We start from the raw sequence: 56,392 nt of genomic DNA on the forward strand, positions 1-56,392 counted from the left end.
AGCCGGCGTCTCGAGACCACACCCTCGCAGCAACGAGCCGTACTGGTCTCGAGACGCGAGCGACTCCGTCGCGCGCTCCTCGACCACCGGGACGGGGAACGCCGCGCGCTCCTCGACCACCGGGAGGGGGCGCGCCGCGCGCTCCTCGACCAGCGGAGTGGTTCAGGCAGACGCGGGGCGGTCACATCGTGTTCGCGCGCACCGTGTAGTTCGCGATGACGTCGCCGCCCACCCCGCGCACGACGACCGCGACGAGCCACTGCGTCGTCGCGGCGGCGATCTCCGTGCCGTCGGCCGAGATCAGGTCGGTGCCCGGCACCCGCACGAATCCCGCGTCGGTGAGCTGCTGGGCGATCGCGGCCCCGGCATCCGCCCGGGCGTGCTTCGAGAGGTCGGTCGTGCCGACCCTCACCGACACGTTCCACACCCGCTCGTCGTCGAGGCCCACGGCGCCGGCCGTCGTGATCTCGCCGTCCGCGAGCGGCACGGCGTTCGGGAAGTCCGCGGGCACACCGGTCGAGCTGACGACGACGGCTCCCCCGCTGAGGTCGCGCACGCCGTCGCCGACCGCCGAGCAGCCGGATGCCGCACCCGCCACGAGCGCGGCCGCGGCCAGCGCTGCGGCGAAGCGCGGCATCCGTGCCATCAGCCCTGCTTCTTGAGGCGCGCGGCGGCGCGGCCGCGCGTGGTCGCGTCGAGCTCGACCTTGCGGATGCGCACCATCTCGGGGGTGACCTCGACGCACTCGTCCTCGCGGGCGAACTCGAGGCTCTCTTCGAGGGTGAGCTTGCGCGGCGGGGTGAGCTTCTCGAAGTTGTCGGCAGTCGACTGGCGCATGTTCGTCAGCTGCTTCTCCTTGGTGATGTTGACGTCCATGTCGTCGGCGCGCGAGTTCTCGCCGACGACCATGCCCTCGTAGACCTCCTGCGTCGGCTCGACGAAGAAGCTCATGCGCTCCTGGAGGTTGGTCATCGCGAACGGTGTCACGACACCGGCGCGGTCGGAGACGATCGAGCCGTTCACGCGCGTCTCGATGTTCCCGGCCCACGGCTCGTAGCCGTGCGAGATCGCGTTCGCGATGCCCGTGCCGCGCGTCGTAGTGAGGAACTCGGAGCGGAAGCCGATGAGACCGCGCGACGGCACGATGAACTCCATGCGCACCCAGCCGGTGCCGTGGTTCGCCATGTTCTCCATGCGGCCCTTGCGCGCCGCGAGCAGCTGCGTGACGGCGCCGAGGTGCTCCTCGGGCACGTCGAGCGTGAGGTGCTCGAACGGCTCGTAGGTCTTGCCGTCGACCTTCTTGGTGACCACCTGGGGCTTGCCGACCGTGAGCTCGAAGCCCTCGCGGCGCATGTTCTCGACGAGGATGGCGAGCGCGAGCTCGCCGCGGCCCTGCACCTCCCACGCGTCGGGGCGGCCGATGTCGACGACCTTGAGCGAGACGTTTCCGATGAGCTCGCGGTCGAGTCGGTCCTTCACCATGCGTGCGGTGAGCTTGTGCCCCTTGACCTTGCCGATGAGCGGGCTCGTGTTCGTGCCGATCGTCATCGAGATGGCGGGGTCGTCGACCGTGATGGCCGGGAGCGGGCGCACATCCTCGGGGTCGGCGATCGTCTCGCCGATGGTGATGTCCTCGATGCCGGCGACCGCGACGATGTCGCCGGCCTTCGCGCTCTCCGCGGGGAAGCGGTCGAGCGCCTTCGTGATGAGCAGCTCGGTGATGCGCACGTTCGAGTGCGATCCGTCGTGACGCACCCAGGCGACCGTCTGGCCCTTCTTGATCTCGCCCTGGAACACGCGCAGCAGGGCGATGCGGCCGAGGAACGGGCTCGCGTCGAGGTTCGTGACCCAGGCCTGCAGCGGGTGCTCGTCGTCGTACGACGGGGCCGGGATGTGCTCGAGGATCGCGCCGAACAGCGGCTCGAGGTCGTCGTTGTCGGGCAGGGTGCCGTTCTCGGGCTTGTTCAGCGACGCGGCGCCGGCACGGCCGGAGGCGTAGACGACGGGCACGTCGAGGATCGCGTCGAGGTCGAGATCGGGAACGTCGTCGGCGAGGTCGGATGCGAGGCCGAGCAGCAGGTCCTGGCTCTCGCTGACGACCTCGTCGATGCGCGCATCCGGTCGGTCCGTCTTGTTGACGAGCAGGATGACGGGCAGCTTCGCCTCGAGCGCCTTGCGGAGCACGAAGCGCGTCTGCGGCAGCGGGCCCTCGCTCGCGTCGACGAGCAGCACGACGCCGTCGACCATCGACAGGCCGCGCTCGACCTCGCCGCCGAAGTCGGCGTGGCCGGGGGTGTCGATGACGTTGATCGTGATGGGGCCGTCGGTCGCGTGAGCACCGTTGTACGAGATCGCCGTGTTCTTGGCGAGGATCGTGATGCCCTTCTCGCGCTCGAGGTCGTTCGAGTCCATCGCGCGGTCCTCGACGTGCGCGTGGTCACCGAACGAGTTGGTCTGCTTGAGCATGGCGTCGACGAGGGTCGTCTTGCCGTGGTCGACGTGGGCGACGATCGCGACGTTGCGCAGGTCGGCGCGGGTGGCGTGGGCCATGGATGAATTCCTTGCTGGCGGAGCGCGCGTGCATGTCGGGCGGTCGGCGCGCGGGAGAAATGAGAACGACGGAGGCGCGAAGCAACTCCGTTCCACCATTCTACCCGTGAGACGACGCGGCTTGTCGCCCGAGGGGCACCGCTAGAGCAATCTGCGCCGCCTCACGGGTGGAGGGGGTCGGTGCCGGCCGCGAGGATGCGCGCGCGCTCCTCGCGGCGCACCTCCTGCAGGTCGGGGTCGGGCAGCGGAACGGCCGCGATGAGGCGCTGCGTGTACGGGTCCTTCGGGCTGCGCAGGATCTCGTCGCGGGTGCCCACCTCGGCGAGCCGGCCGTTGTGCATCACCGCGATGCGATCGGCGAGCACGTCGATCACGGCGAGGTCGTGGGTGATGAACAGGCACGCGAACCCGAACTCGGCCTGCAGCTCGCGCAGCAGGGCGAGCACCGTCGCCTGCACCGACACGTCGAGGGCCGACGTCGGCTCGTCGGCGATGAGCAGCTCGGGTCGCAGCGCGAGCGCCCGGGCGATGCCGACGCGCTGCTTCTGACCGCCGGAGAGCTCGTGCGGGTAGCGCGTCGAATACGCCGACGGCAGCTGCACGCTCGAGAGCAGGCGGTCCACCTCGCGCTCGAGGCCCGCGCCCGAGAACTTCTTCGCGAGCAGCAGCGGCTCGCCGATCGACTGCCCGATCGTCATGCGCGGGTTGAGCGACGACGCCGGGTCCTGGAAGACGATGCCCGCCTTCTGGTGCACGTCGTGCGCACGCTTGCGGCTCCAGATCGACAGGTCGACGCCGACGACGTCGAGGCGCCCCTCGGTCATCGGCAGCAGCCCGATCGCCGCACGGCCGAGGGTGGTCTTGCCCGAGCCGGACTCGCCGACCAGCCCCATCACCTCGCCCTGGTGCAGGCGCAGGCTGACACCGTCGATCGCTCGGAACGCCTTGACCCGGCCGTGGCCCGGGTACTCGATGATCGCGTCCTCGAAGTCGAGCACGACGGGGCGCACGTCGAGCTCGGCCGCCACGGCATCCGCGACGGTCGCCACGGGCGCGTCCGAGAGGTCCTGCCCGAGGCGCGGCACCGAGTCGAGCAGCAGCTTCGTGTACGGATGCTGCGCGTTGCCGAAGATCTCGCGCGTCGAGCCCGCCTCGACGACCTCACCGGCGCGCATGACGACGACGTGGTCGGCGAGGTCGGCGACGACGCCCATGTCGTGCGTGATGAGCAGCACGCCCGTGTCGAGCTTGTCGCGCAGGCTGCGCACGAGGTCGAGGATCTCGGCCTGCACCGTGACGTCGAGCGCCGTGGTCGGCTCGTCGGCGATGAGCAGGGCGGGGTCGCACGAGATCGACTGCGCGATCATCGCGCGCTGGCGCTGGCCGCCCGAGAGCTGGTGCGGATACGAGTTGAACGCCTTCAGCGGATCGGGCAGCTCGACCATGGCGAGCAGCTCGAGGGCGCGCGTTCTCGCCTCCGAGGGCGAGATGCCGAAGTGCAGGCGCAGGGTCTCGATGATCTGCGACCCGACGGTGAGCACCGGGTTGAGGGCCGTCATCGGCTCCTGGAAGATCACCGCGACCTCGTTGCCGCGCACGTGGCGCAGCTGCGACCCGCGGAGGCCGCGCAGCTCGCGTCCGGCGACCTTGATGCTGCCCGAGGTGCGGCTGTTCTTCGGCAGCAGGTCGATGATCGACATCGAGCTCACGCTCTTGCCGGAACCCGACTCGCCGACGAGCGCCATCACCTCGCCGCGCTTGATCGTGTACGAGAGGTGCTTGACCGCGGGAACCCAGTAGCCGTCGACGGCGAAATCGACGTTCAGGTCGGTGACCTCGAGGATCGCGGCATCCGTGGGGCTCATGAGCGGGACCGTCCTTCTGGGAGCATGGGGGCATGGAGCGCTACACGTCGCGGTTCAACCGCGGCCTCGCGGTGAGCGTGTGGCTGCTCGTGGGTTTCGGCCTCGTGGGCTACACCGTGCTGCACGCGGGCCTCGCGCAGCCGCTCTGGCTGCTGCCGGCCGCGTTCGTCGCGTTCGCCGCGTGGGCGTGGCTGTGGCATCCGTCGGTCGAGGTCGATGACGCTGGTGTCACCCTGGTCAACCTGGTGCGCACCGTGCACGTGCCGTGGGCGGGCCTCGTGCACGTCGACACGCGCTTCGCTCTGACCCTCATCACGCCGCGCGGTCGATTCGCCGCGTGGGCCGCGCCCGCGCCGGGCCGCACCGGGGTGATGCTCGCGAAGCGCCGCGAGGCCCGCGCGTCGAGCGCCCGCGTGCCCGACCTCGGCACGACGGTGCGTCCCGGCGACCTGCTCGGCAGCGAGTCCGGCCAGGCCGCGGCGCTCGTGCGCACCCGCTGGAGCGAGCTGCGGGATGCCGACCGCATCCCGATCGGCGTCGCCGACGAGAACCCGCCGCGCATCCGCGTGCTGTGGGCGCAGGACGCCGCGCTGCTCGTGCTGCTCGCGGGAACGGTGCTCGCCACGACGCTCGTCTAGAGCGACGTTCACGACGACGCCTCCGGGCGCTCCTTCGTGCGCCGCAGGCTGAAGCGCTTCGACCGCGGGTCGAACGCCTCGCGCAGCCCGTCGCCGATGAAGTTCACGCACAGCGCGAGGATCACGATGAACGACGCCGGCCACCAGAACAGCCACGGCCGGGTCGAGAACGCGCTCTGGTTCGCGCCGATGAGCAGGCCGAGCGACGAGTCGGGCGTCCGGATGCCGTAGCCGAGGAAGCTCAGCGCCGACTCGAGGATGATCGCGGAGGCGATGAGCAGCGTCGCCGAGACGATGATGACGCCGACGGCGTTCGGCAGGATGTGGCGGAAGATGATGCGCGTGTCCGAGGCGCCCGCGACCCGGGCCGCCTCGACGAACTCGCGCTCGCGCAGGGACAGGAACTCGCTGCGCACGAGGCGCGCGATGACCATCCAGGACACGAGTCCGAGCAGGATGGCCAGGCCCCAGGCGCCGAGACCGTTGCCCCCGGCCGTCGCACCGACGACCGCACCGATGACGATCGCGGGGATGACGAGGAACACGTCGGTGATGCGCATGAGCACCGAGTCGACCCAGCCGCGGAAATAACCGGCCACCGCGCCGATGACGACGCCGAGCACCGTGCCGACGATGCCGATGACGAGCATGACGAGCACCGAGTTCTGGATGCCGCGCATCGTGAGCGCGAAGTAGTCCTTGCCGATGCGGTCCTGGCCGAACGGATGCTCGCCGGGCGAGAACGGCCAGAGCTGCAGCGTCGGCTCGCCCTGGTTGACCTGGTCGCCGGGCAGGCGATAGCCGTACTTCCACCAGCCGGGGATCGGACCGAGGCCGATCGCCGAGATGGCGTAGAGGGTGATCAGCACGAAGATCACGAGCGAGACGACGGCCGTGCGGTTCTTGAGGAACCGCCGCAGGATGATGCGGCCCTCGCTCTCGCCGCGGCGCTTCTGCGAGAGCGCGTCCTCCACCTCTCCGGTGGGATCGGGAAGCTCGGGCTCGACCGGGTTGCCCAGCACGGTGCTCATCGCAGCCTCACTCTCGGGTCGAGGACGCTGTACGCGAGGTCCGCGACGAAGTTGAAGAAGATGACCGTGATCGCGATCACCAGGAAATAGCCCATCACGGGCGCGATCTGCTGGCCCGCGAGTCCCGAGTTGAACAGGGCGCCCATGCCGCTGATCGCGAACACCGCCTCCGTGATGACGGCGCCGCCGAGGAGCGCGCCGACGTCCGTCGCCACGAGCGTCGTGAGCGGGATGAGCATGTTGCGGAACGCGTGGCGCACGATGACCGTGCGCTCGGGCAGGCCCTTCGCGCGCGCCGTTCGCACGTAGTCCTGCTCGAGCACCTCGAGCATGCCCGCCCGGGCATAGCGGGTGTACCCCGCGAAGCTGATGAGCAGCAGGCTGATCGTCGGCAGCAGCAGGTGGGTGAAGGTGTCGAGGCCGTGCGTCCAGAAGTCGCCCGGGAGACCGGGGGTCTGGGAGCCGACCGTCGCGATCGGGCGGTCGCCGGTGAGCGACATGTAGTACGGCCAGCTGCGCATCAGGCGGTCGATGAAGATCAGACTGCCGATGAAGAACGCGGTCAGGGCGCCGATGCGCACCATGAGTCCGCGATCGTAGCCGCCGACGAAGAACCCGACGGCGCCGCCGACGATCACGGCGACGAGGGCGAGGATGACGATCGTGCCGAGCGTCGAGATGTTCAGCAGCCATTGCAGCGCGAAGTAGCTGACGATGCCGAGCAGGACCGTGATCGCCGCCGTCAGGTAGGCGCGCCGGTTCTTCAGGCCGGCGAGCAGCACCACGATGCCGAAGCCGATCGCGGCGGCGATGATCGGCAGCACGACCGGCCCGAGCATCGGCGTCGTGAACCAGTGCAGCGCCGACATGGTGCCGAGCACGACGGCGCTGATCACCGCGGTCGCGGCGAACGTCACGATCCGTTTGCTCAGGCGGCCGCCGACGAGCAGCTGCAGAACGAGGCCTAGCACGATCGCGATGACGATGAGCGTGGGCAGCGGGATGACCGGGTCCGCGAGGAAGTCGTTGTAGCCGAGGGCGATGAACGCCTTGAGCAGCACCGCCATGAGGAACGACGGCAGCGAGTAGAGGAAGAAGCTCGCGAGTGTGACGGTGAAGTCGAATCCGCTGTTGGCGCGGAGCGCGGTCACCATGCCGACGACGATGCCGAGGATGATCGCGAGGATGAACGACGCGGTGATGAGCTGCAGCGTCGACGCCATGGCGACGGGGAGCAGCTCGGTGACCGGCTGGTTCGTGAAGGTGGTGCCGAGATCGCACGTGCCGCCGATGGGCACGATGCACCGGCCGACGCCGCCGAGCCAGAGCAGCCAGCGCAGCACGACCGGCACGTCGAGGTGCTGCGCCACGGTGCGCTGCTCGATGAGCTCTGCCCGGTTGCGGGCGTTGCTCTGCAGGAGGTCCTCGAGCGGGTGCACCGCGAGCGACGTCAGCATGTACATGATGAACGACGCCGCGATGAGAACGAGGATCGAGACGCCGACTCGGCGCGCGATGAAGGTGAACATGGCGGACTTCTCTGGTCGGGCGAGTGGGTTCACGTGGCTCAGCGCGAGGGCGCCGGACCTCTCTCGAGTTCCGGCGCCCCGCGCTGGGTGAGGATCCTAGATCAGCGATCCTCCACGCCTGCCTACTTCGTCCAGTCCCAGATGTTCCAGAACAGGCTGTTCTGACCACCGAACTGCTCGACGCCCTTGAGCTTGCCCAGCGTGGCGAACACGCCGGGGCTCTGGAACAGCGGCAGGCCGTAGCCGTCGGCGAAGGTCGCCGCGTCGATCTGCTCCTTGAGCGTCAGGAGCTTCGACGCGTCGAGCTCCGTCTGGGTCTGGTCGACGAGAGCGTCGACGGCCTTGTCCGAGTAGTTGTTGTAGTTGCCGCCGCCGCCGGTCTTGAAGACCTGCGGGAAGGCCGCGTTACCGGCACCCGGGTTGATCCAGCCGAAGAGCACGGCGTCGTAGCTGCCGTCGCCGAGCTTCTTCGACCAGTCGGGCGTGCCCGCGTCCTCGATCGTGAAGCCGGCCTGCTCGGCCGACGCCTGGATCGCCTGGAACTCGTCCACGCGGTTCGGGTTCGCGGTGTTGTACATGAGCTTCACCGTCGGCGTCTTGCCCGCGAGGAGCTGCTTCGCCTGGTCGATGTCGACCTCGTCGAACGCCGAGGAGCCGTTCGCCGCGACGGACTCGTCGTAGCCCTCCTGGCCGGGGACGAACACCTGCGAGTCGAGCACCTTGGCGTCGGACTGCACCGGCGTCACGATGTCGTCGAGGATCTTCTGACGCGGGATCGTGAGCAGGAACGCCTTGCGCACGTCGGGGTCGGAGAAGACCTTCGAGTCCATCGTGAGGTCGAGGTGGTCGTAGCTGACCTGCGAGAACTGGATGATGTTGGCCTTGGCCGACTGCAGCGCCTTGATCGTGTCGGCGGATGCCTGCGGGGCGATCGCGTCGACCTCACCGTTCTGGAGGGCGGTGACCTGCGCGTTGGCGTCGCCGATGAAGCGCATGACCAGCTTGCTGAACTTCACCGCGTGGTCACCGGTGTAGTCCGGGTTGCGCTCGAACGTCATGGACTGCTTGGGCGTCCAGTCGGTCACGATCATCGGGCCGCCCGAGACGAGCAGCTTCGGGTCCGACGGCAGAGCCGTGGCGTCGTAGCCGGTCGTCACGAAGTCGCTGACCTTCTTGAGCAGGTCGTTCGAGCCGCCGCGCTTGGTGTCGGTGATCGCGGAGTCGATGTCCTCGACGGTCGATCCGACCTCATCCGCGACGACGTGCGCCGGGAACTGGATCGGGTTGACGAGGTTCCAGTCGACGTAGGGCTTCGAGTACGAGAACGTGATCGACGTGTTGTCGTCGCCCACCTCCGGCATCGAGAGGTCGATGCCCGTGCAGCCGCCGGCCGTCGGGAAGTAGTCCTCGTTGTAGTAGCACGAGCCGATCGCCCAGCCGAGGAGCAGGTCGTCGGCGGTCATGGCCTCGCCGTCGGACCACTTGGCGTCCTTGTTGAGCGTGTACTTGACGGTCAGCGGGTCGTCGCTGAGCTTCTCAACCGTGCCGAGGTCGGTGTTGGGCACGACCTCGAAGTTCTGGTCCAGCGTGAAGAACTGCGGCTGGGTCAGGTAGTTGATGAACCCGTTGGTGTCGAGGTTGCCGTCCGGGGTGTTGAAGTTGAACGAGGTCGCCTCGTTGACGACGGCGACCGTCACGGTCGCGTTGCTGTCGCTGGTCGCGGCCGGCGAGTCCGACGCACCCGGGGTGCTCGTCGTGTCGGTGCAGCCCGCGAGCGCGAGCGCAGTGATGCCGATAGCCGCGAGGCCGACGCCGAGGCGCGACCTCCGATTCAGGCCGATTCTCAATGTTCCTCCTGTGTGCACGGGCAGCCAGGGCGCGCGATCGCTCGCTCTCCTGGCCGTGGATAAGAGGTACCCTAGATAGGGGTCAGGTCGGCCGCCAAACCCGTGGCGGAAAAGTTACACATCGGAAACGAATGCGATCGCATTTGGCATCCGCTGCAATAATCCCGCGCGAAATCGGCCCCAAACGCTGCAATCGTGCCGAGCAACGCAATGCGGCACCCGGACGGGGGGGGACGCGGGATGGTGACCGACCCGGTGCCGCCGAGCGGCGGGGCACCACCGCCGAGCGACCCGGGGGCGCCGGGCCCAGCGATGTCGCGCGGACGCATCTCGGCCGAGGTGATCCTCGTGCTCGCGCTCTCGCTCGGGCAGTCGGCGATCTACTCGATCGTCTCCCTCATCGACCTGTCGACGCGCGGGCCGATCTCGTCGCAGTCGACGACGCTCAACCCGTCGCAGAGCTCGCGCGAGCTGTTCGATCTCGTCTACCAGCTGCTCGGCATCGCGTTCGCGCTCGTGCCCGTCGCCCTCGTCGTCTTCCTGCTCTGGTCGCGCGAACGACCGCGGATGGGCCGGCTCGGGCTCGACTCGCGGCGCCCGTGGTTCGACGCGCTGAGCGGCGTCGGCATCGCGCTCGTCATCGGTGCGTGCGGGCTCGCGGTGTACGTCGGCGGCCGCCTGCTCGGCCTCTCGGTCGCGGTGCAGGCGACGGGGCTGCCGCCGTACTGGTGGAGCGTGCCGGTGCTGCTGCTCTCCGCGTTCCGATCGGGCGCGCAGGAGGAGATCATCGTCATCGGATACCTCTACGAGCGCCTGCGCCGGCTCGGCTGGCCGACCTGGGCGATCGTCGTCGGCCCGGCCGTCCTGCGCGGCTCCTACCACCTCTACCAGGGCTACTCGGCGTTCATCGGCAACGCCCTGATGGGCGTCGTTTTCGGCCTCCTCTACCTGCGCACCGGGCGGCTGTGGCCGCTCGTCATCGCGCACTCGCTCATCGATGCGGCGGTCTTCGTCGGCTACCCGTTCGCCGCAGCGCTCCTCCCGGCCCTCTTCACCTGACCCGCCGGAATGCCGTTGGCGGTAGAAACCGTCAGCAACGGACGGCGTTCCGGACAACGGATGCCGCAGCAACGGTGTCCAACGCGCCGTTTCTACCGCCAACGTGCGGGCGCCGGGCCGCGGGCTATTCGAAGGCCTCCGGGGGCGGGCAGGCGCAGAACAGGTTGCGGTCGCCCCAGGCCTGGTCGATGCGGCGCACCGGGGCCCAGTACTTGTTCCGCAGCAGCGTCGAGACCGGGTACGCGGCCGCCTCGCGGGAGTAGGCGTGCCCCCACTCCCCCACGATGACGCTGCGCGCGGTGTGCGGAGCGTTCACGAGCGGGTTGTCGTCGGCCGGCCACTCGCCCGCGCCGACGGCCGAGGCCTCGAGGCGGATGGCGATCATCGCGTCGACGAAGCGGTCGATCTCGGCGAGGTCCTCGCTCTCGGTCGGCTCGACCATGAGCGTGCCCGCGACCGGGAACGACATCGTCGGCGCGTGGAAGCCGTAGTCGATGAGACGCTTCGCGACGTCGTCGACCGTGATGCCGGTCTGCCTCGTGAGCGGGCGCACGTCGAGGATGCACTCGTGCGCCACCAGACCGTTGTCGCCCGCGTAGAGCACCGGGTAGTGCTCGCGCAGCCGGGCGGCGATGTAGTTGGCGCTGAGCACCGCGGCGCCCGTGGCCCGCGTGAGGCCGTCGGCACCCATCATCCGCACGTAGGCCCACGAGATCGGCAGGATGCTCGGGCTGCCGTACGGCGCGGCGCTCACCGGACCGCCGCCGTGCTCGAGCCCGGAGTGCTCGTTCGACTGCGCGAGCGGATGCCCGGGCAGGAACGGCGCGAGGTGCGCCTTCGCCGCCACCGGCCCCACGCCCGGACCGCCGCCGCCGTGCGGGATGCAGAACGTCTTGTGCAGGTTGAGGTGGCTGACGTCGCCGCCGAAGTCGCCGAACCGCGCGTACCCGACGAGCGCGTTGAGGTTCGCGCCGTCGATGTAGACCTGCCCGCCGGCGGCGTGCACGGCATCCGTGATCCGCCGCACCTCATGCTCGTACACGCCGTGCGTCGACGGGTAGGTGATCATGAGCGCCGCGAGCGCGTCGGCGTTCGCGGCGATCTTCGCGGTCAGGTCGTCGAGGTCGACGTTGCCGTCGGCATCCGTCGCGACGACGACCACCCGGAGTCCCGCGAGCACCGCGGATGCCGCGTTCGTGCCGTGCGCGGACGCCGGGATGAGGCACACCGTGCGCTGCGCGTCGCCGCGGGACAGGTGGTAGCCGCGGATCGCGAGCAGGCCCGCGAGCTCGCCCTGGCTGCCCGCGTTGGGCTGCAGCGAGACGGTGTCGTAGCCGGTGAGCTCGGCGAGCCAGCCCTCGAGGTCGCCGATGAGGTCGAGGTAGCCCTCGACGTGCGCCCGCGGCGCGAACGGGTGCAGGTTCGCGAACTCGGGCCAGGTCACGGCCGCCATCTCCGTGGCGGCGTTGAGCTTCATCGTGCACGAGCCGAGCGGGATCATGCCGCGGTCGAGCGCGTAGTCCTTGTCGGCGAGGTACTTGAGGTACCGCATCGTTCCGGTCTCGGTGCGGTGCGTCGTGAACACCGGATGCGTCAGGTACGCCGACGTGCGGACGAGCTCGGGCGGGAGGGGAGACGCGGGACGCCAGCTGCCCTTCTCCCGGCCCGAGACCGGCTCGGCGCCGAGCGGAGCGAGCACGGCATCGAGCAGCTCCGCGCCGTAGGCCGTCGTCTCGTCGAAGACCAGCCGAACCGTGTCGTCGTCGACGAGGCCGTAGAGGATGCCGTCGGCCTCCGCGGCGGCCAGGACCTCGCGGGCGCGCCCGGGCACGCGCGCGAGGAGCGTGTCGAAGAACGGCTGTTCCACGACCTCCACCCCCGAGGCGCGCAGGCGGGCCTTCGCGTTGATCGTGACGCGGTGCACCGCGTTCGCGATCGCGGCCAGGCCGTCCGGGCCGTGGTACACGGCGTAGCTCGACGCCATCACGGCGAGCAGCACCTGCGCGGTGCAGATGTTGCTCGTCGCCTTCTCGCGACGGATGTGCTGCTCGCGCGTCTGCAGGCTGAGCCGGTAGGCGGGGTGGCCGTCGGCATCCTGGCTGACACCGACGAGGCGGCCCGGCAGCTGGCGCTCGAGGCCGGCGCGCACGGCGAGGTAGCCCGCGTGCGGGCCGCCGAAGCCCATCGGAACGCCGAAGCGCTGGCTCGTGCCCACGGCGACGTCCGCGCCGAGCTCGCCCGGGGACCTCAGGAGTGTGAGCGCGAGCAGGTCGGCCGCGACGACCGCGAGCCCGCCAACGGATTTCACGGATGCGATGACCGCGCTGGGATCCCAGATGCGGCCGGATGCGCCTGGATACTGGATGAACACGCCGAACGCCTCGGGCAGCTCACCGGTCGCATCCGTGAAATCCGTTGTGCGCAGCTCGATGCCGACCGCCGCGGCGCGGTGCGCGAGGAGCGCGCGGGTCTGGGGCAGGGCATCCGCGTCGACGAGGAAGACTCTCGACGACGAGCCGGAGGCGCGCCGCGCGAGCAGCATGCCCTCGACGACGGCGGTCGACTCGTCGAGCATCGACGCGTTCGCCGTCGCGAGCCCCGTGAGATCGGCGACCATGGTCTGGAAGTTGATGAGCGCCTCGAGCCGGCCCTGGCTGATCTCGGGCTGGTAGGGCGTGTAGGCGGTGTACCAGCTCGGATTCTCGAGCACGTTGCGCTGGATCACGCTCGGCGTGATCGTGCCGTGGTAGCCGAGGCCGATCATGCTCACCGCGACCGTGTTGCGCGACGCGAGTCGGCGCAGCTCGGCGAGCGCCCCCGTCTCGGAGACCGGCTCGGGCAGGGTCCAGTCCCGCGCGGCGTCGACCGCGATGGCGCGCGGGATCGCGGCCTCGACGAGCGCCTCGACGCTGTCGTAGCCGAGGGTGGCGAGCATGCGGGACTGGGCCGCCGCATCCGTTCCGATGTGGCGGTCGGCGAACCCGGTCACGCGGTGAGCTCCTGGTAGGCGGCGTGGTCGAGCAGGTCGGGCAACTCGGTGAAGCGCACCCTGATGAGCCACCCGTCGTCGAACGGCGACGAGTTCACGAGCGACGCGTCGTCGAGGACGGCCCGGTTGGCCTCGACGACCTCGCCGTCGACCGGCGCGAACAGCTCGCCGACCGACTTCGTCGACTCGATCTCGCCGACGACGGATGCCGCGGTCACGCTCGATCCGACGGCCGGCAGGTCGACGTAGACGACGTCGCCGAGCTTCTCGGCCGCGTAGGCCGTGATGCCGATCGTGGCGACATCGCCGTCGACGGCGACCCACTCGTGGTCGGGCGTGTACTTCAGGGCGGTCTCGTCGGCCATTACTTCTTCTCTCGCGTATAGAAGGGGAGCGGAACTACGGATGCGGGGATGCGGGTGCCGCGCACGTCGATCGCGAGCGGCACGCTGCCGTCCGCGACCTCGGGGGCGACGTAGGCCATCGCGATCGGATGGCCGAGCGTCGGCGACAGCGCGCCGGACGTGACGATGCCGACCGGCTCGGTCGGCGGCTCGGTGCCGTCGGTGCTCTCGGACCGGCTGTCGTCGACGAACACGCCGTAGCCCGCGCGGCCGGCGCGACGCCCCTCGGTCGTGAGCCCGACGAGCACGCGGGCGCCGGGAGCGGCGCCCCGCTCGATCGCGTCACGGCCGACGAAGTCGCCCTTCGTGGCGAGCGCGACGACGCGGCCGAGTCCCGCCTGCACCGGGAGGGTGTCGAGGCCGAGCTCGTGCCCGTACAGCGGCATGCCGGCCTCGAGGCGGAGCGTGTCGCGCGCGGCGAGCCCGCACGCGATGAGGCCCGAGTCGGCACCGGTCTCGAGCAGCGCCCGCCAGAGCGCGGGAGCGGCATCCGGGTCGAGGTAGAGCTCGAAGCCGTCCTCGCCGGTGTAGCCGGTGCGCGCGACGAGCACGTCGTGCTCCCCCCACGTGCCGGCGGCGCAGCGGTAGTAGCCGAGCTCGGCGAACCCGGGCACGTCGAACCCGTCGAGCGCCCGCAGGATCCCGAGCGCGGCCGGCCCCTGCAGCGCGAGCAGCGCGATGTCGTCGCTCTCGTCGAACACCTGGGCGTCGAACCCGGCGGTGCGCGCGGCGAGCTCGCGGGCGACCTCGGCGCGGTTGCCGGCGTTCGCGACGACGAGGAACCGGTCGTCGGCGGTGCGGTAGACGATGAGGTCGTCGACGATGCCGCCCTCGGGCGCGAGCATGAGCGTGTACTTCGCCTGCCAGAGCGCGGATGCCGACAGCCGGCCCGCGAGGGCGTGGTCGAGCGCGGCAGCGGCATCCGGGCCGATCACGACGATCTCGCCCATGTGCGAGATGTCGAACAGCCCGGCCGCCGTGCGCACGGCGTGGTGCTCGGCGAGGTCGGAGCCGTAGCTGACCGGCATCTGCCAGCCGGCGAAGTCGGTGAAGCTCGCCCCGGCTGCGGCGTGCAGCGCGTGGAGCGGGCTGGCGGAGCTGGGTGGGCTATCGGGCACGGAGTCCTCCTGCGAATCGCGGTGAACTCCCCCTCTGTACCTGTCGCCTGCTCCGTGGGAGGAGTGGCGTCGACCTGAGAGCTTCACCGGCCGCGCCGCAACGAGCGGCGCATCCGGCTTTCACCGTCGGTAGCTCCCCGGGTGGCCGGGGTGCGTTCTTCAGAGCGGCCTGGCGTGCGAGCGGTACTGGTGACCTGAGAGATTGGCGGGGAGGCTTGCTCCTTCGGTGCCGGATCGGTGCGTTCCGGCTCTCCCGCCCGCGCGGCGCGGCCCGATATGAGGTTGTGCGGCCAGCCTAGCGGCCACGGTGTTTCGGGCGGGTGAACGCTCGCGGGCACCCGTGTCAGGGCTTCGCGACCATGAGCACGACGACGACGAGGAGGAGCACGGATGCGATGCCCGAGCCGGCGGCGACGCGCGCACGGGCGGACCCGGCATCCGTCCCCGCCTCGATGCGCTCGGCGCCGCCGCGCAGCGCGGGGGCGACGAGGAACAGGCTGAGCACGAGCGCGATCGCGTAGAGCACGATCGACCAGAGCACCCACGGCGTCGTGACGCGCAGGTCGTACTTCGCCGGCGCGAGCCCGACGAGCGCGAAGCCGATGAGCGCAATGATGACCGAGATGCCCGAGAACACCGTCGTCGACGTGGCCAGGGTGCGCGCGGAGGTCGCCGCACCGGTGCGCAGCGCCCGCAGCCCCGTCATGGGGAGGATCGCCATCGGCCCCACGATGAAGACCGCGCCGACGACGTGCACGACTGAGAGGAAGGTGTCCATGCTGCGATCGTATGCCGCGGCCGGTCACGCCTCCGGGATCAGAAGCGCAGCGCCGGCGCCGGCGCGCAGCTCCGCGCGGCGCTCGAGGAACACCGCGACGCTCACCGCGATCACCCACGCGAGCCACGGGAAGGTCGCGAAGGCCGCGGCGCCCCAGCCGCCGACCGAGTACCAGGCCTCGTTGCTCGTGCCGCCGAACGTCGTGAGCATGCCCGCGAGGTTGAGGATCGCGACGACGTAGGCGACGCGCGGCGCCCAGCGCGGCAGCGCACCGGAGGAGTGGATGCCGTAGCCGGCCGAGGCGGCCATCACCGAGATGAGCACGCACGTCATCGGCCCGAACATCATCAGGTAGCCGTCGGTGAGGGCCCGGATCGCGATCGGCTCGCCGATCGCGCCCACGGTGTCGAGGGCGGCGCCGGCCTCGAGCGAGTCGCCCACGAGGGTCACCGCGACGAACGCGATGCCCGCGCCGAACAGCGTGTCGCCGATCCAGCTGAGCCGGGGGCTCGCCTCGACGATGAGCTGCTTGAGGCCGGCGTGGAACACGATGAGGAAGCCCATCATCACGGTGTCGGTGAGCGTCTTGACGAGGCTCTTCGTGCTCGTCGAGCTGATGAAGTCGACGAGCGCCTCCGGCTCGTCGAGCGCGGGACGCGGGCCCATCGACATCCGCACGGTGAACTCGAACACGAGCAGCACGGCGACCGCCAGGCCGGCGATCCCGGTCCACAGGCGCACGTCGGGGGTGGTCCACGGGCGGCGTCCCGGGCGACGCGAGGCGGCATCCGTTCGCACGACCATGGCTCCAGTCTCGCAGCACCGCACGTTACGCAGCGCTACCGGCGGGTCACCGACGGCGCCCGCGACGGTGCATCCTGTATCGGATGGGAGGCCGGGTATGAGCGAGGAGCGGCTGGCATTCGTCACGCGGCAGGTGCACGCGGGCAAGGAGCTCGGCGGGCACGATCCGCGGGTGACCCCGATCTATCTCACGGCGGGGTTCGTCTTCGACGACTTCGCCGAGGGCGCCGACCGGTTCGCGGGCGGCGAAGGCTACACCTACACGCGCGTCGGCAACCCGACGGCGACCGCCGTCGAGGACCGCATCACCGACCTCGAGGGCGGCCTCGGCACGATCTTCGTGGGCAGCGGCCAGGCCGCGACGACCGTGGCGCTGCTCGCCCTCGCGAAGGCGGGCGACGAGATCGCCGCCGCCGAGGCGATCTACGAGGGCACCCGCGGACTGCTCGTCGACAACTTCTCGTCGTTCGGCATCGGCGCACGGTTCGTCGCCGACGTGAACGACGAGGCGCAGTGGGAGGCGGCCATCACGCCCCGCACGAAGGCCGTGTTCATCGAGTCGATCGCGAACCCGCGCAATGAGATCGCCGACATCGCGCTCATCGCGCGCGTCGCGCACCGCCACGGCGTGCCGCTCGTGGTCGACAACACGTTCGCGACTCCGTACCTCGTGCGTCCGTTCGAGCACGGCGCCGACATCGTCATCCACTCGACGAGCAAGTTCTTCGCCGGGCACGGGGCCGTGATCGGCGGCGCGATCGTCGATGGCGGCACGTTCGACTGGGCCGCGAGCGGGCGGTTCGCGCACCTCACGACGCCGCAGCGCGTTCGTGGAGGACACGGTCCGGGCGAGCGCAGCCTCCTCGACCTTCACGGCTCGAACGCCTACCTCGTGCACGCCCGCGACGACATCACGATGCGCCTCGGCCCCACGCCGTCGCCGTTCAGCGCCTTCCTCGTCGCGCAGGGCCTCGAGACGCTCTCGCTGCGCGTCGAGCGCCAGAGCGCGAACGCCCTGCGCGTCGCGGAGTTCCTCGCGACGCGCCCCGAGGTCGAGAGCGTCGACTACGCGGGACTGCCGTCGAACCCGTACTTCCCGCTCGCCCAGCGCTACCTGCCGCTCGGGCAGGGCAGCGTGTTCTCCTTCACCCTGCGGGGCGGCGAGGCCGTCGCGCGCACGTTCTACGACTCGCTCGAGCTGTTCACGCGCATGACCCACCTCGGCGACGTGCGCTCGCTGATCCTGCACCCGCGCACGACGAGCCACACGCACCGCACCGCCGAGCAGCTCGAGGCCACCGGGGTCGGCGGCGGGATGCTGCGGGTCTCGATCGGCATCGAGGACCCGGCCGACCTCATCCGCGACCTCGAGCGCGGGTTCCGGGCGGTCGCGGCGCTGCCGGGGGCGGATGCCGAGGACGCTGGTGCCGCGCCCGTTGGTGCTGCATCCGCTGCTTCCGCCGCCGCTGGCGCATCCGCTGCTCCCGCCGACGCGCCGACGCCCGCGGCGGACCGGGCGTTCGCGTGAGTCGCCTGCAGCACTTCGGCTGGTTCCTCAGCCGGGGGTTCGGCCCGCACGGCTGGGCGCGGGACTACCGCGAGTGGAACTGGGACTGGACGCGCCCCGACCTCTACCAGCAGTCGATCCGCGAGCTCGAGCGTGCCGGCTTCGACCTCGTGATCATCGAGGACGCCCTGTCGCTCGGCAACCCGTCGACGCTCGACCTGCGCGTGCGCGAGGCCTACGGCGCCCCGAAGCACGACCCGCTGCTGCTCGCGCCGTACCTGTTCGACGCGACCGAGCGCATCGGCGTCGCCGTCACGACGAACCCGCTCGCGTACCACCCGTACACCGCGGCGCGGCAGTTCGCGACCCTCGGCCACCTCTCGGGGCACCGCTTCGGGGCGAACGTCGTCACCGATGTCGGCTCGAGCCGGCACTTCGGCGTCGACCCGCTGCCCCACGACCGCGCGTACGACCGCGCGCAGGAGTGGCTCGACGGCATCCGTTCGCTGTGGTCGAGCTGGCGGCCGGGTGCGCTCGTGCGGGACGCGGCGACCGACCGGTTCGCCGACGGGTCGCTGCTCGACGCGGTGCAGCACCGCGGCGAGTTCTACCGCTTCGACGGCCCGCTCAACGCGCTGCCTGCGGACGACGACCCGTTCATCGTCTCGCCCGGCGGATCGCCGCGCGGCATCGCGTTCGCAGGCGCCAACTCGGACGTGCAGCTCGCGCTCGCGTCGTTCGACCTCGGCAAGCTCCGCGGCTACCGCGAGCGGGTGCGCGAGCAGGCGGTGCTGCACGGCCGCGACCCCGACCACGTCAAGACGCTCATCGTGTTCAAGCCGACGATCGTGGGCAGCCCCGAGGAGGCGCGGCGCCTCGTCGACGCGTCGCAGCATCCGGATGACGCGGCGCTGCTCGCGGTCGCCAAGGCCTGGTCGAGCGACTCGGAGACCGACCTCACCGCGCTCGACCTCGACCGTCCGCTCGACCCCGGCGTGTTCGGCGACCACGTGTCGCAGGGCACGATCAAGGGGCTGCTGGGCGGCAGCGAGTTCGGCGACGGCACCCCGCTGCGCGAGCTGCTCGCCCGCAAGGCGCGCCTCGGCCGGGTCGCCGACCGCACGGGCGTCGTCGGCACCGCGGACGAGATCGCCGACTTCATCGAGGAGCTCGGCGCGGAGGCCGACAACGACGGACTGATCTTCTCCGGCGACCTGCACCCCGTCACGATCCACCGCACGCTCGACGACCTCGTGCCGATCCTGCGCCGCCGCGGCATCCTCCGCGACGACCTCGGCACCGGCGGCACGCGGGCGAACCTGCGCGACTTCTGACCGTGCCGGACGCGGGCGCGGGGCCGAGCGGCGCGGTTGGATGTGTCGGGCGACTCCCGACGGTGCGAATGATGCCGTTCGGGACGTTCGATAGGCGGCGCCGGGGATGATTCGTGCCGAGGGCCATCGGAGGCCGACGATCTCGGTGTTCGGCCTCGGCCGGATGGGGCTGCCGATCGCCATGCGCCTCGCCGCCGCCGGACACGACGTGCGCGGCTGGGACATCGACGCCTCCCGGCGCGCTGCGGCGGCGGATGCGGGGGTCACCTCCGCCGCGAGCCCCACGGATGCGGTGCGCGACCCCACTTCGGTCCCCACCGACCCGGCGCGCAACCCCACCCCGAACCCCACCGACCCGGCGCGCAACCCCGCCGCGGTCCCTCCGGATGCTCTGCGCGACATCCGCGTGCTCGTGACGGTGCTGCCGGGTGCGCCGGAGGTCGCCGCGCTGCTCGGCGCGGGCGGGGCGGGTGGCGGTGCGGATGCGGACGCAGGTGCGGATGCGGGCGAGCGGGTGGGCGGCGGCTCGCGCAGGGGCGCGGACCGCGGGCGCGGTGACGCGGACGGCGGCGACAGCGACTCCACCAGCACGAGCGCGAACAGCGACGGCCGCAAGCCCGACGGCAGCTCTGGAAGCGACGGCGCGGTCAGCGACCCCACGATCGGTGACGCGGGCCGGCGCGATAGCAACCCTGACGGCGCGGGTTCGAACGGCAACGGAACCAGCGACGTGACGAGCGACGGCCGTGACCCCGGCGGCAGCTCCAGAAGCGGCGGCACGGTCAGTACCGGCACGGTCAGCGGCGGCGGCACGGTCAGTACCGGCACGGTCAGCGGCGGCGGCGCGGACAGCAGCGGTGAGTTCATCGACGCCCTGTCACCCGGCGCGGTGTGGCTCGACCTCACGAGCAACGACCCGCGGGTCGCCGAGGCGGTCGCGCGGCGACTCGCCGCCCGCGGGATCGCGTCAGTCGCGGCGCCGATGCGGGGCGGTCCGGCCGCCGCGGCGAGCGCATCCCTCGGCTTCACGGTGTCGGGTGATCCCGCGGCGATCGAGTCGGTGCGGCCGCTGCTCGCGGCGCTCGGCGACCCCGATCCGGTCGTGGTCGGCGATCGCGTCGGTCAGGCGCACACCCTCAAGCTCGCCGGGAACGCGGCATGGTTCGGGCAACTGCTCGCGATCACCGAGGCGCTGCAGCTCGCGGTCGCCGCCGGCATCCCGCCGCGGGCCGCACTGGACGCCCTGCGCGCCGGCCCGACCGCGAGCGCCCTGCTCGACGAATGGGCGCCGCGCCTGCTCGACGGCGACACGGCGCCCGACTTCGGACTGGACCGGGTGGTCGAGGAGCTCGAAGCGCTCGTCGCGATCGCCCGGGCCGCCGGGATCGAGGCCCCCGTGGCATCCGTCACCGCGGCGACGCACCGCGAGGCGCTCGCGCACTACGGCGCGGTGGACGGCGAACTGCTCGGCGCGGCGCACCTGCAGCGCGCGTCCGGAGTGCGTCTCGACGGCCGCTAAACCGCGCGCCCCGCAGCCGCCCGGATCTCCCTCCGCCCGGATCCCCCGCCCGCCGTCCAGGTCTCCCTCCGCGCCCCGGGCTTCGCTCCCCGGATCACGGAAATGCAGGAGCCGACATGCTCCCGCCCGGTGGTGGCGGCCGGCCGACCGCGGAATCGTGCGGCAGGTGGGCGGCGGGGACCGCCACGGCTCCTGCATTTCCGTGATCGGGGGCACGATAGGGCAGGTTGGGCAGGCCGGGGCGGGGCGGGGCGGGCCGGCCGGCTCCCGGGTCAGCCGCTGATCGGGGTCTCGGCCGGGTCGACGAGCCGCGTCGCACGGCGGCGTTCGACAGCCCGGCGCAGCCGCGCCCGCAGCGCCCGCGCCCGGCGCACGGCACCGCGCACCGGCACGACGGCGACGTAGGCGAATCGGCCCGACGCCGATCGGTCGTACGGGCCGAGCGCGAGCTTGCGGTCCCAGGTGCGACGCAGCGCCCCGCCGAGCGAGCCGCGGAACTGCCGGCGCAGCGGCAGCGCGCCCCGCGAGCGCAGCAGCGCAGCGTGCTCGATCTTGGCGATCCAGTCGGTGTCACCCGCCGCGTGCAGGTAGTTGTCGTCGAGCCAGGCGGCCGCGGGCGGAGCGAACTCGTCGGCGGCGAGCGACTCGGTCGGGCCGAACAGGCCGCTGCCCTCGAACACGATGTTGATGAGGCCGCCGCTCACCCCGAAGTCGTCGATGAGCCGCACCGGAACGCCGAGCGCGATCGCCTCGACGGCCGCGGTCGAGCTCACGGTCGCGAGCACGGCGGCGCGATCGAGATGCTCGGCCATCGGACCGGTCGACACGACGACGTTCGGCGGCACGTCGTCGAGACCCGCGAGGATCGTGTCGAGCGGATGCTTCTCCGCGTGCGTCTGCGGCTCACCGGCCAGCCCGCGCAGTTTGAGCACTACCCGGCGGTCGGGCCGGGCCCGCGCCACGGCGACGAGGCGCTCGACGAGTCCGACCCGCTCCTCCAGCAGCGCGGGCACCTTCGCCTGGGCGGCGAAGACGATGTCGGCGGCGTCATCCGTCGACGTGCCGGCTCGCCGGGTCGGCAGGAACGGGAGGGTCGCGAGGGCGAAGCTCTGCTGCATCCCGCGGTCGGCCGCGAGCTCGGTGAAGGCACGCACCTCGCGCTTGCTGTGCAGCACGACGAGGTCGACCTGCGAGCGGTAGTAGAGCGCCTGATACGTCTCGGGGATCGAGATGCCGGGCAGGCCGGAGACGATCACCGGGCGCGGCCCGACCGCGGCGGCGACGACCGAGCGAACGAGCACGCGCACGACCGGGCCGCGCACCGACAGCAGCACCACGTCGGGACGGTCGCGGGCGACACGCTCGGCGAGGTCCCGCAGGTCGACGACGGGCGCGCCGGGGGCCGCGAACATCGACCCCGCGAGGGCCGCCGCCAGCTGGGCCGCACTCGGCAGCACGGGCGTGGCGAGCAGAACGAGCTCGCGATCCCATTCCGGCGGCATGCGGTCGAGCATGGCGGCGCCCCACTTGACGTAGGAGTCGCTGTCCGCGACCGCGAGCACGCGCATCCGTCGGCCCGGCTCGCCCGTCGTCGACCCGGCCGCCGCCCCGCCCGCCGTCACGCGACGACGCGGCGGAGCTTCGCGAGCGGCGCCAGCTCGCCCGGGAACACGCGCTTCACCCCGTCGCCGAGAGCCTGCTCGATGATGCGGATGTCGCGGACCAGGTGCGCGAGTCCCTGCGGCTCGAGGGAGGCGGCGTGGTCACTGCCCCACATCGTGCGATCGAGCGTGATGTGCCGCTCGACCGCGACCGCGCCGAGCGTGGCGGCCGCGATCGAGATCTGCAGCCCGGGCTCGTGACCCGAGTAGCCGACGGGCACGCCGTAGCGTCCGCGCAGCGTCTCGATCGTGCGCAGGTTCGCCTCCTCCGCGGGCATCGGGTACGTCGAGGTCGCGTGCAGCAGCACCAGGTTCTCGGGGTCGAACGTGCGCACCGCGGCGTCGATCTCGGCGAGCGTCGACATCCCCGTCGACAGGATGATCGGCTTGCCGGTCGCCGCAAGACGCTCGAGCAGCGGCAGATCGGTGACGGATGCCGAGGCGACCTTGTGCGCGACCACGCCGAGGTCCTCGAGGAAGTCGACGGCCTCCTCATCCCACGGCGACGCGAACCAGTCGAGGCCCCGCATCGTGGCGTGGTCGCCGATCTCGACGTACTGCTCGCGGTCGAACTCGACGCGGTAGCGGTACTCGAGGTACGTCATCGTGCCCCACGGCGTCTCGCGCAGCACGCTCTTCATGTGCTCGGGGGTCGAGATCGCGGGCGTGCGCTTCTGGAACTTGACGGCCTGGGCACCGGCATCCGCGGCGACGTCGATGAGCCGCTTCGCGAGCTCGACGTCGCCGTTGTGGTTGAGCCCGATCTCGGCGATGACGTAGACGGGCTCGCCCGGGGCTACGCGGTGGGAACCGATGGCGACCATGCGCTCTTCTCCTCTGTGGCGGGGGTGCCGACCGTGGCTGGGACGTCGACCGTGGCCGCGGCCTCGGCGGATGCGGCCCCGACGGATGCGGCGTCGACGGATGCGGCGTCGGTGGCCGCGGCCTCGACGGATGCGGCCTCGACGGATGCGGCGCGGCCGAGCAGCACCCGCTCGGCGACCTCGCGCACGGCACCGTGCCCGCCGCTGTGCTCGAGCACGACGCGGGCCGCGGCGAGCACCGCCGGATGCGCGTCGGCGACCGCGATCGGCCAGCCCACCGCGCGCATCGCCGCGAGGTCGTTGACGTCGTTGCCGACGTAGGCGACCCGCTCGGGGTCGAGTCCGGCATCCGCGATCCACGCCTCGACGACGGCGCGCTTGTCGTCCACGCTGCGTCGCACGTCGATCCGCAGCTTCGCGGCGCGCGCCGAGACGACCGGATTGCGCTCCGCGCTCACGATGAGCAGCGGGATGCCTTCGCCGCGCAGCGCGGCGATCCCGAGCCCGTCGCCGCGGTGCGCGGCGACCGCCTCGCGGCCGTGCTCGTCGATCGTCACGCGGTCGTCGGTGTGCACGCCGTCGAAGTCGGTGATGACCGCGTCGACGTCGATGGCGGTCTCGACGCTCACGAGCGGTGCGATCGCGCGCGCCACCGCGAGGTCGTCGGGCGTGTCGATCTCGATCGCGGTCAGCTCCGGCACGACCTGCAGGGCGACGCGGCCCACGAACCGGTGCTCGTGCGCGCGGAACAGGTCGGTGCGCACGACGTAGAACGCGCCGGTCTCGCGGAACTGCGGCTCCGCGTCCTGCCGGCGGAGGCGGCGAGCGTGGTCGTGGTTCGTGCCGACGGCGCCGTCGGGCGACTCCCGCCAGAGGAACTCGTGCGCGGGCGCGGCCGCGAGCACGCTGTCGGCCGCATCGTCGCGCACCCGCGCGATCGCGGCATCCAGGTCGGCGGGGTCGATGAACGGACTCGTCGCCTGCAGGAACGCCAGGATGCCGTACTCCCCCGGCAGCGCGCCGAGCGCGTGCAGCAGCGCCGCCTCGCTGCTCGCGGTGTCGCCGCTCAGCTCGGCCGGGCGATCGACGACGATCGCCCCCGCGGCGCGCGCGGCCTCGGCGATCGCCGCGTCATCCGTCGAGACGACGACGTCGTCGACGAGTCCGGCGGCCCGGGCCGCCCGCACGGCCCGCACGACGAGCGGCACCCCGGCGACGCGGCGGAGGTTCTTGCCGGGCACCCCCTTGGAACCGCCGCGCGCGGGCACGACGGCCACGACGCCCGGGGCCGGTCGTGGTGCCATGCCCGGACGGTAGGTGCGCAGCGCGTCCGCCGGGTGAACGGCGGGTCGCACTCGCGCTAACGAGCGGTGACGCGTTGCCGCACGGTCGGGCTCGGCGCCGGGTCGGCGTCCGCTCGGCGGGACCGCATCCGCTCGGCGCCGCGTCCGCTCGGCGGGGCGTCCGCTCGGCGGGGCGTCCGTTCGGCGGGGTGGCATCCGTTCGTCCTACGATCGAGGCATGGCCGAGATCACGATGTACGGCGCCGACTGGTGCTCCGACTGCCGCCGCTCGAAGGCGCTGCTCGACGCGACGGGTGTCGCGTACGACTACGTCGACGTCGAGGCGAGCGCCGAGAATGCGGATGCCGCGCGCGCCATCTCCGGCCGCACCAACATCCCGGTGATCGCGTTCGCCGACGGCACGCACCAGGTCGAGCCCTCGGACGCGGCGCTGCGGGGAAAGCTCGTGGAGCTCGCGCTCGTCTGAGCCCCGGTTCCTGCACCGCCACCCGCACCGGCGCGGGACGACGCAGATTGCTCCTCCTGCGCGTGCGGGGCGCACCTGCGCCCCCTCACACGGACGAAGGTACGAACACGATCATCATCGGTCCGGGCACGCCGCGCAGCGGATAGGCATCCCACTCGACGGCGATCTCCCCGATCCGAGGGTGACGGATGGTCTTGGAGCCGTGGAGGTTGTCGCGCACCTCGTTCCGAGCCCAGAGTCGTCGGAACTCGCCGCTGTGCAGACTCAGCTCTCCGACGATCGTCACTGCTCTCGGATCTCCGGGGTCGTGCCCGATGGCAGAGCGGAACAGGCCGATGTAGTCGAGCGCCATCGTCTCCCAGCCCGCGCAGCGGAGCCTCGAGTCGTCGTCGTGGAAGAGGACGTGCAGCATGTTGCGCCGGCCCTGGGGCAGCTCGAGCGGGTCGCCCAGCAGGTCTACGGCGGAATCGTTCCAGGCGAGCAGATCCAGGTGGCGGCTGAGCACGAACGCCGGTAGTCCCATCGCCTGGAGCATCCGCTTCGCGTTCTCGGGGACGCGATCCTGCTTGCGGCGTTTCGGGGTCTCCGGCTGGCGCACTGCGCGGGCCAGGGTCATCACGTGGCGATGCTCCGCAGCATCCAGGCGGAGCGCCTCGGAGAGCGAGTCGAGCAGCGCGTCGGATGGCTTCGCGCCCCGGCCCTGTTCCAGGCGCTGGTAGTAGTCGGTGCTGAGACCGGCGAGGACCGCGACCTCCTCCCGTCGCAGACCATCCACCCGGCGGCGCGGCCCCGGCTCCAGACCGAGATCCTCGGGGCGAGTACGCTCCCGACGGGACCGGAGGAACTCTCCGAGTTCTCGTGCGGCGGTCTCTGCCGTGCTCATGCGGACATCGTCCTACCGCGCGAGGGAGCCGGGTGCATCGCACCATTCTCCGACCGGGCGAGGCGAGGATGGTGGGTCTGCCAGACCCAGGATGCCGAGGACGACGGGGACGAGACGACCGACTCGTAGCGTGAGGTCCATGAGGTCATGGACAGCATCCGACATCCCCGACCAGACCGGGCGGACCGCGATCGTCACGGGAGCGAACTCCGGCCTCGGTCTCGTCACGGCGACCGAGCTGGCGCGCCACGGGGCCGACGTCGTCCTCGCCGTGCGGAACACCACGGCGGGCGAGGCGGCCGCGGCGACGATTCAGGATGAGGCACCGGGCGCACGCGTCTCAGTGCGGAGTCTCGACCTCGCGTCGCTCGACTCGGTCCGCGCGTTCGCAGAGCGCGCGTCCGACGAGCTCGACCGGATCGACCTGCTCGTCAACAACGCCGGTCTCGTCATCCTCGGAAATCGCCGGACGACAGCGGAGGGCTTCGAGCTTCACCTCGGCACCAACCACCTCGGCCACTTCGCACTCACCGGCCGGCTGCTCCCGCTCCTGGAACGCGGACGGTCACCCCGTGTGGTGTCGCTGAGCTCGCTCTCGCACCGGGGGGCGCACCTGCGGTTCGACGACCTGATGTTCGAGAAGACGTGGGATGCCTCCGCCGCGTACGGCGCGTCGAAACTCGCGAACACGGTCTTCGGCATCGAACTGGACCGCCGCCTCCGCGCCACGGGTTCACCGATCATCAGCACGCTCGCGCACCCGGGAGTGTCCCGCTCGAACCTGACGCCGCGGGCGTGGGAGAGCCGCGGCGCGATCGGGAAGGTCATCGCCGCGGCCTTCGCCGCGCTCAACACCCAGCCGACCGAGCAGGGCGCGCTGCCGCAGCTCTATGCGGCCACCGCGAACGGTGTTCGCGGGAGCCAGTTCTTCGGTCCAGCCGGGAAGAACGAGCAGCGCGGGGACGTCACCGAGGTCCAGGCCGCGGCCGAGGCCCGCGACCCCGGCGTGGGGAGGGAGCTCTGGGCGGTGTCCGAGCGCTTGACCGAAGTGCGCTACCCGACCTGACCCGCACCCCGTGGACCACGCCGGTCGCTCCTTCGGCGCCCGCGGTGCCATGAACCATCCCGCACGGTCGTGCACGAGTCACCCGGCGGGCGCGATCACATCCAGCCCCGCGGCCCGGGCGGCCTCGCCGAGCCTACGGTCGTAGGTGAGGACAGCAGATGCGTCGAGCCGCATCGCCGCCTCAAGGTGCAGGGCGTCCAGGGTGCGCAGGTACTGCATGGGCAGGAAGCCGGCGCTGCGGTGGACGGCGCGGTCGAGAGCCGCGAGCGCGACACCGTCGAGCACTCTCGTGACGTCGGCTTGATCGAGACCCTCTCGGACCGCGACGCGGCGCAGCTCGGTCTCGAGCAGGTCACTGGAGACCAGCGCAGCTTGCGTCTGGTCGAGCCATTCCAGGAGGGCGGGACTCTCGGGCTGATCGACGAGCACCGCGCCGAGAGCCGACGTGTCGACGTAGACGACCGGACGGGAGCTCACAGCCGGTCCCCACGCAGGTCGTCGAGCATCACGGCGGGCCCCTGCTCCGTGCTCTTGCGCTCGATGTCCAGTGCCGCCCAGCCACCCTCGCGCCGCACCGGGCGAACGATCGTCAGCCCGGGGGCGGGCGCGTCCAGCGGCACGATCCGTCCCACGGGCACCCCGCTGTTGGTCAGGACGAAGGAGTGGCCCTCGCTCACCGCTCGGAGCACGCGGCCGGACTCGTTGCGCAGCTCGCGCTGCGACAGGGTCTCGTCCTGAGGTTCGAGGCTGCTCACGGCCCCGCCGTAGCACCCGTGCGACGCGGGGGCTGTGCACCATCCGTTCCAGAAGAGTCGCAACTCGCACTGCGACCGCGTCGGCGAGCGTCGAGGCCGAAAGCCGCCGCTCGAGCACGAGCGGGTGCCCGTCGGCAGGGTCCAGCTCGACGAGGATGTCGATGTCCGACCCCGCATGCGCAGTGACCCGGGCGACGGAGCCGAACAGCTTCGGACTGGTTGCGCCATACCGGTCAAGAACTACCTGGACCTCGTCCCGACGCGCGTCGATGAGCGCGTCTCGGGCGTCATGACGATCTCAGGCATGCCCTCGCGCTATGACGAGCCACGGCGGGCCCCAGCTCGAACTACGCAGCACCGGCAGGGCTCCAGTGAAGCCCAAGAGCCAGTGAAGGCCAGAAGCCACTGAAGCCCAGAAGCCACTGAAGCCCAGGGGTTAGAGCGCGAAGCGGAACTCGACCACGTCGCCGTCCTGCATGACGTAGTCCTTGCCCTCGATGCGAGCCTTCCCCTTCGCGCGGGCCTCGGCGATCGAGCCGGCCGCGATGAGGTCGTCGAAGCCGATGACCTCCGCCTTGATGAAGCCCTTCTCGAAGTCCGTGTGGATGACGCCCGCCGCCTGCGGGGCCTTGGCCCCCTGCGGGATCGTCCACGCGCGCGACTCCTTCGGCCCCGCGGTGAGGTAGGTCTGCAGGCCGAGCGTCGCGAACCCGACGCGGGCGAGCTGGTCGAGACCGCTCTCGGTCTGACCGGTCGACTCGAGCAGCTCCTGGGCGTCCTCCGGGTCGAGGTCGATGAGCTCGCTCTCCACCTTCGCGTCGAGGAACACGGCCTGGGCGGACGCGACGAGAGCGGCCAGCTCCGCCCGGCGCACCGCATCCGTCAGCACCTGCTCGTCGACGTTGAACACGTACAGGAACGGCTTCGCGGTGAGCAGCCCCAGCTCGCGGATCGGCGCCAGGTCGAGAGCGGATGCGCTGAGCGGCTTCGCGCCGTCGAGCCATGCCTTCGCGGCGAGCGCCGTCTCGAGCACGGCGGCCTCAATGCGCTTGCCCTTGACCTCCTTCTCGTAGCGCGGCAGCGCCCTCTCGAGTGTCTGCAGGTCGGCGAGCACGAGCTCGGTGTTGATCGTCTCCATGTCGTCCGAGGGGTCGACGACGCCCGCGACGTGCACGACGTCGTCGTCCGCGAACCCGCGCACGACCTGCGCGATCGCGTCGGCCTCGCGGATGTTCGCGAGGAACTGGTTGCCGAGCCCCTCCCCCTCGCTCGCGCCCTTCACGATGCCGGCGATGTCGACGAACGAGACCGTCGCGGGCACGGTGCGCTCGCTGCCGAACAGCTCCGCGAGCCGGTCGAGCCGCGGGTCGGGCAGGCTCACGACGCCGACGTTCGGCTCGATCGTCGCGAACGGGTAGTTCGCCGCGAGCACGTCGTTCTTGGTCAGCGCGTTGAAGAGCGTCGACTTGCCGACGTTGGGAAGTCCGACGATTCCGATGGTGAGAGCCACGGGGGTCCAGCGTACCGGTGCGCTCGGGAGCGGTGACGCCGGCGGGTGCCGTTCAAAACTCCGGAGAAAAACGCGGTCGGCGGGACGGAACGGCGCGAAGCGGGCTCAACACGCCAGAATCTCCGGAGTTCTGAACGGGCCCGCGGGCCGGGGAACGGATCCCACGCCGTCGGCACGTGTCGCGAGCCTCGATCCCGCAACTTGCGCAGAGTGCAAAGTTGCAGCTACCGTAACTTTGCACTCGCCGAAGGCATCGGCGACGCACGAAGCCGACGCGGGCTCCGCCTTCCCCGTCGGCAGGCGGTTCCCGCGCGATCCCTCCTCCGAACGGAACCGCATGTCCTCCTCCGCCACCGCGGCGCCGACGTCGACCGGGCACGCGCCCGTGATGTCGCACCGGCAGATCCTCCTCGTCATCTACGGCCTCATGGCCGGCATGTTCCTGTCGTCGCTCGACCAGACCATCGTCGGCACCGCCATCCGCACCATCGGCGACGACCTGCACGGCCTCGACCAGCAGGCCTGGGTCACGACCGCCTACCTGATCACCTCGACGATCGCGACGCCGATCTACGGCAAACTCAGCGACATCTTCGGCCGCCGCCCGCTGTTCATCTTCGGCATCGCGGTGTTCCTGCTCGGCTCCGTGCTCTCGACGTTCTCCACGTCGATGCTCATGCTCGCCGGCTTCCGCGCCGTGCAGGGCATCGGCGCCGGCGCGATGATGTCGCTGCCGCTCGCGATCATGGCCGACATGCTCGCGCCGCGTGAGCGCGCGAAGTACCAGGGCTACTTCTTCGCGGTGTTCGGCATCTCATCCGTCGTCGGACCGCTCATCGGCGGCCTGTTCGCGGGCGCGCACGAGATCCTGTTCATCTCGGGCTGGCGCTGGGTGTTCCTGATCAACCTGCCGATCGGCGCCGTCGCGCTGTTCATGGTCATCTCGTTCCTGCACCTGCCGAAGTTCGAGCGCCACAACGCGCCGCGCATCGACTGGTGGGGTGCGGCGTTCATCATCGTCACGCTCGCTCCGCTGCTGCTCATCGCGGAACAGGGCCGCGAGTGGGGCTGGGGCTCCGCGGGCGCCATCGTCTGCTACGCCATCGGCGCGATCGGACTCGTCACGCTCATCCTCGTCGAGCGCGCGATGGGAACGGATGCGATCATCCCGCTGCGCCTGTTCCGTTCCGGCGTGTTCTCGATGGCGACCGTGCTCGGCGTGCTCGTCGGCTTCGGCATGTTCGGCGCGATGCTCACCATCCCGCTCTACCTGCAGATCGTCGCCGGCCTGACCCCGACGGTCTCCGGCTTCGCGATGATCCCGATGATCGTGGGACTCATGATCGCGGCGATCGGCTCGACGCAGATCATGTCGCGCACCGGGCACTACCGCATCTTCCCGGTCACGGGCACGTTCGCGACCGGGGTGGGCTTCTTCATCCTCACCTTCCTGACGATCGACAAGCCGCTGTGGTTCCTCATGCTCGGCATGTTCTTCATCGGTCTCGGCCTCGGCCAGCTCATGCAGACGCTCACGCTCGCCAGCCAGGGCTCGGTCGAGCCCGACCAGATGGGCGTGGCGACGAGCGCGTCGACCTTCTTCCGCCAGATCGGTGGAACGCTCGGCGTCGCCATCCTGCTCTCGGTGCTGTTCTCGGTGCTGCCGGGCAACATCATGAAGGCGAACCAGGACACCGCGACGCTCACGTCGGCGCTGTCGGCCGCGCTCGACCCGGAGGTCGCCGACGCCCCGGCCAACGCCGCGATCATGAAGCAGCTCTGGACGCCCCTCGTCGAGCCGCTCGAGCAGCAGGCGACCGCGCAGGGCATCGACCTCACGGATGCCACGCAGCGCTCGGCCTTCGTCGACGCGGTCGTGCCCGCGATCGAGAAGCAGCTCGACGCGAACGCGGACGTCTCGAGCTCGTCGAGCAGCTCCACGAGCGACACGTCGTTCCTCAACGGCGCCGACAGGCGCCTGAGCGCGCCGTTCCTGACCGGGTTCAACGACTCGGCGGTCGTCGTGTACTGGATCGCGCTCGGCGTCATCCTGCTCGCGTTCGTGCTCACCTGGTTCTTCAAGGTGCCGCCGCTGCGCCAGCGCTCCGCCCTGCAGGAGCGCGCCGACTCGGAGCGCGCGGCCGAGGAGGAGCTCGCCGCCGAGGAGGAGCTCGCGATCCAGGCGGATGCCGCCGCGGCCCAGACCGGATCGCTCGTCGCGCCGGTGACCGGGAGCATCCCGACCCAGCGGTGACGCGTGGGGGCTCCGGCCGCGCGCCGGGGCCCCCCGCGCATCCGTTCGGTCCCGTTGGGGAAAGCCATGAGCACGATCGAGAACGGCGAGGAGACGGCCGCCTTCGGGCTGCGCAGCCGGAAGAAGCTCGTCACCCGCACCACGTTGCAGCTCGCGGCGCGCGCGCTCATCGAGGAGCGCGGCGTCGGCGGCGCGACCGTCGAGGAGATCTGCGCCCGTGCCGGGGTCAGCCCGCGCACGTTCTTCAACTACTTCCCGTCGAAGGCCGCCGCGGCCCTGGGCCTGCCCGAGAGTCCCGTGCCGCCCGAGCACGTCGAGCTCTTCCTCGGCCACGCCGAGGGCGGTCTGGTCGACGACCTGTGCGTGCTCGTCGCCGCGAGCGCCGCGGACATCGACGAGCACGGCGCCCGCAAGGAGCTCGTGCGGCGGCATCCGGAGCTCGCGCCCACCATGTTCCACTGGCTGCACTCGCTGCGGCAGGAGCTCGTCGTGCTCGCGACCGAGCGCGCCGACGAACACACCGCCCGCATCGCGGTCGCGCTCGTGATCGCCGCGTTCATCGAGGTGCAGCAGGACGCGCAGGTGCCCTCGCGGGCGATGCTCGGCGAGCGGATGCGGGCGAACGTGCGCGAGATGTGCGCGCTCGGAGCGGACCTGCGCTGAGCCCGGCGCCGCGCGTGAGCGGACCTGCGCTGAGCCCGGCGCCGCGCGTCATCCGTCGAACGTCGGGGGCCGGTGCGAGGGTGATGACGTGCCCCTGGACTTCACCGCCATCGACTTCGAGACCGCCAACAACTCCGCCGCGAGCGCGTGCTCCGTGGGTCTCGTGAAGGTGCGCGACGGCGCCGTCGTCGACACGGCGAGCTGGTTCATCCGCCCGCCGTCCGGGCACGACCGCTTCCTCGAGTGGAACACGCGCATCCACGGCATCTCGCCGGCGGATGTCGTGGACGCCCCGCTCTGGAGCGAGCAGCTCGCCGACCTCGTCGCCTTCGCCGACGGCGACGTGCTCGTGGCGCACAACGCCGGGTTCGACATGGGCGTCATCCGGGCGGCGTGCGGCGCGAGCTACGTCGAGACGCCGTCGTTCGGCTACCTGTGCAGCCTGCAGGTCGCGCGCCGCACCTACCACCTCGACTCCTACCGCCTGCCGGTCGCCGCGATGGCCGCGGGCTTCGAGGACTTCCGGCACCACGACGCGCTCGCCGACTCGCTCGCGTGCGCGGCGATCATCGTGCACGCCGCCCGCCGCCACGGCGCCGACGACGTGGGGCGTCTCGCGACGATCTCGGGTGCACGGATGGGGCGGATCGGCGCCGCGGCGGCCGACCACCGTCCGGCGGCGCTCACGCTCTGAGCCACCCGGCGAGGCGCCGCCGTGCGGAGGGTCAGCGCCGCGCGGAGGGGTCAGCGCCGCGCGAGCGCGGCCACCCGGCGCAGGTAATGCCGTTGCGGCGCGCTGCGCACCACGAGCGGCAGGCGACGGTAGGCCGCGGATGCGACGGCGAGCCGCCGCTCGACGCGCGCCTGATCGCGGTCGCTCCACGCCATCCGGAACTCCTCGCGCACGCGCCCAGGCAGCAGTGCGGCCGTGACGGCACGCACGCCCGGCAGCAGCGGGCGCAGCGGCACGGGCAGCGTCGCGCCGCCCAGCAGGGTGCGCTCGACCGCGCGCACCTCGTCGTCGACCGCGAGGCGTGCGAGCTGGGCGTCCCAGTAGCGGCCGAACGCGGCCCGGTCGGCGGGCCACAGCTCGGCGGGCATCTGCAGGGCGCCGCCGAGCACCGCGTAGGAGCGGTACAGCGCCTCGGCATCCGTCGGCTCGCCGAACACCCGGGTGTACATGCCGATCGCGGAGTCGTAGAGCGTCGCGGCGACCCAGAGCTGCAGCTCGGGGTCCATCGCACTGTAGCCCGGCCCGCGCACCGGCGCGTGCGCCCGGTTCACGATGCGGCGCATCGCGGCGACCTCGCCGGGCGTGCCGGCCGCGATCGCATAGACATAGGCGAGCGTGCCGTGCAGCCGGCCGAGCGGGTCGCCCGCGAAGTCGCTGTGCCGGGCGACGCCGCGTCCGATCGCCGGATGGGCGAGCTGCAACAGCAGCGCGCGGCCGCCGGCGGCGAGCAGGATGCCCTCGCGGGACACCTCGGCGAGCGTCGTCACGGACGGCTCACTCGAGCGCGACCCCGCGCTCGGCCGCGAGTCCCGCGAGGTCGAGCGCGAGGAACGCGCCGACGCGCTCGGCCCGCTCGCGGACGTAGTCGGGATCGGGCGCCGGCTCCGGCTCGAGCGGCACGATCCGGCTCGCGAGGAACGCCCCGATCTCCCGCCACGCCTCCAGCCGGCTGCGCTCCACGAGCGCGTCGAGCGCGTCGCGGTCCCGCCCCCGGCCGGCGAAGGCCGCGGACATGGCGCGGTGCACGGTCTCGCGGCGCTCGTTCTCGCGGTCCTCGGCCACGGCATCCGCATCGGGCAGCGGGTCGTCGAACCGCCGCGCCTCGCGGCGCGCCCGCTCGCGCTCGCCGAGCTCCCACTCCGAGTCGGCGAGCTGCTCGAACGCGCCCGCGGCGACCTCCGCGAGAGCGTCCCGATCGAGGTCGAGCCGGTCGCGCAGGGCGTCGACGACGATGCGGTTGCGCAGCGTCATCCGTACGCTCGACTCGGCGATGAGCACGCCGTCGTCGACGACGCGCTCGACGGGGGGCGGCTCGACGGGCGCGGGGGCCTCGTACGTTCCGAGGTCCCGGCGTCGCCGGCGCCAGAAGGGGCTCATCGCGATCCATTCTCGCGCGTGCCGGCCCCGCCGTGCTCGGTCGGCCCGCGTGCGTCGGCGCTCGGCCCGCGCTCTTCCGAAAACGAAGGAGGAATCGAACGGATGCGACCCGCACACCCGATTCCGGCCGCGGTCGCGCCCGTTCTCCTTCGTTTTCGGACACAGCGGAGGCCGGCCCGCGCGTGCACCCGGCGCGAGGCGGCGCGGCGCAGCGCCCGGCTAATTCTGCGGGAAGCCCAGGTTGATGCCGCCGTGGCTGGGGTCGAGCCAGCGGCTCGTGACCGCCTTCTCCCGGGTGAAGAAGTGCACCGACTGCGGGCCGTAGGCCTTCGTGTCGCCGAACAACGAGGCCTTCCAGCCGCCGAACGAGTAGTAGCCGACCGGCACCGGGATCGGCACGTTGATGCCGATCATTCCCACCGTTACCTCGGTCTGGAAGCGCCGGGCGGCGCCGCCGTCGTTCGTGAAGATCGCCGTGCCGTTGCCGAACGGGCTCGCGTTGATGAGCGCGACGCCCTCCTCGTAGCTCGCGACGCGCACCACGGACAGCACGGGGCCGAAGATCTCGTGCCGGTAGACGTCGGAGCTGGTCGGCACGGCGTCGATGAGCGTGGGCCCGAGCCAGAAGCCGTCGGCCGCGCCATCCGCTGCCACGCCGCGTCCGTCGACGACGACGCGCGCGCCGTCCCGCTCGGCGAGCTCGATGTAGCCGGCGACCTTGTCGCGGTGCTCCCGCGTGATGAGCGGCCCCATGTCGCAGCCGCGCGTGCCGTCCCCGACGGTGAGGCCGCCCATCCGTTCGGTGATCTTCGGGATGAGCGCGTCGGCGACGTCGCCGACCGCGACGACCACCGAGATCGCCATGCAGCGCTCGCCCGCACTGCCGAAGCCCGCGTTGACGGCGGAGTCGGCGACGAGGTCGAGGTCGGCGTCGGGCAGCACGAGCATGTGGTTCTTCGCGCCGCCGAGCGCCTGCACGCGCTTGCCGTGCTGCGCCGCGGTCTCGTAGATGTACTTCGCGATCGGCGTCGAGCCGACGAAGCTCACGGACGCGACATCCGGGTGCGTGAGGATCGCGTCGACGCTCTCCTTGTCGCCGTGCACGACGTTGAGCACGCCGTCGGGCAGGCCGGCCTCCTGCAGCAGCCGCGCCATCCAGACGGCGGCGCTCGGGTCCTTCTCGCTCGGCTTCAGCACGACGGTGTTGCCCGCGGCGATCGCGATCGGGAAGAACCACAGCGGCACCATCGCCGGGAAGTTGAACGGCGAGATGATGCCGACGACCCCGAGCGGCTGACGGATGCTGTACACGTCGACGCCGGTCGAGACCGACTCACTGTACTCGCCCTTCATGAGGTTCGGGATGCTCGTGGCGAGCTCGACGACCTCGAGGCCGCGGGCGATCTCGCCGAGCGCGTCGGAGGTCACCTTGCCGTGCTCGTTCGTGAGGATCGCGGCGAGGTCGCCCTTGCGGGCGTTGAGCAGCTCCCGGAACGCGAACATGATCTGCTGGCGCTTGGCGAGGCTCGTGCCGGACCAGGCCGGGAAGGCGGCGGCCGCAGCGGCGACGGCGACGGCGACGTCATCCGTGCTGGCGAGGCGCACGTCCTTGGTGACGACGCCCTGCGCGGGGTTGTAGACGGGTGCCGTGCGCGTCGATTCACCAGTGAACGCGGCGCCGGAGACCCAGTGGTCGAGGATGGTCATGCCGCGAGTGTAGGCACGAGACATTTCCCGAACATTTTGTTGGCGCGGGCGCGCGCGCATTCGATCCGATGGTGCCGCGAGCCATCCCGAAAACGAAGGAGATCCGCGCGATCCGCGGACCATTGCGGCGATACAGCGCCGCATCCGCCGGTTCCTCCTTCGTTTTCGGGGCGCGGGGTCGACCGAGCGGCGCGGGACCCGGGCGATGTCGGATGCCGCCGCCAGACTGATCAGCATGGAAGCCGTCCTGCTGCTCATCGGTCTCGTGCTCGGCGTCGCGCTCGGCGCGGTCATCGGCCTGCTCGTCGGTCGTTCGCGCACGACCGCGGCCGTCGCGGCAGCCGCCGCGGGAGCCGCCCCCGCGATCGATCCCGCGATCGTCGAGGCGCAGCGCGCCCAGCTCGATGCGCGCCACGCGCAGCTCGTCGCGGAGGTGCGCGCCGAGGAGCAGTCGGCGCGCGCGGAGGTGGGGTCCCAGCTGGCGGCGGCAGAGGCATCCGTCTCCGCACTGCGCGAGCAGCTCGTGCTCGCGCAGGATCAGTATCGCGAGCACGTCGAGCGTGCGCGCCGCGAGGCGGCGGAGCGCCAGGAGGCCGAGCGGGCGGAGAGCAGGGTGCTGCAGGCGCTCACGCCCGTGCAGGAGACGCTGCGCACCATGCAGGCGAAGGTCACCGAGCTCGAGACGCAGCGCTCGCAGCAGCACGGCGAGCTGAGCCAGCAGCTCAAGGCCGCGGCCGAGAGCGAGGAGCGCCTGCGCTCGACCGCCGAGTCGCTCGCCTCGGCCCTCAAGAACAACGCGACGCGCGGCGTGTGGGGCGAGACGCAGCTGCGCACGCTCGTCGAGTCCGCGGGGCTCATCAACCGGGTCGACTTCGACGTGCAGGCGACGATCGCCTCGGAGTCCGGGCTGCGCCGCCCCGACATGGTCATCAACCTGCCCGGCGGCAAGCAGATCCCGGTCGACTCGAAGGTGCCGTACAACGCCTACATCGAGGCCGCAGCGATTCCCGCGGGCGCGACCGGCGACCAGGAGCGCGCCCGCGTCGACCTGCTCGCGAAGCACGGCAAGCAGGTGCGCTCCCACGTCGACGCGCTCTCGTCGAAGGCGTACTGGACCGGGCTCGACGCGAGCCCCGACTTCACGATCGCGTTCATCCCGAACGAGCCCCTGCTCGCGGCGGCGATCGAGGCCGAGCCCGCGCTCATGGAGTACGCGTTCTCGAAGCGCATCATCCTCGCCACGCCCGGCACGCTGTGGGCACTGCTCAAGACGATCGCGTTCACGTGGCAGCAGGACGTGCTCACCGAGGATGCCAAGCGCCTGTTCGACCTGTCCCGCGAGCTCTACTCCCGCATCGCGACGATGGCGGAGCACGCGGATGCCGTCCGCCGCTCGATCGAGTCGACCGTGAACAACTACAACAGGTTCGCGTCGAGCCTCGAGCAGCGCGTGCTCGTCACCGCCCGCAAGCTCGACGCTCTCGACGAGTCGAAGGTCATCCCGACCCCGGCGACCATCGAGTCCGCGCCCAAGCGCCTCACGCAGGCCGAGTTCGTGCGCGCCGAGCTCGAGGCGCTCGACGAGACCGGCATCGCCCCTGCGGAGATCGACACCGCGATCGTCACGCCGGAGGCCGCGCCGACACCCGACCTGGGCGACGCGGCCGAGAAGCGCACCGCGTAGCTCGCGACCCCGGGTCAACCCGTGTTCGGGCCACTAGGGCCGCGCGTTGGGGGCAGCGATCAACCACCCGTGGGGGCGACGACGAACCCGGAAGGGCGACGACGCCGGTCAGAGCCACTTCGACGCCAGGTGGTCGGCGCTCACGCGGCGGATCGTGCCGGAGACCGAGCGCAGCACGATCGACTCGGTGCGGATCACGGGGCCGAGCCGGCGGACGCCCGCGACGAGCGAGCCGTCCGTGACGCCCGTGGCGACGAAGAAGGTGTTGTCGGAGGCGACGAGCTCGTCGGCCTCGTAGACGTAGTCGAACCGGAGCCCGGCCGCCGCGCCGGCCTCGCGCTCCGCATCCGTCTTCGGGGCCAGGATGCCCTGGATCTGTCCGCCGAGCGCCTTGATCGCGCACGCGGTCGCGACGCCCTCGGGGCTGCCGCCGGTGCCGACGCACATGTCGATGCGCGTGCCATACATCGCGGCGTTGATGCTGCCGGCGACGTCGCCGTCGAGCAGCAGGCGGGTGCCGGCGCCGGCCGCGCGGATGTCCTCGATGAGCTCCTCGTGCCGCGGCCGGTCGAGCACGGCGACGATGACCTCACCGACGTCCTTCTTCTTCGCCTTCGCGTACTCGCGGATGTTGTCGCCGATCGACTGGCGGATGTCGACGACGCCCTTGCCCTCGGCGCCGACGACGAGCTTCTGCATGTAGAACACGGTGTGCGCGTCGAGCATCGAGCCGCGGTCGGCGGCGGCGAGCATCGAGATCGCGTTCTGCCGGCCGGCGGCGGTGAGCGAGGTGCCGTCGATGGGGTCCACGGCGATGTCGGCGGCCGGTCCGTTGCCCGTGCCGACGCGCTCGCCGTTGAACAGCATCGGCGCCTTGTCCTTCTCGCCCTCGCCGATCACGACGACGCCGTCGAACTCGACCGTGCCGAGGAACTTGCGCATCGCGTCGACGGCCGCGCCGTCGGCACCGAGCTTGTCGCCGCGGCCGATGAACGGCACGGCGCGGATCGCGGCCGCCTCCGTCGCGCGCACGAGCTCGAGCGCGAGGTTCCGGTCGGGGTGGTTGAAGTGGGAGGCGGTCTCGTCGGTCACTAGCGCAGAACTCTCCAAACGGATGGGATCGGGGGCGCCGTGGGGGGATCCGTCGTCGGATCAACGCGCTCCCAGCCTAGCCACCCGCGGATGCCGCCACCGCGCGTCGGTAGACTCGGGGCGGACACCGACGCCCCTTTTGGAGGAGACACCATGCCCGTCGCCACCCCGGACCAGTACGCCGAGATGCTCGACAAGGCCAAGGCGGGCGGATTCGCCTACCCGGCCATCAACGTGTCGTCGTCGTCGACGATCAACGGCGTGCTGCAGGGCCTCACGGAGGCCGGCAGCGACGGCATCATCCAGGTGACGACCGGCGGGGCGGACTACTTCGCGGGCCAGAGCGTCAAGGCCCGCGCCTCGGGTGCGCTCGCGATGGCCGCCTTCGCGACCGAGGTGGCGAAGAACTACCCCGTCACGGTCGCGCTGCACACCGACCACTGTCCCAAGAACGCGCTCGACGACTTCCTGCTGCCGCTCGTGGCCGCGAGCGAGGAGGCCGTGGCATCCGGTCGTGGGCCGATCTTCCAGTCGCACATGTGGGACGGCTCGGCCGTGCCGCTCGGGGAGAACATCGAGATCGCGAAGCAGCTGCTGCCGCGCATCAGGGCGATCGGCGCGATCCTCGAGGTCGAGATCGGCGTCGTCGGCGGCGAGGAGGACGGCGTCGAGCACGAGGGCACGAACGACGCGCTGTACACGACCCTCGGCGACGTGACCGAGGTCGTCGAGGCGATCGGACTCGGCGAGCAGGGCCGCTACATCGCGGCGCTCACGTTCGGAAACGTGCACGGCGTGTACAAGCCCGGTGGCGTGAAGCTGCGCCCCGAGCTGCTCGGCGAGATCCAGGACGGCATCGCCGCGCAGTACGGCACCGGGCCGAAGCCGCTCGACCTCGTCTTCCACGGCGGCTCGGGATCGACGGATGCGGAGATCGCCACCGCGGTCGCCAACGGCGTCGTGAAGATGAACATCGACACCGACACGCAGTACGCGTTCAGCCGCTCGGTCGCCGACACGGTGTTGCGCAACTACGACGGCTTCCTCAAGGTCGACGGCGAGGTCGGTAACAAGAAGATCTACGACCCGCGCGCGTGGGGCAAGATCGCCGAGTCCGCGCTCGCGGCCCGCGTCGTGGAGGCCACGAAGCAGCTCGGCTCGTTCGGCCACAGCAACTGAGCCGCCCGCGTCCGCGCACCCGCGCGCCCGCGCCCGAAACGCCCTGCCCGAAAACGAAGGAGATCGGGCCACGAACGGCCGCCGACCCTCACGGTCGAGCGAGTTCGGGGCTCGATCTCCTTCGTTTTCGTGACGCGCTTTCGTGGCGCTCTTCGTGACGCGGGCGGCGCTCAGGGACGCGGATGTGGGCCCGAGCCCGAGCCCGTGCCCTCGTCCCGGCGCACCGCGAAGGTGAGGAGGCCGCGCCGGGTGTCCCAGTCGAGGTCGTCGACGGTGGTCTGCAGCGCGAGGTAGTACGGCGCGAGCATCGTCGAGCGTCGCCCCTCGGGCAGGTCGAGGTCGAGGCTGAGCGCGACCGCGGTCGAGCCGTCGGGCTGGCCGCGGAGCTCGATGAAGAGGCTGCCGGCATCCGCCCCGGGCGAGCGCAGCGCGGCGGTCAGCAGCCCGCGCAGCGCCGCCCGCTGGGCGGAGTTCATCCGGTCGGCACGGTGGTCCGGGTCGACGACGAACATCCGGCCGTGCGCCGCCACCGACTCCAGCCAGCTGCGGTTCACGCTCTCCTTCAGGTCGGAGCGCAGGCGGCGCGCGAGCTGTCCGGCGAGGGCGCGGTCGTCATCCGTCACGACGCCGGCGTCGGCGATCTGCTCCAGGAACGGCGCGACGCGCGCCCCGAGCCGGGCGAGCAGGTGGCGTTCGACGATGAGGGCGGTCTCGTCGGCGAGCGCGCCGTCGACGCGTTCCGGCACGGTGCCCGCGTCGACGAACAGCTCGCGGGTGCGCGCGACGACCGTCACGATGAACACCGCCGACGCGACGAGGCCGATGAGCGTCGTGCCCATCGCGATGACCGCGGCCGACACGGGCGGCCACACGGTCACGTCGGTCGAGAACGCGATCCCGCCGGCGACGCCCGAGGCCACGCTCAGCACGCCGCCGTAGACGAGCACCTGCAGCACCGACGAGTGCGGCGCGAGCGTCGCGATCACGATCGCGACCCCGGCCGGCGCCCACCAGTACTGCACGAGGGTCGTCGCCGAGTAGTTCGCGCACGTCGAGACGACGAGCCCGGCGATGGCCAGCGCGAGCACGGGGATCGCGGAGAGCGAGCCGAACGGACGCCGGAACGGCCCGGTGCGCACCTGAACGAGGAAGGATGCGGCCGCGACGAGCGCGACGGCCACGATGTCGAGCAGCGGGGCGGCGGCATCCCGCCACGTGCTCGTCACCGAGGCGAGGCCGTAGAACAGGATGAGCGCGCCGAACGACCCGGCGAAGAGCGGCCGCGAGTACCAGCTGAGCGGGTCCAGGCTCTGCGGCGAGGTGCGCAGCAGCCGGTTCACGACGGCGCTCCGTCGACCTCGTGCGGCACTCGCGCGCCGACGGGCACGGACACGAGCACCGACGTGCCGGCGCCGACCCGCGACCAGACCCGCACGCTGCCGCCGCTCGCCTCGATCGCCGTGACCGCGGCAGCCGGGAGACCGGTCGTGGTCGCCGTGTCGAAGCCGACGCCCTGGTCGATGACCATGTAGGTCAGCTCGCTCGCCGCGCCGCCGACCACGAGCTCGGCGGAGGCCACCTGCGCGTGCGCGAGCACGTTGTCGAACGCGGCGCGCAGCAGCGCATGGATCGCCTCGCGCGCCGCCGGCGGCATCCGGACGACCTCGTCGTTCGTGCCCGTGACCTCGACGGTGAGCCCGCGCCACTGCATCTCGCTGACGAGCGCCACGGTGCCGTTGCGCACGGCGCTGTCGTCGCCGTCGACGTCGAGGGCGTGGCCCGGCTCGCGCAACCAGGTGGGCCTGCGCAGCGTGTCGACATCCGCTCGGAAGCGCTGCCGGGTGCGCTCGTCGAGCTCGTCCGGCGCGCTCATCACGGCCGTGAGGTCGCCGAGCACGGTGTCGTGCACCATCGCGGCCGCGCGCTGCTCGAACTCGTGCTCGAGGGCGACGCGCCGGGTCTCGTGCTCGAGCCGCTCGAGGTCGGGGATGCGGCTCGCCTGGCTCGCCCGCACGACGGAGAGGATGACGTACGCGCTCGCGTAGACGGCCCAGCCCGTGACCGGGCCCCAGCCGGGCCACAGCGGCTGACCGAGCACGACGGCGGCGAGCCCGGTGGACGCGAACGAGACCCCGAGGCCGATGGTCGCCCAGGCCAGCCCGGCGAGCGGCCGCGCGACCGCCGGCGCGAGCAGAACGAGCGCGAACGCGGGTCGGTTGAGCAGGAACGTATTGTCGCCGTCGAGTCCGGGGTCGATCCGGTAGACGAGCACGAAGAACGCCGTCGCGAGCGCGACGCCGAGCACGAGGTGCACGACCCGGGTGAGGAGCGTGCGACGCAGGCCCGCCACGACGACGACCGCGGTGAACGCGATGAGGCAGAGCAGCGGCGGGAGGATCCGGTCGCCGTGCCCGCGCGCCACGAGCACGTCGACGAGCACCGGGATGTCGAGGATCGACACCAGGATCGACACGGCCCAGCCGCTGCGGGCGACGGATGCGGTGACCACCTCGGAGGCGATCTCGCGCGGCAGCACGGCGATCCGCGTGCGCCTCTCGCCCCCCGGCCCTCCCCCGTTGGCCATCGGATCAGTTCGTGCTCGGCGGCGATGTCGGGGTCGACACGCTGGTCAGGTAGCCGAGGAAGCCGGGATCGGAGAACACCACGGTGGCGAACAGCGCGGCGGCGACGATGCCGACGACCACGCCCGCGATGAGCGGCACGAAGAAGCTGACCTTCCCGTGGCGCAGGCGGCGCACCGAGATCGCGATCGCGATGAGCAGCACGACGGGCTCGATGATCGCGAGCGCGATGCCGACCGCCCGCGCGAGGCCGACCGGCTCGACGGGGCCGGTGTAGCCGTACAGCTCGTAGGCGGAGGCGAGCGTCGTCGGCAGGTCGGGGTAGGTCGCGATGCCGTTGATCGTGGAGAACGTGCCCATGCCGATGAGCACGACCGTGAGCAGCACGTCCCACCGGCGCGACCGTCGCGGCGCGTCGGCCGTCGCGTACGGCGGCGGCGCGGATGCCACGGGTCGCGCCCCGACCCCGGTCGCCTCGCGCGGCGCGTCCTCGACGGCGCCGGCGGCACGCGGACGCGGGCGCCCGCGCTCGAGGAACTCCTCGAGCGTCATGCCCGATGCGGCCGCCTGTTCCTCGGGGGTCGCGTACTCGCCGTACTCCGGGCGCTCCCGGCCCGCGGCATCCGCGCCGGGGCCGTCCGCGCGCCGGCCGTCCGCGCGCTCCCGGCCCGATCCGGCGTCGCTCACGCGGTCTGCCAATCGAGTCGGCGGCGGCCGCCGAGGCCGCGCTCGTCGGGGTTGCCCTCGGCATCCGTCCGCAGTTCCTTGGGCAGCGAGAACATCAGATCCTCCTCGGCCGTGACGACCGTCTCGACGTCGCGGTAGCCGGCATCCGCGAGCTGCTCGAGCACCTCCTGCACGAGCACCTCGGGCACCGACGCACCGCTCGTGACGCCGACCGTGGCGACGCCGTCGAGCCAGGCCTGGTCGATCTCGTGCGCGTAGTCGACGCGGTGCGCGGCGGTGGCGCCGTGCTCGAGCGCGACGTCGACGAGCCGCATCGTGTTCGAGCTATTGCCGCTGCCGACGACGATCACGAGGTCGGCCTGCGGCGCGACCTTCTTGATCGCGACCTGGCGGTTCTGGGTGGCGTAGCAGATGTCGTCGGACGGCGGGTCCTGCAGGTTCGGGAACCGCGCGCGCAGGCGCTGCACGGTCTCCATCGTCTCGTCGACGGACAGTGTCGTCTGCGAGAGCCAGACCAGGTTGTCGGGGTCGTCGACGACGAGGCCGTCGACGTCGTCGGGTCCGTTCACGAGGGTCGTGCGCTCGGGTGCGTGCCCCATCGTGCCCTCGACCTCCTCGTGCCCGGCGTGTCCGATGAGCAGGATGTGGCGGTCCTGCTTCGCGAAGCGCGTCGCCTCGCGGTGCACCTTGGTGACGAGCGGGCAGGTGGCGTCGATCGCCTCGAGGTCGCGCTCGGCGGCCTCGCGCACGACGGCGGGGCTGACACCGTGGGCGCTGAACACGACGTGGCTGCCCGGCGGCACCTCGGCGACGTCGTCGACGAAGATCGCCCCGCGCTTCTCGAGCGTCGCGACGACGTGCACGTTGTGCACGATCTGCTTGCGCACGTACACCGGACTGCCGAACCGGTCGAGCGCCTTCTCGACGGCGACGACGGCCCGGTCCACTCCTGCACAGTATCCGCGCGGCGCTGCGAGCAGCACCCGCTTGGGGGCGGCGACGGGGGTGTCCACTAGCCTGTTGCGGGCCGACGGGACTCGCGGCACGCCGAGCACGGCGACGTTCCCGTTGGTGATGGTGGACACGGCCCGATTCTACGGGCGGCGCCTGGACGAGGCGTGGAGTGCACGAGGCGCACGAGGCGCACGGAACGGACGGAGGGTCGCATGACGGATGCCCCCGCGACCGTGGACGCGCCCTGGGGCGTCGCGCTGCTCTCGGGCAAGATCAAGGGCTGGATCGAACGGCTCGGCACCGTGTGGGTCGAGGGCGAGCTCACCCAGTGGAACGAGCGCGGCGGCGTCGTCTACGGCAAGCTCAAGGACCTCGAGGCGGATGCCACGGTCTCGTTCACGATGTGGTCGAGCGTGCGCGCGCGCGTGCCCGCCGACCTCGCACGCGGCGACCACGTCGTCGCCCTCGTCAAGCCCGACTGGTGGGTCAAGGGCGGCACCCTCACGATGCAGGTGCTCGACATGCGCCACGTCGGCCTCGGCGACCTGCTCGAGCGCCTGGAGAGGCTGCGCCGCACGCTCGCCGCGGAGGGGCTCTTCGACGCCTCGCGCAAGAAGCGGCTGCCGTTCCTGCCGGGGGTCATCGGACTCGTGACCGGCCGCGACTCGGACGCCGAGAAAGACGTGCTCCGCAACGCGCAGCGGCGCTGGCCGGGCGTCGAGTTCCGCACCGCCTACGCGGCGGTGCAGGGCGACCGCGCCGTGCCCGAGGTGCTCGCGGCGCTGCGCCGGCTCGACGCCGACCCGGAGGTCGACGTCATCATCGTGGCCCGCGGCGGCGGCGACTTCCAGCACCTGCTCGTGTTCAGCGACGAGCGGCTCGTGCGCGCCGCGGCCGCCCTCGCCACGCCGCTCGTGAGCGCGATCGGCCACGAGGCCGACCGTCCGCTGCTCGACGACGTGGCCGACCTGCGCGCCTCGACGCCGACGGACGCCGCCAAGCGCGTCGTGCCCGACGTCGCGGAGGAGCTCGCCCGCATCCAGCAGGCCCGCGCCCGGATCGGCACGCGCGTGACGACGCGGCTCGCGCACGAGGCGGACCGCATCGAGCAGCTGCGCTCGCGTCCGGTGCTCGCGCACCCCGAGCGCCTCGTCGACGGGCGCGCCGAGGAGCTCGCCCGTCTCACCGCCCGCGCCGGCGACCTCATCGAGCGCTCGATCGAGCGCGCCCACGTGCGCGTCGTCGAGCTCGCCGGCCAGGTGCGCTCGCTCTCGCCGCAGCGCACGCTCGACCGCGGCTACGCGATCGCGCAGCTGCCCGACGGCGGCGTGCTGCGCAGCGCGACGGATGCCGCCCCCGGCTCCCGCCTGCTGCTCACGCTCGCCGACGGCAGCATCCGTTCGACGGTCGACGCCGACGCCGACGTCGACCCTGACGCCGCCCGCACCCGACGATAGGATTCGAGACCGTGGCTTCCGACCCAACGCCCCTCGCGGAGCTCTCGTACGAGCAGGCGCGCGACGAGCTCGTGCGCGTCGTGCAGGAGCTCGAGCAGGGCGCGCCGACGCTCGAGCAGTCCCTCGCCCTCTGGGAGCGCGGCGAGTCCCTCGCCCGCCGCTGCGAGGAGTGGCTGCTCGGCGCCCGCCAGCGTCTCGAGGCCGCGCGGGGAGCGGCCGCAGACCAGCACAGCGCCGCGCGGGGAGCGGCCGCCGAGCGGCACAGCGCCGCGCGGGGAGCGGCCGCCGCACCCGCCGCCGATCCGTCCGACGACGAGGCGTTCTGATGGCACGCGCGCGCGAACCGCGCATCGTCGCCGAGCTCGGCCGCCCCGAGACCCCCGACGAGACCGCCGAGCGCAAGGCGGCCAACTCGGCCCGCTACCGCGCGAGCAAGACCACCCGCAATCTCGCGGCGGCGCTCGTCGCGACCGTGGCGATCGTCGTCGCGCTCGTCGCGGTCGTCGTCCGCCCCGACCCGGGTCTCGACCTGAGCGTCGACTGGCACGCCATCGCGGCCCAGGCGGGCGAGCCCGTCGTCGACCCCGAGCTGCCGGCCGGCTGGACCGCGAACGCCGCCGAGTTCCGCGGCTCGACCGACGAGCGCTACTGGTACCTCGGCTTCGTGACCCCGCGCTCGGGCTTCGTCGCCGTCGAGCAGCACGACGCGGTCGACGACGACCTCGTGAAGCACACGCTGCCCGACCACTCCACCGGCCCGCAGACGCAGACCGTCGGCGGTGTCGCCTGGCAGGCCTGGACCGCCCCGGATGCCGCCACCGCCGGCAACTACGCGCGGGTCTGGGAGACCACGGCCGGCAGCACCCAGTTCCTCGTCTACGGCACCGCCGACCTCGACGAGTTCACCACGTTCGTCGAGGCCGTCGGAGAGGACCTGCCGTGACGCCCACCCCGACGCTCTCGCCCGCCGAGGTGTGGCAGCAGATGCTCGACGGCAACGCGCGCTTCATCGCGGGCAGCCCCGAGCATCCGCACCAGGACGCCGACTACCGCGAGGCGCTCGCGGGCGGTCAGACGCCGAGCGCGGCGCTGTTCGGCTGCGCCGACTCGCGCCTCGCCGCGGAGATCATCTTCGACCGCGGGCTGGGCGACCTGTTCGTCGTGCGCAACGCCGGCCAGGTCGTCGACGAGTCGGTCATCGGATCGCTCGAGTACGCCGTCACGGTGCTCGGCGTGGCGCTCATCGTCGTGCTCGGCCACGACTCCTGCGGCGCCGTCGCCGCGGCGATCGCCTCGGCGGGCGCGGACAGCGAGCCCCTGCCGCCGCACATCGCGCACCTCACCGAGCGCATCCAGCCCGCGGTGATGCGCGTCGCGCTCGCCGCCGGCACCGCGGACCGCCCCGAGGAGGCGGACGCGTTCGACGTCGGCCGCGAGCACCTGCGCGACTCGATCGCGGGCATCCTGTCCGGCTCCGAGATCATCTCCGAGCGGGTCGCCGCGGGTACGCTGGCGGTCGTCGGGGCGAACTACCGCCTCGCCGAGGGCCGCGCCGTGCCCGACGTGCACGTCGGCCTGGTCTGACCCCCGTTCCCGACCGCAAGAAGGGCCCACCGCTGTGACCGACTCGCTCCTCGACTACCGCATCGAGCACGACACGATGGGCGAGGTGCGGGTGCCCGCATCCGCGCTCTACGGCGCGCAGACGCAGCGCGCGGTGGAGAACTTCCCCATCTCGGGCTCCGGTCTCGAAGCGGCGCAGATCGTGGCGCTCGCGCGGATCAAGAAGGCGGCGGCGCTCGTCAACGCGGACCTCGGCAAGCTCGACGCCTCGATCGCGCGGGCGATCGCGGATGCGGCCGACGAGATCATCGGCGGCGCCCACCACGACCAGTTCCCGATCGACACCTACCAGACCGGCTCGGGCACGAGCTCGAACATGAACATGAACGAGGTGCTCGCGACGCTCGCGACGCGTTCCCTCGGCCGGGACGTGCACCCCAACGACCACGTGAACGCGTCGCAGTCGTCGAACGACGTGTTCCCGACCTCCGTGCACGTCGCCGTCACGGCGGCTCTCGTCGGAGACCTCGTGCCCGCGCTCGCGCACCTGCGCGCGGCGCTCGCCGCGAAGGCCGGGCTGTGGCGGGACGCCGTGAAGAGCGGCCGCACCCACCTGATGGATGCCACTCCCGTGACCCTCGGCCAGGAGTTCGGCGGCTACGCGCGCCAGATCGAGCTCGGCATCCAGCGCGTCGAGGCGACCATCCCGCGCGTCGCCGAGGTGCCGCTCGGCGGCACCGCGACCGGCACGGGCATCAACATGCCGGTCGGGTTCGCGGCCGCCGTGATCGAACGGCTCACGACCGAGACCGGGCTGCCGCTCACGGAGGCGCTCGACCACTTCGAGGCGCAGGGCGCGCGCGACGGGCTCGTGGAGGCATCCGGTGCGCTGCGCACCATCGCGGTGTCGCTCGTGAAGATCTGCAACGACCTGCGCTGGATGGGCTCGGGGCCGAACACCGGGCTCGGCGAGCTGCACATCCCCGACCTGCAGCCCGGCTCGTCGATCATGCCCGGCAAGGTCAACCCGGTGATCCCCGAGGCGACGATCATGGTCGCCGCGCGCGTCATCGGCAACGACGCGACGATCGCGTTCGCGGGCGCGACCGGCAGCTTCGAGCTCAACGTCGCGATCCCGGTGATGGGCACGGCGCTGCTCGAGTCGATCCGTCTGCTCGCGAACTCGGTCGTGCTGCTCGCCGACAAGACCGTCGACGGCCTCGAGGCGAACCTGGAGCGCGCCCGCGCCCTCGCCGAGTCGTCGCCGTCGATCGTCACGCCGCTGAACCGGATCATCGGCTACGAGGCCGCCGCGAAGATCGCGAAGAACTCCGTCGCGAAGGGCATCACGGTGCGCGAGTCGGTCATCGACCTCGGCTTCGTGGAGCGCGGCGAGGTGACGCTCGAGCAGCTCGACACGGCCCTCGACGTCACCACGATGACCCACCCGGGCTGAGCCGGCGCCGGTCCGCTCCCCGCTGGCCGAGGAGGCGCGCCAGCGCCGTCTCGGGGCCCGTCGGCACGACAACGCGTAAACTCGTGCCGCTGGCACCGAGCGGCCGGAGGGCGGTCCCTCCTTCGGTGGCGGCCAGTTGGGAAAGTCCACCGTGTCGCACGGTCTCGTCGGACGCTACGCGTCCGTGCTCGTCGACGGCGCCTGGCGCGTCTCGCTCGCCGGCTGGTTCGCCCGCCTGGTGCGCTCGAGCGCCCAGATCGGCGCGGTGCTGCTCGTCGCGGCACGCGCGGGCGACTTCGCGATCGCGGGCGTCGCGGCCGGAGCGGTCGTGATCGGCGCGGCGATCGGCGGACCGCTGTGGTCCCGCGCCGCCGATCGGCGCGGCCAGCAGCGCGTGCTGCCGTGGACGATCGTGTCGATGATCCTCGCCGGTGCCGCGCTCATCGCGGCCGTCGACCTCGGGGCGCCCGTGCCGGTGCTGCTGCTCGCGGCTCTCGCGCTCGGCGCGAGCTCGGCCGATGCCGGATCGTTCGTGCGCGCCCGCTGGATGCACCGCCTCACCTCGGCGAGCCACCGGCACACCGCCCTGTCGCTCGAGTCCGTGCTCGACGAGTTCTCGTTCGTCATCGGACCGCCTGTCGTCACGATCGTCGCGGGGGCGATCGCGCCCGAGCTCGGACTCGCGATCGGCGTGCTCGCGAGCGTGGGCGGATGCCTCGGGCTGCTCGCCGAGCGCTCCAGCATCCCGCGTCCGAGCCCGACGGTCTCCGCGGCGGGGCGCGCCGCGAGCTGGCTGCCGCTGTCCGTGCTCGCGCTGCTGCCCGCCCACGTCGGCATCGGCCTGATGTTCGGCTCGGTCGATCTCACGGCCGTCGGCATCGCCGACGACCTCGGCGCGACCTGGGTGGCGGGCGCACTGCTCGCCGTGTTCGCGGTCGGCAGCGTCACCGCCGGGCTCGTCGTCGGCGCGATCGGCGACCGCGGCACCGCGCTCGCCCGGCTCGCCGTCGCGGGGCTCGTGTTCGCCGCGCTCGTGCCGTGGTTCGCGGTGCTGCCGACGGCGTCCGGCTTCGCCGTCGCGAGCCTGCTCGGCGGCCTCGCCACGACGCCCGTGCTCATCGCCGCGAGCACGATCATCGAGTCGACCACGGACCGGGCCGGCGTGACCCTCGCGCTCACCTGGCCGACCGTCGCGCTGTCGCTCGGGGTCACGATCGGCTCGTGGCTCGCGGGCAGCGCGATCGACGCCGGCGACCCGTTCGGCGCGACCGGCCTGCCGCTCGCATCCGCGGCGCTCGTGGCGGTCACGCTCCTCGTGAACGCGGCCGTGCGATCGCGCGGCGCGCGCACGCTCGCCGACGCATCCTGATCCCGCCGGCCGGCGCCCGAAGCGCACGAAGCGCACGACGGTGCCCGCTCGCGCCGTCTCGCTGAATCCGTGCGCGGACGGCATCCGCTCACCCCTCGCCGCGCGACCCCGACCGCGCCCGCACGACCCGGCCGGGCCGCGCGACCCGGGCGGGTAGCCCGGGCCGCGCGACTCGGGCCGAACGAAGGATCAGGCGAGCTCGTTCGACTCCAGCATCTGGGTGACGAGCGCCGCGATCGCAGAGCGCTCGGAGCGCGAGAGCGTGATGTGCCCGAACAGCGGGTGCCCCTTGAGGCTCTCGATCACGCTCGCGACGCCGTCGTGGCGGCCGACGCGCAGATTGTCGCGCTGCGCGACGTCGTGGGTGAGCACGACCCGCGAGTTCTGGCCCATGCGCGAGAGCACCGTGAGCAGCACGTTGCGCTCGAGCGACTGCGCCTCGTCGACGATCACGAACGCGTCGTGGAGCGAGCGTCCGCGGATGTGCGTGAGCGGCAGCACCTCGAGGATGCCCCGGTCGATGACCTCGTCGATCACGTTCTGCGACACGACGCTGCCGAGCGTGTCGAACACGGCCTGCGCCCACGGGTTCATCTTCTCGGCCGCGTCGCCGGGCAGGTAGCCGAGCTCCTGCCCGCCGACCGCGTAGAGCGGCCGGAACACCATGATCTTGCGGTGCTGCTGCTTCTCGAGCACGGCCTCGAGGCCCGCGCACAGCGCGAGGGCGCTCTTGCCGGTGCCCGCGCGGCCGCCGAGCGAGACGATGCCGATCTCCGGGTCGAGCAGCATGTCGATCGCGAGGCGCTGCTCGGCGCTGCGGCCGTGCAGGCCGAACAGGTCGCGGTCGCCGCGCACGAGACGGATGCTGCCCCGTCCGGTCACGCGCGCGAGGGCGCTGCCCCGCTCCGAGTGCACGACGAGGCCGGTGTTGACCGGCAGGTCCTGCACGGCGCGCGAGGTGAGGGCCTCGGTGTCGTACAGCTCGGCCATCTGCTCGGCCGAGAGGTCCACATCCGCCTGCCCGGTGAAGCCCTCCTCGGGCGCGAGCTCGGCGCGGTACTCCTCGGCGGCGAGGCCGATCGAGGCGGCCTTGACGCGCATCGGCAGGTCCTTCGAGACGACGGTGACGTCGAGCCCGTCGCCCTGCAGGTTGAGCGCGACGGCGAGGATGCGGGAGTCGTTGTCGCCGAGCTGGAGACCGGACGGCAGCACCGACTGGTTCGAGTGGTTGAGCTCGACCCGCACGCTGCCGCCGCCCTCCGTGGCGATCGGGAAGTCGAGGCGTTCGTGCTGCACGCGCAGCTCATCGAGGTTGCGGAGCGCCTGGCGGGCGAAATAGCCGATCTCGGGGTCGTTGCGTTTCGATTCGAGCTCGGTGATGACGATGACGGGCAGCACGACGGGGTGCTCCGCGAAGCGGAAGATCGCCTTCGGATCCGAGAGCAGCACGGAGGTGTCGAGCACGTACGTGCGCGTCGCCGTGGTCGCGCGGGAGCCAGCGGCCCCCGTCTGCATCGTCGTCGGTCGGGATTGCTGGGCCACACTCGCTCCGTCCCCGAGCGCTCGCACGCTCGAGTTTTTCGCGAAGACGGCCGACCAGCGGTTTCGAGACGAACGGATGGGTGGCCATCTCGATCAGGCGCCCTGCCTGATGCTCCACACCATAGGCACGTCGAATGACGGACAGGTTTCACGACTCGCGGTCGGCGTGTTTCGGCTGAGTAAACATCCGGCGGCCCGCGCGTCCGCCCCGGTGGCGCCCGCCCCGGAGCGCCCGGCCGAAGAGCTCGCCCCGAAAACGAAGGAGAACGGATGTGCCTGCCGCCGGCACGCCGCGAACCGGCCCCGGATCGCGCGATCCTCCTTCGTTTTCGGGAGGGAGGTGCGGCGGGGCGGGGCCGCGCGGGTCAGATCGCGGTGGCGTAGCTCGTGAGCGCGGCGCGCAGCAGGTCGAGGGTCTCGTCGGTCGTCGAGGCGTGCGCGCTCACCCGCACCGTGCCCGCGCGCACGGTCGTCGCGACGCCGTGGTTGTGCAGCGCCGCGGCGAGCGCCGTGAGCTCGGCGGGCTCCGGGCCGAGCACGACGATCCCGGCCCGCTCGTGCGGCGCTCGCGACGAGAGGACCGGCACCGCGAACTCGTCCGCGAGCTGGATGATGCGCTCCGTGGTCTCGACGATGCGCTCGCGCACGGGGCCGACGCCGACCTCGGCGAGCTGCTCGAGCGCGGCCGCGAGCCGCGCCTGCGCGATCGGGTCGGCGGGGGCGATCTCGAACGCCCGGGCGCCGCGCGCGGGCGGCGGCACCGCGTCGAGCGGCATCCCCTCGACCTCGCTCGCCGGAAAACCCGACAGCACCGGGGTGAGCCGGTCGACGGCTCGGTCGCTCAGCGCGAGGAAGCCCGTGCTCCAGCCGGCGCGCAGCCACTTCTGGCCGCCCGTCGCGATGACGTCGGCGAGCCCCCAGGGCGCGTCGACGACGCCGAACCCCTGGATGGCGTCGACGACGAGCAGCCGGTCGCCGATCACCTGGCGGATGCCCTCGAGGTCGACGAGGTACCCGGTGCGGAAGTCGACGAGGCTCACCGCGACCGCGACCACGGAGTCGTCGAGCTGCGCACGGATGCCGCCGGGGGTGACGCGTCCGGCATCCGTCTCGAGCCAGCGCGCCTCGAGCGCGCCGAGCGCCTCGTGCGCGCGCACCGCCGCGAACGGCAGGCTCGGGAACTCGCTCGGCGCGAGCGCGACCGTTCCCGTGATGCCGAACAGGGCCTGCATGAGGCCCTGGCTCGTGTTCGGCTGGAACACGACCTGGTCGGCGCGGAACCCGGTGACGGCCGCGACGGCCGCCCGCGCGCGCTCGTCCTGCTCGAGCAGCGCGGGCACCGTGCCGAAGCGTGCCCGCGCGAGCGTCTCGGTCAGGGCGAGCTGCTCCCCGCGCGCGGCGGCCCCCATCGGACCCACGAACGCGAAGTCGAGGTAGCCGGGCTCCTCGTCGAAGCTGTCCAGGTAGCGCTCGAACGCGGCATCCGTCATCCGCCGTACCTCCTCTCGCGACGCGCGAAGTCCCGCAGCGCGCGCAGGAAGTCGACCTGTCGCAGGTCGGGGCCGAGCGCCTCGACGAAGTAGAACTCGCTGTGCGCACTCTGCCACAGCATGAAGTCGCTCAGCCGCTGCTCCCCCGACGTGCGGATCACGAGATCGGGGTCGGGCTGGCCGCCCGTGTAGAGGTGCTCGCCGATGAGCTCGGGGGTGAGCACGTCGGCGAGGTCGTCGAGCGTGCCGTGGTGCGACCGGACGATCGAACGGATGGCGTCGACGATCTCGCGCCGCCCGCCGTAGCCGACGGCGAGGTTGACGTGCAGGCCGGTGTGGTCGCGCGTGCGCGCCTCGGCCGCGCGGATCGCCGCGACGAGCGGAGCCGGCAGTCCCTCGTCGGAGCCGACGTGCTGCACGCGCCAGTCGCGCGTGTGCGAGAGATCGTCGGCGAGGTCCGCGATGATCGCGAACAGCTGCTCGAGCTCGTCGGCGGAGCGGCCGGTGAGGTTGTCGGTGGAGAGCAGGTAGAGGGTCGCGACCTCGATGCCGAGGTCGTCGCACCAGGCGAGGAACTCGTGCATCTTGAGCGCACCCGCGGTGTGCCCGTGCGCCGCGCTCGAGTAGCCGCGCATCCTCGCCCAGCGCCGGTTGCCGTCGATGATCATCGCGACGTGCCTCGGGCGGGGCGCCGCGGCGAGCGAGCGCTTGAGGCGCGAGGTGTAGAGGTCGTACAGGAAGCCGCGTCCCGCGGACTCCCCGGTGCCACTCACGGGTCCACGTTAGCGGGGTGGCGCCGGCTCTCCCATCCCGCCGTTATCCGGCGCCCCTATGCTCGGGCCATGACGCCGGAGACCGACGAGCCGCCCGCCACCCCGTCTCTCGCGGAGGTCGCGTCGCAGCCCGATCCGGACGGCGACCTGCCCAGACTGCCGCTGCTCGACGACGCCGTCGAGTACGCGGCGATCGAGAAGAAGCCGACCTGGCGCGGGTGGATCCACGCGGGCACGTTCCCGGTGGCGATCGCGCTCGGCATCGTGCTCGTCTGCCTCGCCGACGGCGGGGCGGCGAAGGCCTCGACCGCCGTGTTCTTCGCGAGCTCGCTGCTGCTGTTCGGCACGAGCGCGCTCTACCACCGCGTCAACTGGAGCCCGCGGGTCAAGGCGGTGTTCCGCCGCATCGACCACTCCAACATCTTCCTGCTGATCGCGGGCAGCTACACCCCGATCACGGTGCTCGCGCTGCCGCCGGCGAAGGCGACCGTGCTCCTCTGGCTGGTGTGGGGCGGGGCGGCGCTCGGCGTCGGTTTCCGTATTCTGTGGATCCGTGCGCCGCGCTGGCTGTACGTGCCGCTCTACCTGCTGCTCGGCTACGCCGCGTTCGCCTTCATCGTCGACTTCTTCGAGGCGAACGCGGCGATGATGACCCTCATCCTGGTCGGCGGGGTCTGCTACTCGATCGGCGCGGCCGCGTACGGCTTCAAGCGGCCGAATCCGGTGCCCGGGGTCTTCGGCTTCCACGAGGTGTTCCACTCGTTCACGCTGCTCGCGTTCCTGTGCCACTGGACGGGCATCCTGCTCATCGCCCTGCACCCGCTCTACCCCTGACGGTCGCCCCGGCCCTCGCCCGAGTCCTCGCCGCGCGCCTCGGCCTCGAGCTGCTCGCGGATCTCCGCGCGGTAGCGCACCCGGCGCACCCGGCGCGTCATGTCCACGATGAGCAGCACGACGACGACCGCGATGACGAACGTGACCGCGAAGCCGACCCAGCCGGGCGTCACGGCGTTCTGGTCCACGCTGAGGCCGGGCAGCGTCGGCGACGGGCTCGGGGTCGCGGCGGCGACGGGGTTCACGACGGCGGCGGTCAGGCTCATGGGGCGTCCTCGGGGAGTCGGTCGTCGACGATGCCGGCGAACAGGTCGGTCTCGGGCACGCTCGTCGGCACGGTCGACGACACGAGCTCGAAGTCCTCGGTCGGCCAGACGCGGCGCTGCACGTCGTTCGGCCAGAAGAACCACGGGTCGTCCGGCGCCACCTGGCTCGCGTGGGCGCGCAGGGCGGCATCTCGGATGTCGAACTCGGCAGCGCAGGGAACGCGCGTCGTCGCGGGGCGCCCGCCCGCCGCATCCCGCAGCTCGCGCCAGGCGAGCATCTCGTCGAGCTGCGCGATCCGCCCGTCGGCCGGGTCGGCCGCGTGCAGCCCGTCGCTCACGGCCCGGGTGCGGTCGAGCGAGAAGATGCGGTCGTAGTAGTGCTTGGGGGTCGCCCAGGGCGCGCCGGATCCGAGCAGGGCCGCGGCATCCGCCGCCACCGCGTTCGCCCAGACCGCGATCTCGTGCGCTCGGATGTGGTCCGGATGCGGGTAGCCGCCGTTCTCGTCGTAGCTGACGAGCACGTGCGGGCGGAACTCGCGTACGACCCGCACGAGCGCGCGGCCGCTGATCTCGACGGGGATGCCGGCGAAGCTGTCGGCGCGCACGCCCTCGCCCTCGCCGGGCAGCCCGGAGTCGCGGTAGCCGAGCCAGCGGTGCTCGATGCCGAGAATGCGCTGCGCCTCGGCCATCTCGGTGCGACGGTGCCCGGCCATGTCGCGCTCGGCGCGCACCCGGGCCGCGGGCGCGAGCCCGGGATTGAGGATGTCGCCCGCCTCGCCGCCCGTGCACGACACGACGAGCACGCGCACGCCGCGCCGCGCGTAGTGCGCGTACGTCGCGGCGCCCTTGCTCGACTCGTCGTCCGGGTGCGCGTGCACCGCGAGGAGGCGCAGCGTCACGGGTGCTCCGATCGGGGGCGGTTCGCGGATGTCCGGGGCCGGGTCAGGAGACTCCGGGGTCGGCTCGATAGCCTGGACGCCAGCCTATCCGCCCCGTTCCGAGGACTCCCGTGAGCACGCCCGTGACCGATCTCGACGCTCGCTACGGGCGCACACGCTCGTCGGCGCGCCGCACGCGGCTCGTCGGCTCGCTCGCGGCCGCGGCGATCGTGCTCGTGTTCGGCGCGTGGGTGTGGTGGGCCGGCATCCTCTCCCCCTCCGCCGACATCGGGGTCGACCCGGTCGGCTACAGCGTCGGATCGGATGCCGTGGTCACCGTGCGCTACCAGGTCACCGTCGATCCCGGCACGGCCGCGAAGTGCGCGGTGCAGGGGCTCGACGCCACCGGCG

Annotated in this window: 51 protein-coding genes, 1 pseudogene and 1 riboswitch (1 of these 53 cut by a window edge); of the genes and pseudogenes, 20 read left to right on the top strand and 32 right to left on the bottom strand. The window is 72.0% G+C overall.

Features of this window, described 5'->3' with window-relative positions; all coding sequences use genetic code 11:
• Nucleotides 1-181: 181 nt before the first annotated feature.
• From QT381_RS10050 to QT381_RS10060, 3 genes are all read right to left on the bottom strand, one after another.
• On the bottom strand, nt 182-646 hold the full coding sequence (locus QT381_RS10050; protein ID WP_289248803.1) for a hypothetical protein: 465 nt from the start codon (nt 644-646) through the stop codon (nt 182-184).
• Nucleotides 646-2,550: a translational GTPase TypA gene (typA, locus tag QT381_RS10055; RefSeq protein ID WP_289248804.1), complete on the bottom strand. Its 1,905-nt coding sequence runs from the start codon at nt 2,548-2,550 to the stop codon at nt 646-648. The genes QT381_RS10050 and typA overlap by 1 nt, the downstream gene beginning before the upstream one ends.
• A 161-nt stretch (nt 2,551-2,711) precedes the next feature.
• On the bottom strand, nt 2,712-4,415 hold the full coding sequence (locus QT381_RS10060) for an ABC transporter ATP-binding protein (protein WP_289248805.1): 1,704 nt from the start codon (nt 4,413-4,415) through the stop codon (nt 2,712-2,714).
• 32 nt (nt 4,416-4,447) lie between these two features.
• On the opposite strand from QT381_RS10060, the gene QT381_RS10065 reads away from it, so the two are divergent.
• Nucleotides 4,448-5,053 carry a PH domain-containing protein gene (locus QT381_RS10065; protein ID WP_289248806.1) on the top strand — a complete coding sequence of 202 codons (606 nt, stop codon included), beginning with the start codon at nt 4,448-4,450 and terminating at the stop codon, nt 5,051-5,053.
• Nucleotides 5,054-5,061: 8 nt separating this feature from the next.
• Here QT381_RS10065 and QT381_RS10070 read toward each other — a convergent pair whose 3' ends face one another.
• The 3 genes from QT381_RS10070 to QT381_RS10080 form a co-directional block, all read right to left on the bottom strand.
• The gene (locus QT381_RS10070) at nt 5,062-6,084 is read right to left on the bottom strand and encodes an ABC transporter permease (RefSeq protein ID WP_289248807.1); all 1,023 of its coding nucleotides are present in this window, start codon (nt 6,082-6,084) and stop codon (nt 5,062-5,064) included.
• Nucleotides 6,081-7,613: an ABC transporter permease gene (locus QT381_RS10075; protein WP_289248808.1), complete on the bottom strand. Its 1,533-nt coding sequence runs from the start codon at nt 7,611-7,613 to the stop codon at nt 6,081-6,083. Before QT381_RS10075 ends, QT381_RS10070 begins: the two co-directional genes overlap by 4 nt.
• 122 nt (nt 7,614-7,735) lie before the next feature.
• Nucleotides 7,736-9,460: an ABC transporter family substrate-binding protein gene (locus QT381_RS10080; protein ID WP_289248809.1), complete on the bottom strand. Its 1,725-nt coding sequence runs from the start codon at nt 9,458-9,460 to the stop codon at nt 7,736-7,738.
• A gap of 312 nt (nt 9,461-9,772) precedes the next feature.
• Here QT381_RS10080 and QT381_RS10085 point away from each other — a divergent pair, with 312 nt between their 5' ends.
• The gene (locus QT381_RS10085; RefSeq protein WP_289248877.1) at nt 9,773-10,519 is read left to right on the top strand and encodes a CPBP family intramembrane glutamic endopeptidase; all 747 of its coding nucleotides are present in this window, start codon (nt 9,773-9,775) and stop codon (nt 10,517-10,519) included.
• 124 nt (nt 10,520-10,643) lie between these two features.
• Here the strand turns inward: QT381_RS10085 and gcvP are convergent, their stop codons facing one another.
• From gcvP to QT381_RS10110, 5 genes are all read right to left on the bottom strand, one after another.
• Nucleotides 10,644-13,454: an aminomethyl-transferring glycine dehydrogenase gene (gene gcvP / locus QT381_RS10090; protein ID WP_502877504.1), complete on the bottom strand. Its 2,811-nt coding sequence runs from the start codon at nt 13,452-13,454 to the stop codon at nt 10,644-10,646.
• 50 nt (nt 13,455-13,504) lie between these two features.
• The gene (gene gcvH / locus QT381_RS10095; RefSeq protein WP_289248811.1) at nt 13,505-13,873 is read right to left on the bottom strand and encodes a glycine cleavage system protein GcvH; all 369 of its coding nucleotides are present in this window, start codon (nt 13,871-13,873) and stop codon (nt 13,505-13,507) included.
• The gene (gene gcvT / locus QT381_RS10100; protein WP_289248812.1) at nt 13,873-15,030 is read right to left on the bottom strand and encodes a glycine cleavage system aminomethyltransferase GcvT; all 1,158 of its coding nucleotides are present in this window, start codon (nt 15,028-15,030) and stop codon (nt 13,873-13,875) included. The genes gcvH and gcvT overlap by 1 nt, the downstream gene beginning before the upstream one ends.
• A gap of 171 nt (nt 15,031-15,201) precedes the next feature.
• Nucleotides 15,202-15,296, bottom strand: a riboswitch (glycine riboswitch).
• 77 nt (nt 15,297-15,373) lie between these two features.
• The gene (locus QT381_RS10105; RefSeq protein WP_289248813.1) at nt 15,374-15,808 is read right to left on the bottom strand and encodes a DUF2269 family protein; all 435 of its coding nucleotides are present in this window, start codon (nt 15,806-15,808) and stop codon (nt 15,374-15,376) included.
• A gap of 24 nt (nt 15,809-15,832) precedes the next feature.
• Entirely contained in the window at nt 15,833-16,612 is a 780-nt protein-coding gene (locus QT381_RS10110; RefSeq protein WP_289248814.1) for a hypothetical protein, read from the bottom strand.
• Between the two features lie 97 nt (nt 16,613-16,709).
• On the opposite strand from QT381_RS10110, the gene QT381_RS10115 reads away from it, so the two are divergent.
• The 3 genes from QT381_RS10115 to QT381_RS10125 all read left to right on the top strand — a co-directional run bounded on the left by QT381_RS10115 (nt 16,710) and on the right by QT381_RS10125 (nt 20,972).
• Nucleotides 16,710-18,140, top strand: a complete 1,431-nt coding sequence (locus QT381_RS10115) for an O-acetylhomoserine aminocarboxypropyltransferase/cysteine synthase family protein (RefSeq protein ID WP_289248815.1) — start codon at nt 16,710-16,712, stop codon at nt 18,138-18,140.
• A complete protein-coding gene (locus QT381_RS10120) occupies nt 18,137-19,453 on the top strand; it encodes an LLM class flavin-dependent oxidoreductase (protein WP_289248816.1) in 1,317 nt (438 codons plus the stop codon). Before QT381_RS10115 ends, QT381_RS10120 begins: the two co-directional genes overlap by 4 nt.
• A gap of 106 nt (nt 19,454-19,559) precedes the next feature.
• Entirely contained in the window at nt 19,560-20,972 is a 1,413-nt protein-coding gene (locus QT381_RS10125) for an NAD(P)-binding domain-containing protein (protein WP_289248817.1), read from the top strand.
• 272 nt (nt 20,973-21,244) lie between these two features.
• Here QT381_RS10125 and QT381_RS10130 read toward each other — a convergent pair whose 3' ends face one another.
• The 3 genes from QT381_RS10130 to QT381_RS10140 are packed head-to-tail and all read right to left on the bottom strand — an operon-like array spanning nt 21,245 to nt 24,761.
• Entirely contained in the window at nt 21,245-22,594 is a 1,350-nt protein-coding gene (locus QT381_RS10130) for a DUF6716 putative glycosyltransferase (RefSeq protein ID WP_289248818.1), read from the bottom strand.
• A complete protein-coding gene (locus tag QT381_RS10135) occupies nt 22,591-23,457 on the bottom strand; it encodes an N-acetylneuraminate synthase family protein (RefSeq protein WP_289248819.1) in 867 nt (288 codons plus the stop codon). The genes QT381_RS10130 and QT381_RS10135 overlap by 4 nt, the downstream gene beginning before the upstream one ends.
• On the bottom strand, nt 23,430-24,761 hold the full coding sequence (locus tag QT381_RS10140; protein WP_289248820.1) for an acylneuraminate cytidylyltransferase: 1,332 nt from the start codon (nt 24,759-24,761) through the stop codon (nt 23,430-23,432). The genes QT381_RS10135 and QT381_RS10140 overlap by 28 nt, the downstream gene beginning before the upstream one ends.
• A 217-nt stretch (nt 24,762-24,978) precedes the next feature.
• On the opposite strand from QT381_RS10140, the gene QT381_RS10145 reads away from it, so the two are divergent.
• On the top strand, nt 24,979-25,227 hold the full coding sequence (locus tag QT381_RS10145; RefSeq protein ID WP_289248821.1) for a glutaredoxin family protein: 249 nt from the start codon (nt 24,979-24,981) through the stop codon (nt 25,225-25,227).
• An 85-nt stretch (nt 25,228-25,312) separates the two neighbouring features.
• On the opposite strand, the gene QT381_RS10150 is transcribed toward QT381_RS10145, so the two are convergent.
• Nucleotides 25,313-26,110 (bottom strand): helix-turn-helix transcriptional regulator, encoded by a 798-nt coding sequence (locus QT381_RS10150; protein ID WP_289248822.1) that lies wholly within the window; start codon nt 26,108-26,110, stop codon nt 25,313-25,315.
• A 139-nt stretch (nt 26,111-26,249) separates the two neighbouring features.
• Here QT381_RS10150 and QT381_RS10155 point away from each other — a divergent pair, with 139 nt between their 5' ends.
• On the top strand, nt 26,250-27,176 hold the full coding sequence (locus QT381_RS10155) for an oxidoreductase (RefSeq protein WP_289248823.1): 927 nt from the start codon (nt 26,250-26,252) through the stop codon (nt 27,174-27,176).
• 78 nt (nt 27,177-27,254) lie between these two features.
• Here the strand turns inward: QT381_RS10155 and QT381_RS10160 are convergent, their stop codons facing one another.
• From QT381_RS10160 to ychF, 4 genes and pseudogenes are all read right to left on the bottom strand, one after another.
• Complete coding sequence (locus QT381_RS10160; protein ID WP_289248824.1) at nt 27,255-27,653, bottom strand: type II toxin-antitoxin system VapC family toxin; 399 nt, start codon at nt 27,651-27,653, stop codon at nt 27,255-27,257.
• A complete protein-coding gene (locus QT381_RS10165; RefSeq protein ID WP_289248825.1) occupies nt 27,650-27,931 on the bottom strand; it encodes a type II toxin-antitoxin system Phd/YefM family antitoxin in 282 nt (93 codons plus the stop codon). The genes QT381_RS10160 and QT381_RS10165 overlap by 4 nt, the downstream gene beginning before the upstream one ends.
• A 142-nt stretch (nt 27,932-28,073) precedes the next feature.
• A pseudogene (locus tag QT381_RS15750) lies at nt 28,074-28,202 on the bottom strand (nucleotidyltransferase family protein); the annotation flags it as partial.
• Nucleotides 28,203-28,367: 165 nt separating this feature from the next.
• Nucleotides 28,368-29,441, bottom strand: coding sequence for a redox-regulated ATPase YchF (gene ychF, locus QT381_RS10170; protein ID WP_289248826.1), 1,074 nt, complete (start codon nt 29,439-29,441; stop codon nt 28,368-28,370).
• Between the two features lie 337 nt (nt 29,442-29,778).
• On the opposite strand from ychF, the gene QT381_RS10175 reads away from it, so the two are divergent.
• The 3 genes from QT381_RS10175 to QT381_RS10185 all read left to right on the top strand — a co-directional run bounded on the left by QT381_RS10175 (nt 29,779) and on the right by QT381_RS10185 (nt 33,052).
• Entirely contained in the window at nt 29,779-31,695 is a 1,917-nt protein-coding gene (locus QT381_RS10175) for an MDR family MFS transporter (RefSeq protein WP_289248827.1), read from the top strand.
• A gap of 66 nt (nt 31,696-31,761) precedes the next feature.
• The gene (locus tag QT381_RS10180; RefSeq protein ID WP_289248828.1) at nt 31,762-32,358 is read left to right on the top strand and encodes a TetR/AcrR family transcriptional regulator; all 597 of its coding nucleotides are present in this window, start codon (nt 31,762-31,764) and stop codon (nt 32,356-32,358) included.
• A gap of 88 nt (nt 32,359-32,446) precedes the next feature.
• Nucleotides 32,447-33,052, top strand: coding sequence for a 3'-5' exonuclease (locus tag QT381_RS10185; protein WP_289248829.1), 606 nt, complete (start codon nt 32,447-32,449; stop codon nt 33,050-33,052).
• A gap of 50 nt (nt 33,053-33,102) precedes the next feature.
• Here the strand turns inward: QT381_RS10185 and QT381_RS10190 are convergent, their stop codons facing one another.
• From QT381_RS10190 to QT381_RS10200, 3 genes are all read right to left on the bottom strand, one after another.
• The gene (locus QT381_RS10190; RefSeq protein ID WP_289248830.1) at nt 33,103-33,858 is read right to left on the bottom strand and encodes an oxygenase MpaB family protein; all 756 of its coding nucleotides are present in this window, start codon (nt 33,856-33,858) and stop codon (nt 33,103-33,105) included.
• A gap of 7 nt (nt 33,859-33,865) precedes the next feature.
• Nucleotides 33,866-34,468, bottom strand: coding sequence for a hypothetical protein (locus QT381_RS10195; protein WP_289248831.1), 603 nt, complete (start codon nt 34,466-34,468; stop codon nt 33,866-33,868).
• 219 nt (nt 34,469-34,687) lie between these two features.
• Nucleotides 34,688-36,175, bottom strand: a complete 1,488-nt coding sequence (locus QT381_RS10200; RefSeq protein ID WP_289248832.1) for a CoA-acylating methylmalonate-semialdehyde dehydrogenase — start codon at nt 36,173-36,175, stop codon at nt 34,688-34,690.
• A gap of 235 nt (nt 36,176-36,410) precedes the next feature.
• Here QT381_RS10200 and QT381_RS10205 point away from each other — a divergent pair, with 235 nt between their 5' ends.
• A complete protein-coding gene (locus QT381_RS10205) occupies nt 36,411-37,859 on the top strand; it encodes a DNA recombination protein RmuC (protein WP_289248833.1) in 1,449 nt (482 codons plus the stop codon).
• Between the two features lie 108 nt (nt 37,860-37,967).
• Here QT381_RS10205 and glpX read toward each other — a convergent pair whose 3' ends face one another.
• Nucleotides 37,968-38,951 (bottom strand): class II fructose-bisphosphatase, encoded by a 984-nt coding sequence (gene glpX / locus QT381_RS10210; RefSeq protein ID WP_289248834.1) that lies wholly within the window; start codon nt 38,949-38,951, stop codon nt 37,968-37,970.
• A 153-nt stretch (nt 38,952-39,104) separates the two neighbouring features.
• Here glpX and fbaA point away from each other — a divergent pair, with 153 nt between their 5' ends.
• A complete protein-coding gene (fbaA, locus tag QT381_RS10215) occupies nt 39,105-40,130 on the top strand; it encodes a class II fructose-bisphosphate aldolase (protein WP_289248835.1) in 1,026 nt (341 codons plus the stop codon).
• 170 nt (nt 40,131-40,300) lie between these two features.
• On the opposite strand, the gene QT381_RS10220 is transcribed toward fbaA, so the two are convergent.
• From QT381_RS10220 to QT381_RS10235, 4 genes are read right to left on the bottom strand one after another with little or no spacing between them, the layout of a single operon-like run.
• Nucleotides 40,301-41,470 carry a hypothetical protein gene (locus QT381_RS10220; RefSeq protein WP_289248836.1) on the bottom strand — a complete coding sequence of 390 codons (1,170 nt, stop codon included), beginning with the start codon at nt 41,468-41,470 and terminating at the stop codon, nt 40,301-40,303.
• Nucleotides 41,467-42,714: a sensor histidine kinase gene (locus QT381_RS10225; RefSeq protein WP_289248837.1), complete on the bottom strand. Its 1,248-nt coding sequence runs from the start codon at nt 42,712-42,714 to the stop codon at nt 41,467-41,469. The genes QT381_RS10220 and QT381_RS10225 overlap by 4 nt, the downstream gene beginning before the upstream one ends.
• A 4-nt stretch (nt 42,715-42,718) precedes the next feature.
• Nucleotides 42,719-43,399 (bottom strand): DUF6264 family protein, encoded by a 681-nt coding sequence (locus QT381_RS10230; protein WP_289248838.1) that lies wholly within the window; start codon nt 43,397-43,399, stop codon nt 42,719-42,721.
• A complete protein-coding gene (locus tag QT381_RS10235) occupies nt 43,396-44,484 on the bottom strand; it encodes a 4-hydroxy-3-methylbut-2-enyl diphosphate reductase (RefSeq protein ID WP_502877503.1) in 1,089 nt (362 codons plus the stop codon). The genes QT381_RS10230 and QT381_RS10235 overlap by 4 nt, the downstream gene beginning before the upstream one ends.
• A gap of 81 nt (nt 44,485-44,565) precedes the next feature.
• On the opposite strand from QT381_RS10235, the gene xseA reads away from it, so the two are divergent.
• From xseA to QT381_RS10265, 6 genes are all read left to right on the top strand, one after another.
• Nucleotides 44,566-45,810, top strand: a complete 1,245-nt coding sequence (gene xseA, locus QT381_RS10240) for an exodeoxyribonuclease VII large subunit (protein ID WP_289248839.1) — start codon at nt 44,566-44,568, stop codon at nt 45,808-45,810.
• A gap of 11 nt (nt 45,811-45,821) precedes the next feature.
• A complete protein-coding gene (locus QT381_RS10245) occupies nt 45,822-46,136 on the top strand; it encodes an exodeoxyribonuclease VII small subunit (protein ID WP_289248840.1) in 315 nt (104 codons plus the stop codon).
• Nucleotides 46,136-46,753 (top strand): DUF4245 family protein, encoded by a 618-nt coding sequence (locus QT381_RS10250; RefSeq protein WP_289248841.1) that lies wholly within the window; start codon nt 46,136-46,138, stop codon nt 46,751-46,753. Before QT381_RS10245 ends, QT381_RS10250 begins: the two co-directional genes overlap by 1 nt.
• Nucleotides 46,754-46,794: 41 nt before the next feature.
• Nucleotides 46,795-47,394, top strand: coding sequence for a carbonic anhydrase (locus tag QT381_RS10255; protein ID WP_289248879.1), 600 nt, complete (start codon nt 46,795-46,797; stop codon nt 47,392-47,394).
• Between the two features lie 34 nt (nt 47,395-47,428).
• Nucleotides 47,429-48,829, top strand: a complete 1,401-nt coding sequence (locus QT381_RS10260) for a class II fumarate hydratase (RefSeq protein WP_289248842.1) — start codon at nt 47,429-47,431, stop codon at nt 48,827-48,829.
• Between the two features lie 151 nt (nt 48,830-48,980).
• Nucleotides 48,981-50,198, top strand: a complete 1,218-nt coding sequence (locus QT381_RS10265; RefSeq protein WP_289248843.1) for an MFS transporter — start codon at nt 48,981-48,983, stop codon at nt 50,196-50,198.
• A gap of 189 nt (nt 50,199-50,387) precedes the next feature.
• Here QT381_RS10265 and phoH2 read toward each other — a convergent pair whose 3' ends face one another.
• From phoH2 to QT381_RS10280, 3 genes are all read right to left on the bottom strand, one after another.
• A complete protein-coding gene (gene phoH2, locus QT381_RS10270; protein WP_289248880.1) occupies nt 50,388-51,713 on the bottom strand; it encodes an RNA 5'-3' helicase PhoH2 in 1,326 nt (441 codons plus the stop codon).
• A gap of 392 nt (nt 51,714-52,105) precedes the next feature.
• On the bottom strand, nt 52,106-53,230 hold the full coding sequence (locus QT381_RS10275; protein WP_289248844.1) for an aminotransferase class V-fold PLP-dependent enzyme: 1,125 nt from the start codon (nt 53,228-53,230) through the stop codon (nt 52,106-52,108).
• The gene (locus QT381_RS10280) at nt 53,227-54,003 is read right to left on the bottom strand and encodes an isoprenyl transferase (protein ID WP_289248845.1); all 777 of its coding nucleotides are present in this window, start codon (nt 54,001-54,003) and stop codon (nt 53,227-53,229) included. The genes QT381_RS10275 and QT381_RS10280 overlap by 4 nt, the downstream gene beginning before the upstream one ends.
• A gap of 69 nt (nt 54,004-54,072) precedes the next feature.
• On the opposite strand from QT381_RS10280, the gene trhA reads away from it, so the two are divergent.
• Nucleotides 54,073-54,837 carry a PAQR family membrane homeostasis protein TrhA gene (gene trhA, locus QT381_RS10285; protein ID WP_289248846.1) on the top strand — a complete coding sequence of 255 codons (765 nt, stop codon included), beginning with the start codon at nt 54,073-54,075 and terminating at the stop codon, nt 54,835-54,837.
• Here trhA and QT381_RS10290 read toward each other — a convergent pair.
• Both QT381_RS10290 and mca read right to left on the bottom strand, forming a co-directional pair.
• Complete coding sequence (locus tag QT381_RS10290) at nt 54,828-55,103, bottom strand: hypothetical protein (RefSeq protein ID WP_289248847.1); 276 nt, start codon at nt 55,101-55,103, stop codon at nt 54,828-54,830. The two genes, trhA and QT381_RS10290, sit on opposite strands and share 10 nt — an antisense overlap.
• A complete protein-coding gene (gene mca / locus QT381_RS10295) occupies nt 55,100-56,002 on the bottom strand; it encodes a mycothiol conjugate amidase Mca (RefSeq protein WP_289248848.1) in 903 nt (300 codons plus the stop codon). The genes QT381_RS10290 and mca overlap by 4 nt, the downstream gene beginning before the upstream one ends.
• A gap of 110 nt (nt 56,003-56,112) precedes the next feature.
• Here mca and QT381_RS10300 point away from each other — a divergent pair, with 110 nt between their 5' ends.
• On the top strand, nt 56,113-56,392 hold the 5' portion of the coding sequence (locus QT381_RS10300; RefSeq protein ID WP_289248849.1) for a DUF4307 domain-containing protein. Its footprint extends 128 nt past the window's final position; the window shows 280 of its 408 coding nt (coding positions 1-280); it begins with the start codon at nt 56,113-56,115; its stop codon lies beyond the right edge, outside the window.

Origin of the sequence: Galbitalea sp. SE-J8 (assembly GCF_030345695.1) — a bacterium.
Classification (GTDB): Bacteria; Actinomycetota; Actinomycetes; order Actinomycetales; family Microbacteriaceae; genus JAUASV01.

Bases quoted from the DNA above. Each gene is read 5' to 3' on its own strand.
- QT381_RS10155 (WP_289248823.1), top strand. From the start codon at position 26,250: ATGAGGTCATGGACAGCATCCGACATCCCCGACCAGACCGGGCGGACC.
- QT381_RS10110 (WP_289248814.1), bottom strand. From the start codon at position 16,612: ATGGTCGTGCGAACGGATGCCGCCTCGCGTCGCCCGGGACGCCGCCCG.
- QT381_RS10125 (WP_289248817.1), top strand. From the start codon at position 19,560: ATGATTCGTGCCGAGGGCCATCGGAGGCCGACGATCTCGGTGTTCGGC.
- QT381_RS10115 (WP_289248815.1), top strand. From the start codon at position 16,710: ATGAGCGAGGAGCGGCTGGCATTCGTCACGCGGCAGGTGCACGCGGGC.
- QT381_RS10180 (WP_289248828.1), top strand. From the start codon at position 31,762: ATGAGCACGATCGAGAACGGCGAGGAGACGGCCGCCTTCGGGCTGCGC.
- QT381_RS10075 (WP_289248808.1), bottom strand. From the start codon at position 7,613: ATGTTCACCTTCATCGCGCGCCGAGTCGGCGTCTCGATCCTCGTTCTC.
- QT381_RS10060 (WP_289248805.1), bottom strand. From the start codon at position 4,415: ATGAGCCCCACGGATGCCGCGATCCTCGAGGTCACCGACCTGAACGTC.
- fbaA (WP_289248835.1), top strand. From the start codon at position 39,105: ATGCCCGTCGCCACCCCGGACCAGTACGCCGAGATGCTCGACAAGGCC.
- QT381_RS10140 (WP_289248820.1), bottom strand. From the start codon at position 24,761: ATGGCACCACGACCGGCCCCGGGCGTCGTGGCCGTCGTGCCCGCGCGC.
- trhA (WP_289248846.1), top strand. From the start codon at position 54,073: ATGACGCCGGAGACCGACGAGCCGCCCGCCACCCCGTCTCTCGCGGAG.
- QT381_RS10195 (WP_289248831.1), bottom strand. From the start codon at position 34,468: ATGAGCCCCTTCTGGCGCCGGCGACGCCGGGACCTCGGAACGTACGAG.
- gcvP (WP_502877504.1), bottom strand. From the start codon at position 13,454: ATGCTCGCCACCCTCGGCTACGACAGCGTCGAGGCGCTCGTCGAGGCC.
- QT381_RS10065 (WP_289248806.1), top strand. From the start codon at position 4,448: ATGGAGCGCTACACGTCGCGGTTCAACCGCGGCCTCGCGGTGAGCGTG.
- QT381_RS10275 (WP_289248844.1), bottom strand. From the start codon at position 53,230: ATGACGGATGCCGCGTTCGAGCGCTACCTGGACAGCTTCGACGAGGAG.
- typA (WP_289248804.1), bottom strand. From the start codon at position 2,550: ATGGCCCACGCCACCCGCGCCGACCTGCGCAACGTCGCGATCGTCGCC.
- QT381_RS10290 (WP_289248847.1), bottom strand. From the start codon at position 55,103: ATGAGCCTGACCGCCGCCGTCGTGAACCCCGTCGCCGCCGCGACCCCG.
- QT381_RS10175 (WP_289248827.1), top strand. From the start codon at position 29,779: ATGTCCTCCTCCGCCACCGCGGCGCCGACGTCGACCGGGCACGCGCCC.
- gcvH (WP_289248811.1), bottom strand. From the start codon at position 13,873: ATGGCCGACGAGACCGCCCTGAAGTACACGCCCGACCACGAGTGGGTC.
- QT381_RS10225 (WP_289248837.1), bottom strand. From the start codon at position 42,714: ATGGCCAACGGGGGAGGGCCGGGGGGCGAGAGGCGCACGCGGATCGCC.
- QT381_RS10050 (WP_289248803.1), bottom strand. From the start codon at position 646: ATGGCACGGATGCCGCGCTTCGCCGCAGCGCTGGCCGCGGCCGCGCTC.
- QT381_RS10085 (WP_289248877.1), top strand. From the start codon at position 9,773: ATGTCGCGCGGACGCATCTCGGCCGAGGTGATCCTCGTGCTCGCGCTC.
- QT381_RS10205 (WP_289248833.1), top strand. From the start codon at position 36,411: ATGGAAGCCGTCCTGCTGCTCATCGGTCTCGTGCTCGGCGTCGCGCTC.
- QT381_RS10200 (WP_289248832.1), bottom strand. From the start codon at position 36,175: ATGACCATCCTCGACCACTGGGTCTCCGGCGCCGCGTTCACTGGTGAA.
- QT381_RS10105 (WP_289248813.1), bottom strand. From the start codon at position 15,808: ATGGACACCTTCCTCTCAGTCGTGCACGTCGTCGGCGCGGTCTTCATC.
- QT381_RS10070 (WP_289248807.1), bottom strand. From the start codon at position 6,084: ATGAGCACCGTGCTGGGCAACCCGGTCGAGCCCGAGCTTCCCGATCCC.
- QT381_RS10255 (WP_289248879.1), top strand. From the start codon at position 46,795: ATGCTCGACGGCAACGCGCGCTTCATCGCGGGCAGCCCCGAGCATCCG.
- QT381_RS10250 (WP_289248841.1), top strand. From the start codon at position 46,136: ATGGCACGCGCGCGCGAACCGCGCATCGTCGCCGAGCTCGGCCGCCCC.
- QT381_RS10150 (WP_289248822.1), bottom strand. From the start codon at position 26,110: ATGAGCACGGCAGAGACCGCCGCACGAGAACTCGGAGAGTTCCTCCGG.
- xseA (WP_289248839.1), top strand. From the start codon at position 44,566: ATGACGGATGCCCCCGCGACCGTGGACGCGCCCTGGGGCGTCGCGCTG.
- phoH2 (WP_289248880.1), bottom strand. From the start codon at position 51,713: ATGCAGACGGGGGCCGCTGGCTCCCGCGCGACCACGGCGACGCGCACG.
- QT381_RS10145 (WP_289248821.1), top strand. From the start codon at position 24,979: ATGGCCGAGATCACGATGTACGGCGCCGACTGGTGCTCCGACTGCCGC.
- QT381_RS10135 (WP_289248819.1), bottom strand. From the start codon at position 23,457: ATGGTCGCCATCGGTTCCCACCGCGTAGCCCCGGGCGAGCCCGTCTAC.